The organism is Thiobacillus denitrificans (assembly GCF_001530125.1).
In the GTDB taxonomy this organism is placed as follows: domain Bacteria; phylum Pseudomonadota; class Gammaproteobacteria; order Burkholderiales; family Thiobacillaceae; genus Thiobacillus; species Thiobacillus denitrificans_C.
This window is the reverse complement of sequence record NZ_LDUG01000019.1, coordinates 146,118-202,771: the sequence shown is the minus strand read 5'-3', so window position 1 is coordinate 202,771 and position 56,654 is coordinate 146,118. Positions and strand designations below refer to the sequence as shown.

Here is a 56,654-nt window from a genome sequence, read left to right as displayed (position 1 = left end):
CGAAATCGGGCGCTTCCGTGTCAACGTGTTCGTGCAGCAGGGCCGCGTCGGCGCCGTGATGCGGACCATCGTCACCAAGATTCCGAAGATGGAAGAACTCAACCTGCCGCCGATCCTGCGCGACGTCGCGATGATCAAGCGCGGCCTGGTGATCTTCGTCGGCGGCACCGGCACCGGCAAATCGACTTCGCTGGCGGCGATGGTGGGCTTCCGCAATGAAAACGCCTGTGATCACATCATTACGGTCGAAGATCCGATCGAGTACGTGCACGAGCACCGGAAATCCATCATCACCCAGCGCGAGGTCGGCATCGACACCGACAACTGGTTCTCCGCGCTGAAGAACACCCTGCGGCAGGCACCCGACGTCATCCTGATCGGCGAAATCCGCGACCGCGAAACCATGGAATACGCCATCGCCTTTGCCGAAACCGGCCACCTCTGCCTGTCGACCCTGCACGCCAACAGCGCCAACCAGGCGCTCGACCGCATCATCAACTTCTTCCCGGAGGAAAAGCGCGACCAGCTGCTGATGGATTTGTCGCTGAACCTGAAGTCGTTCATCTCGCAGCGCCTGATCCCGCGCAAGGGCACCACCGGGCGCGTCGCCGCGGTCGAAATCCTGCTCAACTCGCCGCTGATCGCCGACCTGATCTTCAAGGGCCACGTCCACGAGATCAAGGAAATCATGGCGAAATCGCGCGAAATGGGCATGCAGACCTTCGACCAGGCGCTGTTCGACCTGTACGAGGCCGGGATAATTTCCTACGAGGATGCGCTGCGAAACGCCGACAGCCTCAACGACCTGCGCCTGCAGATCAAGCTGCACGGCCAGGAAGCCAAGGGCCGCGACATGATGGCCGGGCTGGATCACCTCGACCTCGTCTGATTCCGACCTATTCGGGGTTGATCACCACCCTCACCTCCAGCCCCTGATTGCCGGGAAGCGCTTTGATTGCCTCGGCGGCGGCTTTGAGGGCGGCCTCCTCGCCGCCGGTTTTCACCGTCAGGCGGTCGTCGTCCGGCATCGGCGCGCCCATCGACAGCGGGATAATCGACGACTTTCCACCGCCATGTTGACCAAAATCAGCCACCAGATAGTAGCTGCGGACCACCTCGGCACCGTCATCGAGGGTGCCGGTCAGCCGCAGGGATGCGGTGAGCATGGTGCCATGCCTCTCAGGAAACCAGCTTGGCTGGCTTGTCCGGCCGCATCGTACCCGCCACGATTTTGTATTGCAGAAAACGGGTTTCGATCGGACCGTTGAACAGCGGGATGCGGCGGCTGGCCTTGAGACCAAGCAACTTGGGCAATAGCGGGTCGCCGGAAATGACCCACGCCTCCCATCCGCTGAAATTCTGCTTCAGCCAGTCACCCAGCAGCGGATACCACTCGGCCAGATCCTCGGCCTCGCCCAGCCGTTCGCCGTAGGGCGGGTTGGTGACGAGGGTGCCGACCGGGGTGGGCGCTTTCAGATCGAGCACATCGGACACGTTCAGCTCGATCGCGTCGGCATAGCCGGCGGCAGCGAGGTTGTTGCGTGCTTTGTCCAATACCCAGCGATCCTGATCGGCGCCGAAAATGGGCAGGCGGGTGAGCGGCTTTTCCTGTGCCTGCGCCTCCGCCTTGATGCGCTTCCATAGCGCCGCATCGAAATCACGGTAATGCTCGAAGGCGAAGTGCCGCCCACGCCCCGGCGCCCGGTTCAGCGCCATGTCCGCCGCCTCAAGCAGGATGGTGCCGGCGCCGCACATCGGGTCGAGCAGCGGCGTGCCGGGTTCCCAGCCAGACAACAGCAACAGCCCGGCGGCGAGGTTTTCCTTGAGCGACGCCGCGCTCGCCTCGCGCTTGAAGCCGCGTTTGAACAGCGGCTCGCCCGAGGTGTCGAGATAGAAGGTCACCGCGTCCGTCGTGAAGAACGCATACACCGGCACGTCGGGCGCTGAGGGGTCGACGCTCGGACGTTCGTGCGTTTCCTCGCGGAAGCGGTCGCAGATCGCGTCCTTGATCTTCAGCGTGATGAAATTGAGGCTTTTCAGCGGCGCGTTCTGCGCACCGACTTTCACCGCGATGGTTTTCTTCACGTCGAACCAGTCCGGCCACGGCAGGTCTAGCGCGGCGCGGTAGATGTGCTCTTCCTTGCGATAGCGGGTGAATCCGACCTTGCGCAGGATGCGGGTGGCGATGCGCGAGGTGAGGTTGACGCGCATCTCGGCGGCCGCATCGGCCATGAACAGCACGCCGGCGGGCACCTGGCGCACCACCTGCGCGCCAGCGGCCGCGAGTTCGGTTTCGAGCAGCGCCTCCAGTCCGCGCGGGCAGGTGGCGAAATGGCTGGCAGGCGGCAGCGCCTCGCGCTCGGGGCGAACGGGATGCGGCGTTTTGGTGCGACGGGGTTCGGGTTTCAAAAAACACTTTCAGAAAGGGGGATACTTAAATTCTTCACCACAGAGGCACAGAGGCACAGAGAACATCAAAAACAAAGCCATGCATTTTTGCTGATTCACGCCATTGGATGAAAGCGGCTTCGGCAATAACAGTTTTTTTACTCTGTGTCTCCGTGCCTCTGTGGTGAATGCATTTCGGTTTTCAGATTAAAACGGCTTCAACACCACCAGCAGCACGACAACCAGCAGCACGATCACCGGGATTTCATTGAACCAGCGGAACCAACCATGCGATTTGGTGTTCTGTCTGGCTTCGAACTGACGCAACAGGCTTTTGCAGACATGGTGATAGCCGACCAGTCCGACAACCAGCACAAGCTTCAGCCACATCCAGTTCATGTCGATCGGAAAATACGCAAACCACAGCCAGAAGCCGGTAATCAGCGTCAGCCACATAATGGGCGAAACGAACCGATACAATTTGCGCGCCATCATCAGCAGGCGGTCATACGCGGCATCGTTGGTTTCCATCGCCAGGTTGACGAAGATGCGCGGCAGATAAAACAACCCGGCGAACCAGCTCACCACCATCACGATATGAAACGACTTCAGCCACAGCATGGATAGACAAGCTCCCAAGAAAATAAAGGCAGCCAAGAAATGGACGCCGCGTCCGCTGACCCTGATTTTACTGGGTTTGATCGCCTGGCTGTGGTTTCGCCCACCGGCCACCGTCAGCGACGAAAATCACGCCGCGCCACCCTGGGCCGTGACCCTGCCCGGCGGGCAGGCGCTGACCAGCGACGAACTCAAGGGAAAGGTCGTGCTGGTGAACTTCTGGGCGACCTGGTGCCCCTACTGCCGCAAGGAAAAGCCGGTCATCGACAGTTTCTGGAAAGACCATCGCGACAAGGGGTTCGAGGTCATTTCGATCAGCGTCGACGACACGCCGGAAAAAATCGCCGCCTGGATGCAGGACAAGGACTACGCCTTCATGGCCGCGCCGACCAACGCCTCGATGGCGGCCGCTTTCGGCAACGTGACGAGCGTACCCACCTCGTTCATCGTCGATGCCGAGGGCCGCATCCGCCACAAGATCGCCGGTCAGGTGCATTATCCCCGGCTGGAAAAACTTGTCGTCCCCTTGCTCGCCGAAGCCAAACAGCCATGACCGAACCCCGTCTCACCGAACTCGAAACCAAGCTCGCCTTCGCCGAAGACCTGCTCGAAACGCTCAACCAGACAGTAATCCGCCAGCAGGGGCAGATCGATTCGATGCAGCAGCAATTGCGCCTGCTGCACCAGCAGCTGCAGGACGCGCTGCCGGACGAGGACCGCACCCCGCGTGACGAGATTCCACCGCACTATTAACCCGGAGTGCTCATTGAGATGCTCGCGCATGTAGGAGCGCGGGCGCAAATCGCGCCGGGAGCGGCGCCCCCACGGGGTGTTTGGCCTGATGGATATTAGGGTTTAAACGGCGATCTTCACCACCACCTTGCGGACCATGCCCGCGCTCACCAGCGGCGCGTGCGCGTCGTCGGAAAAAAACACGCAGAACGATCCCGGCGGGGTGGCGATCCAGCTTGCCGGCGCGTCGTTGAAAAAGCGGATGTCGCGCGCCGCATCGTAATCCGTCGCCGGGTCCACGCATTCGGCCAGTGGCTTCCAGCCCATCTCATCGACGCCTTCCAGCACCAGCTGGATGTCAATGTAGCGGCGATGGCATTCCAGCTTCGCCTCCGCCCGCGTGCGGCCAGTGCACGCCTCGACGATGGCGAAAAACTGCTCGCCCTGGATTGCATGCTTGCCTGGCGCCAGCGCCTTCAAATCCGTGTTGCGCAGGAATTCGAAGGCGCGCGCAAACAAGGGATGCAATGCAGTATAGCGGTCAGCCTCGGTCAGTTTCTCCAGGATCATCGCGCGTTTACCGGCTGATCGGCTTGTAGCGGATGCGCTTCGGCTTGGCCCCTTCCTCACCCAGGCGCTTCTTCTTGTCGGCCTCGTATTCCTGGTAGTTGCCGGGGAAGAACACCACTTGCGAATCGCCTTCGAAGGCAAGAATGTGGGTGGCGATGCGGTCGAGGAACCAGCGGTCGTGCGTGATCACCAGCACGCAGCCGGCGAATTCCAGCAGCGCGTCTTCCAGCGCGCGCAGGGTTTCCACGTCGAGGTCATTCGACGGTTCGTCGAGCAGCAGCACGTTGCCGCCGGCGATCAGCGTCTTCGCCATATGCAGCCGTCCACGCTCGCCGCCGGAGAGGTCACCGACGCGCTTCTGCTGGTCGCCGCCCTTGAAGTTGAAGCGGCCGAGGTAGGCGCGTGACGGCGTTTCGTAACGGCCGACGGTGAGGATGTCGCGGCCCTCGGCGACCTCGTCGAACACGGTCTTGTCGGCCGACAGCGCATCGCGGCTCTGGTCGACGTAGGCGAGCTTGACCGTCTGGCCGATTTCGACTTCGCCGGAGTCGGGCTTTTCCAGGCCGGTGATCATTTTGAAGAAAGTTGATTTACCCGCACCGTTGGGGCCGATGATGCCGACGATGGCGCCGGGTGGAACCGAAAAACTCAGATCGTCGATCAGCAGGCGGTCGCCGAAGGATTTCGTCACGTGATGGAAGTCGATCACCTTGTCGCCCAGCCGCTCGCCGACCGGGATGAAGATTTCCTGTGTCTCGTTGCGCTTCTGGTATTCGACCGAATTCAGTTCCTCGAAGCGCGCCAGACGCGCCTTCGACTTGGCCTGGCGCGCCTTGGGGTTCTGCCGCACCCATTCGAGCTCCTGCTTCATCGTCTTGATGCGTCCGGACTCCTGTTTGGATTCGGTCACCAGCCGTGCCTCCTTCTGTTCCAGCCAGCTGGTGTAGTTGCCCTTCCAGGGAATGCCGTGGCCGCGGTCGAGTTCGAGGATCCACTCGGCGGCATTGTCGAGGAAATAACGGTCGTGCGTCACCGCCACCACGGTGCCGGGATAGCGGACGAGAAATTGTTCAAGCCAGTCGACCGATTCCGCATCGAGGTGGTTGGTCGGCTCATCCAGCAGCAGCATGTCGGGGTTGGACAAGAGCAGCTGGCACAGCGCGACGCGGCGCTTTTCACCACCCGACAGGGTGCCGATCACGGCATCCCACGGCGCCAGCCGCAAGGCATCGGCGGCGATTTCCATTTGCGTGTCGAGGTCGGCGCCGGCGGTGGCGAGGATGGCCTCGCACTTCGCCTGCTCCTCGGCCAGCTGGTCGAAGTCGGCGTCGGGTTCGGCATAGGCGGCGTAGATTTCATCGAGCCGGGCCTTGGCCCCGACGATCTCGCCCAGCCCGGCTTCCACCGCCTGCCGCACCGTGTGCGCCGGGTCGAGCTGCGGCTCCTGTGCCAGATAGCCGATGCGGATGCCTGGCATCGGGATCGCCTCGCCTTCGAAGTCACGGTCCACCCCCGCCATGATGCGGATCAGCGACGACTTGCCGGAGCCGTTCTGGCCCAACAGGCCGATCTTGGCGCCGGGGAAAAAGCTGAGGGAAATGTCTTTCAGAATCTGCCGCTTCGGCGAAACGATCTTGCCGACCCGGTTGAGGGAATAAACGTATTGCGCCATGAATGAAAAGAATCCAGAGAAAATTACTTGTTGGTTTCGCCCGGGCAGGGGGTGAACACGCAGCCACGGGCCGGCTCGCGGCTGACGGTGCTACCGTCGGGGCATAGCTTGACGTCGGCCGGACAGACGATGCGGTCGTCCGGCATCGGCGGAGGCGGCGGCCCGGCCGGAGAGGGCTTGCCGGCGGCCGGCTGAGCGGGAAGAGGGCTGCACGCGCCCAGCATCAGCAGCAACGACGCTGCGGCCAGAAGCCTGATCACGACAGCTCCCTGTCCAGCAGGGCATTCAGCTTGACGAAATCGAGCTCGCCCAGCTTCTGTTCGAGGATGCGGCCGTCCTTGCCGATGATGAAGGTGGTGGGCGTGAGCTGCACGTTGCCGAAGGCGCGCGCGTGTTCGCCGTCGACGTCGAGCACGACCGGAAACGGCAGCTGCCGCGTCTGCACGAAATTCAGCACGTAATTGGGCGGATCGTAGCGCATTGCCACCGCGATGATTTCGAAGCCGCGGTCCTTGTATAGATTGTAGGCTTCGACCATATCCGGCATTTCCTTGATGCAACCGGGGCAGGAGGTCGCCCAGAAGTTGACCAGCACCACCTTGCCGCGCAGTTCGTCGAGGACGATGGGCTTGCCTTCGAGCGTGGTGAAGGTGACCGCCGGCGCGCTGGGCCTGTCCATCAGGGCGAAGAAAAGTGCGCCGGCAATGGCGAGCACGGCGACGGCGATCAGAGCGGGTTTGGCGAATTTCATGCGGGTTCCACAGGGTTAAACGTCTTGATACGACCGCGCCAGCGTCACATAGTGCTGCGCGGAATAGCTGAAATAGACGATTTCTTCCTCGGTCAGCGCCCGCACCAGCCTGGCGGGGCGCCCCAGATACAGATGGCCGGATTCGAGCACACGGCCTTCCGGCACCAGCGAGCCGGCGCCGAGCAGCACGTGCTTCTGCACCACCGCGCGGTCGAGGATGATGCTGCCCATGCCGATCAGGCATTCGTCCTCGATCGTGCAGGCGTGCAGGATGACCGTGTGGCCGACGGTGACGCGCGCGCCGATGACCAGCGGCCCGCCCGCCGGGTTGGCCGGCGTCTTGTGCGACACGTGCAGCACGCTGTTGTCCTGAATGTTGCTCGCCTCGCCGATGCTGATGGAATTGACGTCGCCACGAATCACCGCGCCCGGCCACACCGAGGCGTCGGCGCCCAGGCTGACCTCGCCGACCAGCGTGGCGCGCGGGTGCACCCAGGCGCCGGCGGCGAGGGTCGGCGCGACGCCGTGATGCGGCGCCAGCGGCTGAGCGTAAACCTTGTCTGTCATGGGGTTGAAAATCAATTCATCACCCGAAAGTATAATGGCCCTGTCCCTCCATTCCGAATGCCGCCATGAATCCCCTGCTCGATTTTTCCGGTCTGCCCCGTTTCGCCGAGTTCAAGCCCGAAACCGTCACCCCCGCCATCGACCAGTTGCTGGCCGACTGCCGCGCGGCGGTGGAACACGCCATGGCCGCCGACACGCCCGCCGAATGGGACGCCTTCGTCGCCCCGCTCGACGACGCCAACGAGAAACTGGGCCGCGCCTGGGGCCAGGTGTCGCACCTGCATTCGGTGATGGACTCGCCCGAGCTGCGCGAGGTCTACAACGCCAACCTGCCCAAGATCACCATCTACTACGCGGAACTGGGACAGAACGAGGCGCTCTTCAACAAGTTCAAGGCATTGAAAGCCCGCCCCGACTTCGCCGCGCTGTCCGCGCCGCGTCAAAAAATCGTCGACAACGAGTTGCGCGATTTCCGCCTCGGCGGCGCCGAACTGCCGGACGACAAGAAAGCGCGCTTCATGCAGGTGCAGGAAGAACTGGCGCAGCTGTCCGCCAAGTTCGAGGAGAACATTCTCGACGCCACCAACGAATTTGCGCTCACCGTCGACGATGCTGCCCAGCTGGCCGGCGTGCCGGACGACGTGCAGGCGATGATGAAGGCCGCCGCCGAAGCCGACGGCAAGAGCGGCTGGAAGATCACCCTGCAGATGCCGTCCTACCTGCCGGTGATGCAGTACGCCGACAACCGCGGCCTGCGCGAGCAGTTGTACCGCGCCTACGTCACCCGCGCCTCCGAATTCGGCAGGCCCGAGCACCCGCAAGGGGTAGGCCACGGTTGTCCCCGTAAAGGGGAGGCCGCAGTTGTAAAGCCGACAAGTCGGCAACAACCGCGCACTAAAGACGCTGAAGCGTCAACAACCGTGCACCTCGACAACACGCCGCTGATCTCCGGCATCCTCAGGCTGCGCCGCGAAGCCGCCGAGTTGCTGGGGTTCAGGAGCTATGCCGAGGTCTCGCTGGCGGCCAAGATGGCCGACACCCCGACCGAGGTGCTAAAGTTCCTCGACGAACTCGGCGCCCGCGCCCGCCCCTATGCGGAAAAGGACTACGCCGAGCTCATGGCCTTCGCCCGCGACGAGCTTGGCATGAGTGAGCTGCAGGCGTGGGACACCCCCTACGTGTCGGAAAAACTCAGCGTCGCCCGCTACAGCTTTTCCGACCAGGAAGTGAAGCAGTATTTCCCCGAGCCGCGCGTGCTAACCGGGCTGTTCCGCCTGATCGAAACGCTCTACGGCCTGCACGTTCGCGAGGACAGCGCGCCGGCGTGGCACCCGGATGTGAAGTTCTACACGCTCTCCGACCACAGCGGCCAGCGCATCGGCCAGTTCTATCTCGACCTCTACGCCCGCGCATCCAAGCGTGGCGGCGCGTGGATGGACGACGTCATCACCCGCCGCAAGAAGGACGACGGCATCCAGACCCCGGTCGCGTATCTGAACTGCAACTTTTCCGGGCCGGTCGGCGGCAAGCCTGCGCTGTTCACCCACGACGAAGTCATCACCCTGTTCCACGAGGCCGGCCACGGTCTGCACCACCTGCTGACGCAGATCGAGGAGCTTGGCGTGTCCGGCATCAACGGCGTCGAGTGGGATGCGGTCGAACTGCCCTCCCAGTTCATGGAAAACTTCTGCTGGGAATGGGACGTGCTGAAGCACATGACCGCTCACGTCGACACCGGCGAGCCGCTGCCGCGTGCGCTGTTTGACAAGATGCTGGCGGCGAAGAACTTCCAGTCCGGCCTGCAGACGCTGCGCCAGATCGAGTTCGCCAGCTTCGACATGCACCTGCACGACGACTTCGACCCCAACGGCAGCCGCACCGCGCTGGATTTGATCAATGACATCCGCCAGCAGGTCGCGGTCCTCATCCCGCCGGCCTACAATCGTTTCCCCAACAACTTCTCGCACATCTTCGCGGGCGGCTACGCGGCCGGCTATTACAGCTACAAGTGGGCGGAAGTGCTGTCGGCCGACGCCTACGCGCTGTTCGAGGACGAGGCCGAAGGCTATGGCGGCGTGCTGAACCCCGAAGTCGGCCACCGTTTCTGGAGCGAAATCCTGGCACAGGGCGGTGCGCGCCCGGCGCTCGAGTCGTTCAAGGCCTTCCGCGGGCGCGAGCCGACCATCGACGCCCTGCTGCGCCACAACGGCATGGCATGAGCGTGGTTGTTGACGCATACGATTCCACATGGGTTTTAGCCCATAGTGGATCGGAGTACCCACAAGGGGCATCGCGATCCTTTAGGGAGACGCTGATTAATCCGTCTTTGCGAGGAGCGAAGCGACGCGGCAATCCAGAAATGCCCGCTTAATCAATGCGCTGGATTGCCGCGCTTCGCTCGCAATGACGGCTATATCGAATTAATCAGTGTTTCCTTAGGGCTTCAGCGGCTTTAGTGCGAAGTTGTTGACGACTTGTCGTCTTTACAACTTAGGCCTACCCCTTGCGGGTAAAGCTTCACCCCGCGCTGGCCGTTAACAAGGGAATCACGTCTTTCGGGAGCACGGCATGAAAGCAGGACTCATCATGATGGCGGTATGGGTGGCGGTGGCAAGCGCGCCGCTTGCCGCCGCCCAGCTATATCAGTGGAAGGACGCGCAGGGCCGCACGGTATACAGCGACCAGCCGCCTCCGCCCAGCATCAAGAACGCCCAGCAAAAGTCATTCAAGGGCAGCGTCATCGAAGTCGGCGAATCCTACGCCACCAAAACTGCGCGCGAGAAAAACCCGGTGACCCTGTACGCCAGCGCCTGCGGCGCCCCCTGCGACCAGGCGCGGCAACTGCTCACCGAGCGCGGCGTGCCCTTCAGCAACAAGGATCCGCAGGCCAGCCCCGAATCCCAGGCCGAACTGCAAAAGCTCACCGGGCGCCTGAGCGTGCCGGTGCTGGTGGTCGGCAGCGACAAGATCGACGGCTTTGAAACCGGCCAGTGGCAAGCCATGCTGGATCGCGCCGGCTATCCAAAATCCGCCCCGCCCGGCCGCAAGCCGGTGCCGGCAGCGGCGCCTGCCCCCGCACCCGCACCCCAGTAAGCGCCCCGCCGCCTTGAGGGACGCCTGATCCACTACGCGCTGTAGCGCGCATGGAGACGCATGCCCGCACGGCTGCCCTAAAGGATCGCGATGCCCCTTGTGGGTACTCCGATCCACTATGGGCTAAAGCCCATGTGGAATCGTATGCGCTACACTCCGCGGCATGAAACTCGCCGCCTGGAACGTCAACTCCCTCAAGGTCCGTCTGCCCCAGCTGCTGGACTTTCTCGCCACCCGCCAGCCCGACGCGGTGTGCCTGCAGGAAACCAAACTCACCGACGACAATTTTCCGGTCGCCGAGCTGGAGGCGGCCGGCTACCGCGTCGCCTTCGCCGGGCAAAAAACCTATAACGGCGTCGCCCTCGTCAGCCGCAGCGAACTGACCGACGTCAGCGTCGGCATCCCGGGATACGAAGACGAACAGAAGCGCGTCATCGTCGCCACCGTCGACGGCGTGCGGCTGGTGTGCGTGTATTGCCCCAACGGGCAAAGCCTCGATTCCGACAAATACCCCTACAAGCTCGCCTGGTTCGACGCGCTGGCCGCCTGGTTGAAGGACGAGCTGGCGCGCCACCCCAAACTCGCCGTGCTCGGCGACTACAACGTCGCCCCGGAAGACCGCGACGTGCACGACCCCGAGGCGTGGAAGGACAGTGTGCTGGTGTCGGCGCCGGAACGCGACCGGTTTCGAAATCTATTGGCGCTGGGTTTACAGGACAGCTTCCGCCTGTTCGAACAGCCCGAGAAAACTTTCTCCTGGTGGGATTACCGCATGATGGGTTTCCGCCGCAACCACGGCCTGCGCATCGACCACATTCTGCTGTCTGCGCCGCTGGCCGCCGCCTGCACCGCCGCCAGCATCGATCGCGACATGCGCAAGCTGGAACGGCCCTCGGATCACGCGCCGGTGGTGGCGGAGATCAGCCTGCCCGCCTGAGGAAAAAGGGCGTCCCGGCACGCCCGACCCTGCAAGGGGCTGCAATCGCGTATTTCGGCCCTCGCAACGCCTTCGCCGGCGCACCCGCCCTTCAGATTTTCTCCCGCGAGCCGCTATCACCTTGCATGAACCGGCTCGAAGTCGTTCATGGAGACCATGTTGATCAGCCGTTCCCTTATCATTATTGCCAGCATCCTTTTGCTGATGGCGGGTCTGGCGCGGGCTGCCGCGCTGCCAGTACTCGTGCTCAACGACACCAACGCGCCGCCCTTCACCGCACCCGATCAAAGCGGCTTTCTCGATGCCGTGGCCGGCGAAGCGTTTCGTCGTGCCGGGGTCGAGCTGAAGCTGGTGAAACTGCCGGCGGAACGCGCACTCCACAACGCCAACGCCGGCATCGGAGACGGCGATCTGGCGCGCATCGCCGGGCTCGAGGCGCAATACCCCAACCTGGTTCGGGTGCCGGAGAAGCTGCTCGACTGGAGCTTCACCGCATTCAGCAAGGATGCTTCGATTCCCGCGCGCTGGGACGTAATCCGGCAACGGCAGGTGGGGCACATCAAGGGCTGGAAAATCTACGAACAGCAATTGGCCGGCGCGCCCCACGTCATCAGCGTCGACGATGCGGCGCAGCTGTTTCGTCTGCTCGAACTCGACCGCATCGAGGTCGCGCTGCATGCCCGCTGGCTGGGCGACGCGCTGGTGCGGCAGCAGGACATCAAAGGGGTGCATGCGCTCGACCCGCCGCTGGCCACGCGCGAAATGTTCATCTACCTGCACAAACGCCACGCGGCGCTGGTGCCCAGGCTCGCGGAGGCGTTGCGCGCGATCAAGGCCGAGGGGCTATACGATCGCCTGTACCGCGAAAAAGTGCTGTCGCTCACGGGGCCCGCCGCCAAATGAGCTACCCGTCGCTTGTTTCGCACCCGCTGAAATCCCCCCTGGCGCGACGGCTCATCGTCGCCATCATCCTCTTCAGCGCCGCGATGGTGCTGGTGATGACCGCGATCCAGCTCTACCAGGAATACCGGCGCCAACTGCATGACGTCGAAGCCCAATTCCAGCAGATCGGCGAGGTGCACCTGCGCTCGCTTACGCAATCGCTCTGGGCGACCAACAACAAGGAGGTCCAGATCCAGCTCGAAGGCATGCTGCAGGTGCCGAATATCGTGCATGCCGCCGTCCATGAAAATGGCCAGCTGCATGCACAGGCTGGTAGCCGCGATTCGGTCCGCGTGATCGAACGCCACTACCCGATGCGTTATGAATATCAAGGCCGGCCGCACGAAATCGGCACGCTGACGGTGGTGGCCACGCTGGACGACATCTACCAGCAGCTTTTTCGCCAGGCGATCCAGGTCCTGCTGGACAATGCACTGCGTACCTTTCTGGTGGCGCTCTTCGTGTTCGTGCTGTTCCACCGCCTGATCACGCGTCACCTGGCCACCGTTGTCGACTACCTGCGCCATATCGATCCGGCCGCCGCCACCGCGCCGCTCGCCCTGGCGCGCGCGCCGCGGCCCCAACCGGATGAACTCGACGTCCTCGTCTCCGCCACCAACGACATGCTGGCAAAAACCCACGCCACGCTCGATGCGCTGCGCGACAGCGAGGTTCGCGTGCGCCTGCTGCTGGATTCCACGTCCGAAGCCATCTACGGCGCGGATACCCAGGGCATTTGCACGTTCGCCAATCCGGCCTGCTTGCGCCTGCTGGGCTACGGCAGCGAGAGCGATCTGGTCGGCAAGCGCATTCACGAGCTGATTCATCACACGCATCCGGACGGACGACACTATCCGATCGAAGCATGCGCGGTGCGCGTTGCCACGCTTGCCGGGCAAACCTGCCATCGCAATGACGAAGTGCACTGGCGCGCGGATGGCTCGAGCTTTCCGGTCGAGTACTGGTCGCACCCGATGACCAAGGACGGCGAACTGGTCGGCACCGTGGTCGCCTTCATCGACATCAGCGCGCGCAAGCAGGCCGAAGCCGACCTCCATCGGCTCGCCTTTTATGACAACCTGACGGGGCTGCCCAACCGGATTCTGTTCACCGACCGCATGCAGCAGGCGCTGGTTGATGCCAAGCGCCGCAACCGATTCGTCGCACTGATGATGCTCGACATGGACCGTTTCAAAGTGATCAACGACACCATGGGGCACGATGCAGGTGACGCGTTGTTGTGCGAGATCGCCGCGCGGCTGCAGCGCAGCATTCGGGAAACCGATACCGTGTCGCGCCTCGGCGGCGATGAATTTGCGCTGCTGTTTACCGATGTCACGGATATTCAGCATGTCGCTCACCTCGCGCAGCTCGTACTGGCGCAGTTCACCACGCCGGTTGCGATCGGCGGCCGCGAAATATTCAGCGGCGCCAGCATCGGTGTCGTGCTGTACCCCACGGATACCGAAGATGGCGATTCGCTGCTCAAATTCGCCGACTCGGCGATGTATCACGCCAAGGAAAGCGGCCGCAACAACTATCAGTTCTACTCGCAGGACATGACCACCAACGCGCAGCAACGACTGCGTCTGGAGACCGAGTTGCGGCGGGCGGTCGAGCGGGACGAACTGTTCCTGCATTACCAGCCGCAAGTGGATGCCCGAAACGGCCGCATCACCGGCGTCGAGGCCTTGCTGCGCTGGCGGGACAGCGCCGGGGATTCGATTTCCCCGGCGCAATTCATCCCGCTGGCGGAAGAAACCGGGCTGATCGTCCCGATCGGCAAATGGGTGCTGAAAACCGCATGCGAACAACTCAAGCGCTGGCACGAGGCGGGCCATGACGACATCGTCATGTCGGTGAATGTCGCTTCGCGGCAATTCCGTGACCTGCTGTTCCATGACACGGTGAAACAGGCGATCGAATCCTCCGGCATCCCGCCAGGCGCACTGGAGCTGGAAATCACCGAAAGCATTCTGCTCGAAAACAGCGACGACACGCGGCATACCCTGCAGGAAATCAAGGCGCTCGGCGCATCGCTGGCGATCGACGATTTTGGCACCGGCTATTCCTCGCTGAGCTATCTCAAGCGCTTCCCGATCGATCGGGTGAAAATCGATCAAAGCTTCATCCGCGACCTGGCCACCGACAGCGAGGATCTGGCGATTGTCAAAGCCATTATCGCGCTGGCGCAGGCGATGCGGCTGCAGGTCATCGCCGAGGGCGTGGAAACGGCGGAACAATTGGCGCTGTTGCAAAGCGAGAATTGCCACGATTACCAGGGCTACTTCTTCGCACGGCCGATGGACGCCGACAGCCTCACCACCTTGCTGTTGTCACAAACTGCGCCGAAGCGACTGATCAACGCCGGCGCCTGATTGCAAACGCTGGGGAAAGGCCGCCGTATTCGTGCTTCCTGTTCAATACTGCACCACCGCCGGATCCAGGCTGCGCCACAGATACCAGGTGGCGACGGTGCGCCAGGGCGTATGGCGTTCGCCGTGCTGGCGCAGGGCCTTGGGGGTGGGGCGTTCGCCAGCGAAGTAATGCATCGCGACGGCTTTTTGCAGGCCGATGTCGTCGACCGGCCAAACGTCGGGGCGACGCAGGCTGAAGATCAGGAACATCTCGGCGGTCCAGCGGCCGATGCCGCGTACGTCGATGAGTTCGGCGATGACGGCTTCGTCTTCCATTTTTTTCCAGCGCGTCGGTTCGACGCGACCATCGGCGAAATGTCCGGCGAGGTCGCGAAGATATTCGGCCTTGCGGCGCGACAGGCCGCAGGCGGCGAGCGCGTCGAGTTCCAGGGTGGCGATGTGTTCGGGGCTGACGGTCTGCGCGTAGCCGGCGAAGCGCGCCCACACGCTGTCGGCCGCCTTGACCGAAATCTGCTGGCCGACGATGGCGCGGGCCAGCGTCTGGAACGGGTCGCCGCGATTGGCGAGGATGGCGTCGGGATAGCGTGCGATCAGGGCGGCCATCACCGGGTCGGCGGCGGCAAGCTCGGCGCAGGCGGTGTGCCAGTAAGCGGGAGCGTGGGGTTTCATATCAATGCATACAGATTGCGCAAGCCGCGATTCAAAAGCCCCTCTCCCCCGGCCCCTCCCCCGCTTGCGGGGGAGGGGAGTAACACCTCACACCTCACACCTCACGCCTCACGCCTCACGCCTCACAACAGGATAATGTCGTACTGCTCCTGCGGGTAGGTGGTTTCGACCTGCAGCGACACCGGCTTGCCGATGAAATCGATGAGCTGGGCGAGGCTGCCGGACTCTTCGTCGAGGAACAGGTCGATCACGCTTTGCGAGGCGATGATGCGGTATTCGCGCGCGTCGAACTGGCGCGCCTCGCGCAGGATTTCGCGCAGCACGTCGTAGCACACGGTCTGCGCGGTCTTGATTTCGCCGCGCCCGGCGCAGGTAGGGCAAGGCTCGCAGAGAATGTGCGCCAGCGACTCGCGAGTCCGCTTGCGCGTCATCTCGACCAGCCCCAGCGCGGAGAAGCCGCTGATGGTGCTGCGGGTGGGGTCGCGCGCCAGGGTCTTCTTCAGCTCGGTCAGCACCGCTTCCTGGTGCTCGGCGTTGTCCATGTCGATGAAGTCGATGATGATGATGCCGCCGAGGTTGCGCAGGCGCAGCTGGCGCGCGATGGACTGCGCGGCCTCGAGGTTGGTCTTGAAGATGGTGTCGTCGAAGTTGCGCGCGCCGACGAAGCCGCCGGTGTTGACGTCGACGGTGGTCAGCGCCTCGGTCTGGTCGAAGATAAGGTAACCGCCGGACTTCAGGTCGACGCGCCGCCCCAGCGCCTTGGCGATTTCGTCCTCGATGGCGTGCAGGTCGAACAGCGGACGGTCAGCGCCGAAATGCTGCAGTTTGTCGAGCACGGCAGCGGTGTAGTTCTGCGCGAACTCGGCCATGCGCTGATAGGTCTCGCGCGAGTCGATCAGGATGCGGGTGGTGTCGCGGTTGACGAAGTCGCGCAGCACGCGCAGCGACAGGTCGAGGTCCTGATACAGGAGGCACGGCACCTCGCAGTTGCCGCGCGACTGGATGTTGCTCCACAGCCGCCGCAGGTAGTCGATGTCGGCCTGCATTTCGGCGTCTTCCGCGGTTTCGGCCATGGTGCGCACGATGAAGCCACCGGTGGCGTCTGCCGGCATCAGCCGGTGCAGCTTCTGGCGCAGCTGTTCGCGCTCTTCCTCGCCTTCGATTTTCTGCGAAATGCCGATGTGGCTTTCCTGCGGCAGATACACCAGATAGCGCCCGGCAAAGCTGATCTGGGTGGACAGCCGCGCGCCCTTGGTGCCGATCGGATCCTTGACCACCTGCACCATCAGGCTCTGGCTCTCGTGCAGGATCTGCTCGATCGGGCGCTCCGGCTCGCTGCCGTGGCGCTCTTCCCATATGTCTGCCACGTGCAGGAAGGCCGCGCGCTCCAGGCCGATGTCGATGAAGGCCGACTGCATCCCCGGCAGCACGCGCACCACGCGGCCCATGTAGACATTGCTCACCAGCCCGCGGCATTGCGCGCGCTCGATATGCAGTTCCTGCACCGATCCCAGGTGCAGCACGGCGACGCGGGTTTCCTGCGGGGTGACGTTGACGAGGATTTCTTCGCTCATGGTGGGATGGCCCGCAATCCTCAGACGGCGAGGCCGAAGGCTCTCAATAACACGGCAGTTTCATATAACGGCAAACCCATGACGCCGCTGAAGCTGCCGTCGATGTGCTCGACAAATGCGCCGGCGCGCCCCTGGATGGCATAGGCGCCGGCCTTGCCGAGATATTCGCCGGTTTCCAGGTAGCGCGAGATAGCGGCGGCGTCGAGTGCGGTGAACCTTACACTGCTGGACGACAGACACAGTTCCAGCCGGTCTTCATGCTGCACCGCCACCGCAGTGTGCACCTGGTGCACGCGCCCGGACAGCCGGGTCAGCATGGCCGATGCCTCGGTGCGGACAGCTGGCTTGCCGAGGATGGCGCCGTCCAGTTCGACCACCGTATCCGCACCCAGCACCGGAAAGCGCAGCAGGTGGCGGGTATCCACCGCGTGCCAGCCGCAGGCGGCCTTTGCGGTCGCCATGCGCTGCACGAATTCGGGCGCGGCCTCACCGGCCAGCGGGGTTTCGATGACGTCCATGCGGCCGGCCACGGCACGCAGCGGCAGCACGTCGTAGGCAACGCCGACCTGCCTGAGGAGCTCGCGCCGCCGCGACGATTGCGAAGCCAGATAGATCCGTTTATCAACCAGCATGTTCGTTATTTTCCTTAATCACGATGGTAAGGATGCCCTTTGATGATGCATACGGCACGATACAACTGTTCGACCAGCATCACCCGCGCCAGCGCGTGCGGCAAGGTCAGTTTCGACAGCCCCAGCAATTTGCCGGCGCGCGCTTTCACGCTGTCGGCAAGGCCGTCCGCGCCGCCAATGACGAACGCCGGCGTAACCCCCTCGGCCATCCAGCCCTGCAGCCAGACGGCCAGTTCGCGCGTGGTCACTTGCGTGCCGCGCTCGTCGAGCACCACCGGCACACAGCCGGCAGGCAGTGCGGCCAGAATGCGATCGGCCTCCAGTTGCCGCGCCCGTGCACCGTCCTCTCCTGCCACGCGATGGCCCGGCTTGATTTCGGTCAGCGCAAGCGGCAGGTCGGGCGGCATGCGGCGCGCATAGTCGTCGTAGCCTGCGTTGATCCAGCCGGGCATCTTGTGGCCGACGGCGATCAGGTGCAGCTTCAATTAGTGATCTGCTTGTACATGCCGGGCGCGCGCTGCTTCGGCCGCGCCCCACAACTCTTCCAGATTGTAATGCGTGCGCGTGGCGGGCAGCATCACATGGACGATCACGTCGCCGAGGTCGAGCAGCACCCATTCGCCGGTCTCTTCACCTTCCGTGTTGCCCACGTATTCGTCGGCTTCCTTCATCTTGATCCGCACATTGTCGGCGAGTGCGCGTGTTTGACGATTGGACGTGCCGCTGGCGATCACCATGCGCTCGAACAGCGAGGTGAGCTTGCCGGTATCGATCACGGTGATGTCTTGCGCCTTGACGTCTTCGAGGGCGGCGACGATCAGTTTGATTTTGTCTTCAATGTTCATGTGTGTAGGTAAAGTTGGTGTTCGTGAATATAGTCGAGCACGGCGTCGGGCAGCAGATACCGTGCGCTGCCGTGGCGTGCCAGGGTGTCGCGGATGGCGGTGGCTGAAATATCCAGCGGCGTCATTTGCCGCAACAGCACCGAACCGGCCGGGCCGGAGACCGGGCCGTCGGTGCGCTGCCGTTGCGATACTTCATTTTTCAAACTCTCCGGCATGACTTCGGACTGTAGCAGCTGCGCGCCGGGACGCGCGGCCACCGCAATATGCGCCAGTTCGAACAACTGTCGCCATTCGTGCCAGGTCGGCAATTCCAGAAACGCATCCGCCCCCAGCAGTAGCCACAGCGGTTGCTCAAAACCCAGTTCGGCGCGCAAGGCTGCCAGCGTGTCCACCGTGTAGCTCGGGCGCGGGCTTTCCACCTCTCGCGCATCCAGTTCAAAGCGCGGATTACCGGCAATCGCGCGGCGCACCATCTCCAGCCGATGGGTGGCCGCGGTGCGCGGTGCGCCGCGGTGCGGCGGCTGCCCGGCGGGGATGAACAGCACCCGCGCCAGGCCAAGCCCTTCGGCCATTTCCTCGGCCAGCCGCAGATGGCCGAAGTGGATGGGGTCGAAAGTGCCGCCGAAGATGCCGATTGCGTGCAAAACCTTTTCACCACAGAAGCACAGAGATATGTCCCGCAGGGACGGTATCCCTTGGGACACAGAGCCCTTTCGATAGGGAATCTGCCTTTCTCTGTGTCTCTGTGCCTCTGTGGTTCATGGTTTATCCGCGCACGTGGCCATCCCCCAGCACCACCCACTTCTGGCTGGTCAGCCCCTCCAGCCCGACCGGGCCGCGCGCGTGGATCTTGTCGGTGGAAATGCCGATCTCGGCACCGAGTCCGTATTCGAAGCCGTCGGCAAAGCGGGTCGAGGCGTTGACCACGACGCTGGCCGAATCGACTTCGCGCAGGAAGCGGCGCGCGCGACCGTAGTCCTCGGTGACGATGGCGTCGGTGTGCTGCGAGCCGTGGGTGTTGATGTGGATGATTGCGGCGTCGAGGTCGTCGACCACCTTGACCGCGATGATGGGGCCAAGATATTCCTCGGTCCAGTCGGCTTCCACCGCGGCCTTCAGCTTGTCCGCCGCGATGCCGGCGCCCTGCAGGATCGCCAGCGCTTCCGGGCAGCAACGCATTTCCACGCCCTTGCCGGCGAGCATGCGGCCGATTTCGGGCAGTGCGGTCGCAGCGGCATCACGCGCCACCAGCAGCGATTCGGTGGTGTTGCAGGTGCCGTAACGCTGGGTCTTGGCGTTCTCGACGATCTTCACCGCCTTGGCGAGGTCGGCGCGGTCATCGACGTACACATGGCAGTTGCCGTGCAGGTGCTTGATCACCGGCACCCGCGCTTCGCCGCTGATGCGTTCGATCAACCCCTTGCCGCCGCGTGGCACGATGACGTCGACGTAATCCTTCATGGTGATGAGCTCGCCCACCGCGGCACGGTCGGTGGTCTCGATCACCTGCACCACGGCCGCGGGCAGGCCGGCGGCCTCCAGCCCCTCGCGCACGCAGGCGGCGATGGCCTGGTTCGAATGCAGCGCCTCGGAGCCGCCGCGCAGGATCGCGGCGTTGCCGGATTTCAGGCACAAGCCGGCGGCGTCCGCCGTCACATTGGGGCGCGCCTCATAAATGATGCCGATGACGCCGAGCGGCACCCGCATCTTGCCGACCTGGATGCCGGAGGGGCGGTATTTGAGGCCATCGATTTCGCCGACCGGATCGGGCAGCGCGGCGATCTGCTCCAGGCCTTCGGCCATCCCGGCGACAGTCTTGTCATCGAGCTGCAGGCGGTCGAGCAGCGCGGCGTCGAGTCCGCTGGCGCGTGCCTGGTCCATGTCGCGCGTGTTGGCTGCCAGCAGCTTCGCGGCGTCGCGCCGGATCGCCGCCGCCATTGCCAGCAGGGCACGGTTTTTCTGGTTGGTGTCGGCGCGGGCTATCGCGCGCGAAGCTTCGCGCGCCTGTTTGCCGACCGTCTGCATGTAACTTTTAACGTCCATCATCTTTCCCCATTACCCGGCTGTGGAATGGCCAAAGCCAGCCCCATGCGCAGCAGCGTGTCCCACGGATCGCCCACCCGCTCCAGCCCCTTGGCCTGACGGTCGACCAGCGCCAGGTCGGCCAGCGCGGCTTCGATCCTGGTCAGGTCCAGACGCTTGAGTGCGCGCTCGATCTGCGGCGCGCGCTGCTTGTCGCGCCCCCACAGCGTCCGCATCAAGCCGGGCAGGCTGTCGCCCTGCACAATGGCCAATTTTAGCCTGAGCAGCAGCCCGACCGCCGACGTCACCTGCCACAGGATGGCCGGCACCGCCTCGCCCGCATCCCGCAGGTCGATCACGATCTGCGCAAAGCGCGCGCCGTCGCCTGCGTAGAGCGCATCCTGCAGGGCGTCGGCCTCCAGCCGGCTGACGTCGACCACCGCATGCTCGACATCGGCCAGCGTCACCGCCCCCGGCGGCAGCAGCAGCGCGAGCTTGTCGATTTCCTGCTGCGCCGCCAATAAATTTCCTTCGACCTGGTCGGCCAGAAATTCCAGCGCGGCGCGCTCGGCGCGCAAGCCCTGTTTGGCGAGACGGCGGTCGATCCAGCCGGGCAGATGGGAACGGTCGGGCGGCCGCGCCTCGACCACCACGCCGGCGGCCGCCAGCGTGGTAAACCAGCGGCTTTTCATGGCTTTCCAGTCCAGCCCCGGCAGGCTGATCAGGGTCAGCGTATCGGCCGGCAGTTTGGCGGCATAAGCCTCCAGCGCCTTGGCACCATCGATGCCGGGCTTGCCGGAAGGCACGCGGATTTCGGTCAGGCGACGTTCGGCAAACAGCGAAAAATTGTCGCCACCGGCAAAAATGCTCTGCCAGTTGTAGCGCCCCTGCACGGTGTAGACGTTGCGCTCGCTGTGCCCGGCTGCACGTGCCGCCGCGCGGATGGCATCGGCCGCTTCCTGTGCCGCCAGCGGTTCGTCGCCCACCACCACGTAGAGCGCAGCGAGGCCGCGCGCAAGCTGGTCAGGCAGACGGTCGGCTGCGATGTTCAACTGGCGGGGCCGGGGCCGATGCTTTGCAGACGGCGCATGATCCGCCGCGCGGCGCTGTCTTCCATGTCGCGGTACAACAGCTGCTCTTCGGCCGCCTTGGCCAGCACCTGCGTGTCGTCGTAAGTGATGTCGCGGCTGAGTTCGATGACTTCGGCCGCGGCCAGCGTACGCCCGTCCTTGTCGCTGATGCGATAGGTCAGCTGCAGGCCGAGCCGGTATTCGGTGACACGGCCGGCGCCGGACAGCGAGAGAATGACTTTGCTGCGCGCTTCCGGACCGAGAACCAGCACCGCCTCGGCTTCGCCGGCGCTCGCGGCCAGGCGGGTCTGCTTGCTCGAGGTCAGCGCACTGCGGATGCGCTGCGCCACCGCGCCGCCGTGCGGCGCGTCGATATACAGGCTGGCAAACGGAATGTCTTCGAAACGGCGCAGCTTGAATCCGCACCCCGCAGCGAGGACCGCAGGAAAGGCGGCAAGAAAGAGTCGACGGTTCATACGACGATATTAACCAAACGCCCGGGTACCACCACCACTTTTTTCGGTGGCTGGCCTTCCAGGTATTTCTGCGCGGCTTCGCTTGCCAACGCCGCTGCCTCGATCGCTGCCTTGTTGGCCGTCGCCGCTACGCGGATCTGCCCGCGCAGCTTACCGTTGACCTGCAGCATCAGCTCGACCTCGTCCTGTACCAGCGCGGCCTCGTCCACCGCCGGCCAGGCCATGGCCGCGCCCGGCTTGAGCTCGGCGTACAACGCCTCGGCAATGTGCGGCACGATGGGCGCCAGCATCGTCACCGCCGCTTCGAGCGCCTCCTGGCGCACGCTGCGCGTGACGGCTTCGTCGCCGTCCAGCCTGGCCAGCGCATTCATCAGCTCCATCACCGCGGCGATCGCTGTGTTGAACTGCTTGCGGCGTTCGATATCGTCGCTCACCTTGCGGATCGTCTGGTGCAGCTGGCGGCGCAGGGTTTTAACCGCATCCGGCAACTCGCCGCCGGTGAACGCCGCGACCGCGCCGCCCTGCACGTGCTCGAACGCCAGCTTCCACAGCCGTTTCAGGAAGCGGTGCGCACCCTCGACGCCGGCGTCCGACCATTCCAGGCTCTGCTCCGGCGGCGCGGCAAACATGGTGAACAGCCGCGCCGTGTCGGCGCCGTACTGGTCGATCAGCGCCTGCGGGTCGACGCCGTTGTTCTTCGACTTCGCCATCTTTTCGATGCCGCCGGCGATCACCGGCTGGCCGTCTGATTTCAGCCGCGCGCCGCTGTCGTCGACCACCACATCGGCCGGGTTGAACCAGGTCTTCTTGCCGTCGAGCGCTTCACGGTAAAACGTGTTGGCGATCACCATCCCCTGCGTCAGCAGGTTGACGAAGGGCTCGTCGCTCGCCACCAGCCCTTCGTCGCGCATCAGCTTGTGGAAGAAGCGCGCATACAGCAGGTGCAGGATGGCGTGCTCGATGCCGCCGATGTACTGGTCGACCGGCAGCCATTGGTTGGCGCGCGCATCGAGCATGCCGCCGTCGAAATCCGGGCAGGCATAGCGCGCGTAGTACCACGACGACTCGACGAAGGTGTCCATGGTATCGGTCTCGCGCCGCGCCGCGCCGCCGCACCTGGGGCAGCTGCAATTGACGAAATCGGCGCGGCGGTTCAAGGGATTGCCGGCGCCGTCCGGGACCACGTCCTCCGGCAGCACCACCGGCAGCTGCTCGGCCGGCACCGGCACGTCGCCGCAGGCGTCGCAGTGGATGATCGGGATCGGGCAGCCCCAGTAGCGCTGGCGCGAAATGCCCCAGTCACGCAGGCGGAACTGGATTTTCTTTTCACCCAGGTTCAGCGCGGCAAGGTCGGCGGCGATGGCGTCGACTGCGGCCGTGTAGTCGAGGCCGTCGTATTTGCCGGAATTGACACAGCGGCCGCGCATCTTGTCGCCATACCCTTCCTGCCAGGCGTCGGTGGAAAAGGTTTCGCCCTCAACCCCGATCACCTGCTTGATCGGCAGTGCGTATTTCTGCGCAAAACCGAAGTCGCGCTCGTCGTGCGCCGGCACCGCCATCACCGCGCCCTCACCGTAGCTCATCAGCACGTAGTTGCCGACCCACACCGGGATGGCTTCGCCGGTGAGCGGGTGGGTAACTGTGAGGCCGGTGTCCATGCCCTTCTTTTCCATCGTCGCCATGTCAGCTTCGGCGACGCTGCCCTGCTTGCATTCGGCGATGAAGGCGGCGAGTTCGGGGTTGTCGGCAGCCGCGCGCGTGGCGAGCGGATGCTCGGCGGCGACCGCGACGAAGGTCACGCCCATCAGGGTGTCGGCGCGGGTGGTGAACACCCACAGCAACGACTCTCCCCCCTTTGACAAAGGGGGGGCGGGGGGGATTTTGAACGCCAGCCGCACGCCGACGCTCTTGCCGATCCAGTTGGCCTGCATGGTCTTCACCCGCTCGGGCCAGCCTGGCAGGCTATCTAGGCCACTTAGCAGCTCATCGGCATACTGGGTGATGCGGAAGAAGTACATCGGGATGTCGCGCTTCTCGACCAGCGCGCCGGAGCGCCAGCCGCGTCCCTCGATCACCTGCTCGTTGGCGAGCACGGTCGCATCGACCGGATCCCAGTTCACCGTGGCCATCTTCTTGTAGATCACGCCCTTTTCGAACAGCCGCGTGAACAGCCACTGCTCCCAGCGGTAGTAGTCCGGCTTGCAGGTGGCGAGCTCGCGCGACCAGTCGATGGCGAAGCCCAGCGCCTGCAACTGCGTGCGCATGTGGTCGATGTTGGCGTAGGTCCACGCGGCGGGCGGCACGTTGTTGGCGATGGCGGCGTTTTCCGCCGGCAGGCCAAAGGCGTCCCAGCCCATCGGCTGCATCACGTTGAAGCCGCGCATCGCGTGGTAGCGCGCCAGCACGTCGCCGATGGTGTAGTTGCGCACGTGGCCCATGTGCAGCTTGCCCGACGGATAGGGGAACATCGACAGGCAGTAGTATTTGGGCAGGTCGGAATCGTCGCGCGCACGGTAGGTCTGGCTGGCCGTCCACTGCGCCTGCGCGGCGTGCTCGATTTCCGAGGGAAGGTATTTTTCTTGCATCGCAACAACCGCTTAGAATCAAGCTGGCGATTATACCGCCCGCCCGGCGTGGCCCGCTTGCCTGAGCTGTCCGCAGGGAACGCACGACGACCACCCCGGTCGCTGCGTCTTTACAATCCAGGAAGGAGACTCCATGAAAACGCTGCTTCCGCTCACCCTGCTGGCCGCTTCCCTGCCCGCGCTGGCCGCCCAGCCCGACATCCTTCCCGTCAAGCAGATCGGCCTTGAACTGGCGCGCGACATCGCGATGGCCTCGGTCGAGGCCTGCCGCAAGGACGGCTACAACGTGTCCGCCGTGGTGATCGACCGCGCCGGCAACCTGCAGGTGGCGATGCGCGACAGCCTGGCTGCGCGCCACACGCTGGAAATCGCCGAGCGCAAGGCCGGCATGGCGGTGATGTCGGGCAGCGACTCCGGCGAATTCCGCGCCACCCGCGCCGACATCCGCCCCGAGCTCAACCCTATCAACGGCCTGATCGTGATGGACGGCGCGCTGCCGATCCGCGCCGCCGGCAGCCTGATCGGCGCCGTCGGTGTGTCCGGGGCGCCTGGCGGCGACAAAGATCGTGCGTGCGCCGCCGCCGCACTGAGTAAAGTGGAAGAGCGCCTGGAATTCGCGATGTAGGCAGTTACCCGATGGGGTAGACCTGTGCGGGTGACAAGCCCTCCCTCACGCGGGTAAAATGCGGCGGTTTCGCTAAATCATTACCCATCCTTCAGGGAGTCCCACATGTCCAAGAAACATCCCGTCATTGCGGTCACGGGTTCATCCGGCGCCGGCACCACCACCGTCAAGGTCGCGTTCGAGCACATCTTCCTCCGCGAAAAAATCAACGCCGCCGTAATCGAAGGCGACAGCTTCCACAGCCTGTCGCGCATCGAATTCAAGGAAGCGGTAAAGAAAGCCGAAGCCGAAGGCAACATGTCGTTCAGCCATTTCGGCCCACAGTCCAACCATTTCGACAAGCTGGCCGAACTGTTTGAGACCTACGGCAAGACCGGCGGCGGCAAGAAGCGCTACTACATTCACAGCGACGAAGAAGCCGCCGAACACAACAAGCGCCTCAGCACCAGCCTCAACCCGGGCGAGTTCACCCCGTGGGAAGACGTGCCCGCCGGCTCCGACGTGCTGTTTTACGAAGGCTTGCACGGCCTGGTGAAAACTGACAAGGTCGATATTTCCGAGCACGTTGACCTCGGCATCGGCGTGGTGCCCATCGTCAACCTCGAGTGGATCCAGAAAATCCACCGCGACGGCGCCGAGCGCGGCTATTCGGCGGAAGTGATCGTCGACACCATCCTGCGCCGCATGCCGGACTACGTGAACTACATCACCCCGCAGTTCTCACGCACCGACATCAACTTCCAGCGCGTCTCCACCGTCGACACCTCCAACCCCTTCATCACGCGTGACATCCCGACGCCGGACGAAAGCTTCATCGTGATCCGCTTCCGCGAACCCGATGGCGTCGACTTCCCCTACCTGCTGAACATGATCTGCAACTCCTTCATGTCGCGCCGCAACACCCTCGTGGTGCCGGGCGCCAAGATGGGCTTCGCCATGGAGCTGATCCTGGCGCCGATCATCCAGGACATGATCGCGGGCAAGGACAAGTAAGCGATTGATGCATGAACAAAAAATGGAGCCAGGCGGCTCCGTTTTTTATTGGGGGATGACCGAGTGTGGCCGATTTTTGCCTGTTAAACCACCGCAAATCCCACCAGCGCAATCTCATCGCCATCCTTGATCGAGGCGGACTTCTCGACGAACTGCTTGTTGATCGTGATATTAAGCTTGGGATTGCCGAGCAGCATTTTCTTCCACATCTCGCCGCGCTTCGAGAGCACGAACAGCAGTCGCTCGACGTCAGTCACGTCCGGCGGCAGGGCGATTTCGTCGGAGGACATGCCGAGGGTGTCGACCAGATCGCCAAAAAACAGGATTTTCACCATGGTGGGGCCTTTATAATGTTCGATTGACCCTGATTTTACCCCCGTATGTCTGCCCATTTGCTGGAAAACCTCAACCCCGAACAGCGCGCCGCGGTCACGCTTCCGCACGAGTCTGCGCTGATTCTGGCGGGGGCCGGCTCGGGCAAGACGCGGGTGCTGACCACGCGCATAGTGTGGCTGATCCAGACCGGGCAGGTGTCGCCGCATGGGGTGCTGGCGGTGACCTTCACCAACAAGGCGGCGAAGGAGATGATGACGCGCATCTCGGCGATGCTGCCGATCAACACGCGCGGCATGTGGGTCGGCACCTTCCACGGGCTGGCCAACCGCCTGCTGCGCACGCACTACCGTGAGGCGGGGCTGCCGCAGTCGTTCCAGATTCTCGATTCGCAGGATCAACTGTCGGCGATCAAGCGGCTGATGAAGGCGATGAACGTCGACACCGAGAAGTACGAACCGAAGAAGGTGCAGCGCTTCATCAACAGCAATAAGGAAGCCGGGCATCGCGCGCGCGATGCCGAAGCCTACGACGAATATTCGATGCGGCTGGCCGAACTGTACGAGGCCTACGACGCGCAATGCCAGCGCGAAGGGGTGGCGGATTTTCCCGAGCTGCTGCTGCGCGCCTACGAACTGCTGTACCGCAACGAACCGCTGCGGCAGCATTACCAGGACCGTTTCCGCCACATCCTGATCGACGAGTTCCAGGACACCAACACGCTGCAGTACCGCTGGCTGAAGCTGTTCGCCGGCCCGCACACGGCGCTGTTCGCGGTGGGCGACGACGACCAGTCGATCTACGCGTTCCGCGGCGCCAACACCGCCAACATGGCCGAGTTCGAGCGCGAGTTCGCGCACGGCAACGTGATCAAGCTGGAGCAGAACTACCGCAGCCACGGCCACATCCTCACCGCCGCCAACACGCTGATTTCACAGAATGCGCACCGCCTCGGCAAGAACCTGTGGACGGCGGAAGGCGACGGCGAGCCGATCCGCGTGTTCAACGCCTATTCCGACCAGGAGGAGGCGAGCTTCGTGGTCGACGAGGTGCGCGCACTCAACCGCGAGGGGATGAACCTGTCCGACATGGCGCTGCTGTATCGTTCCAACGCGCAGTCGCGGGTGCTGGAACACGCGCTGTTCTCGGCCAGCGTGCCGTATCGGGTGTATGGCGGACTGCGCTTTTTCGAGCGCCAGGAGGTCAAGCACGCGCTGGCCTACCTGCGCCTGCTGACTAACCCGGAAGACGACGGCGCATTTCTGCGGGTGGTGAACTTTCCCACCCGCGGCATCGGTGCGCGCACCCTGGAACAACTGACCGACGGCGCCGCGCGCGCGGGCATGAGCCTGTGGCAGGCAGCCTGCACCGGCGGCGGCAAGGTGGCCGGGTTCGCCAAATTGATCGAGGACATCAAGCAGGTCACCGCCGATCTGCCGCTTGCCGAAGCGATCGACCATGTGATCGAGGCCAGCGGCCTGGCCGACTATTACCGCGCCGACAAGGAAGGTGCCGACCGCCTGGAAAACCTCAACGAACTGGTCAACGCCGCCGCGCTGTTTTCACAAGAAACTGAAGAAAACACCTACGACGCCACAGGCGAGCCAGCGCCTGGTGAAACGGAATCCGTCAGGGCGCTCGATACCTTCCTCGCCCACGCCGCACTGGAGGCCGGCGAGCACCAGGCCGGCGCCGGCCACGATGCGCTGCAGCTGATGACAGTGCACGCCGCCAAGGGGCTGGAGTTTCACGCGGTGTTCATCACCGGGCTGGAAGAGAGCCTGTTCCCCCACGAGCAGAGTGCGAACGAGGAAAGCGGCCTGGAAGAGGAGCGGCGGCTGATGTACGTGGCGATCACCCGCGCCCGGCGCCGCCTGTATCTGTCGCACGCGCAGTCGCGCATGCTGCACGGGCAGACCCGCTACAGCCTGCCGTCGCGTTTTCTCGACGAACTGCCGGAGCAGGTGTTGCTCAACCTCAACCGCCGCAGCGAGCCGGCCTATCCGTCAGGCGGCTATCACGCGCCGGCGCCGGCCCCGCGCAGTCCACAGACAGGCAACGACACCGGCTACAAGGTGGGGCAGAGCGTCGCTCATGCCAAGTTCGGCACCGGCATCATCATCGACTTCGAGGGGCGCGGCGCTGACGCGCGGGTACAGGTGAAATTCCGCGACGTCGGGACCAAGTGGCTGGCGCTGGCGTACGCCAAGCTGTCGGCGGCCTGAATCCGCTTTTAGAGGGACACCACGTTGTCGGGGGCTGCCGCACTCTCGTCCGCCCACACCGCGAAAATCGCCTGATACGAGGCATACAGCGAGCCGAACAGCACCGGCATCGCCACCAACAGGCCGAGCAGCATCGGCACCAGCGCGGCCAGAATCAGCAACAGGCCGAGCGTGAGCCCGTTCACCATCATCGCCGCCCAGTTCCTGGCGACGGCCTTGAGGCTCACGCCCAGCGCAGTGACCGGGCGCGCGCCGCCGAACAGAATCAGCGCGGGGGCAAACCAGGTGGCCATGATCAGCGGAGTGAACAGCAGAAGCCCGGTGAACACTGCCGGTAGCGCCTCATTCAGGAGCGCCTGCATTTCCGCCGGGTCTTTTTGCGACTGCGCCGCCGTCATAATCGCCTGCGGATCAAACCCCATGCCGAGCATGATCTTGCCGATCAGCAAGGTGCCGAGCAGTTGTACCGCGCCCACCGCCATCAACGGAATCGCGGGGCCCCGCACGCCCGCCAGAAAATTCGGTAATTCGAGTTCGCCGCCGTCATCGAGCATGCGATACGCCGCCATGAAGCCGGCCACCATCAGCGGCGAAGCCAGTTCCGACAGCGAACCACCCACGATGGGAATCAGGCCAAGCGCCATCACCACGCCGAACAGCACGCCGAACGCGGCGGATAGCAATAAGGGATTTTTGCGATACAGGCGAAAGCCTGCGGCCACCCACTGGAACCCCTGGCTGGCCGCGACCTTGCGCGGAATGTCTTGATTGGATGCGGTATTCATGGGGCGGACTTTATTGATATGACACGAATCGACTTTAAATAAGGACAGGGTATGCGCACAACCGAGAATACCCGACAGCCGCGCTGCGTGTCGGATCAATAAACATTCAAGCCTGGCTGTGATTGATGGGAAATTCAAATTATTGAGTTTCCCATCAATCACCGACGCGCCTGCAAAGGATCAGAACTCCTTGATCACCCACATCGGAGGACGCATGCCGGAATCGAGGCTGTCCTGCCGCGCAAACTGGCCGTCGCCGCGCTGGTCGACCAGGTAATACGGCTTGCCGTACCTGGGGATGACTTTCAGCATGTAGAGCTTGCCGTTGGCGCGGTATTCGACGACGCGTCCCGGGCTGCTCGGCTTGATCGTCACCGGCGGGGCATCACCGGGGCCCGGCGCGCCATCGGGAACCGGCGTCAACCCGGGCGGGCGGTCGGCGGGTGAGGCGGCAACGGCCAGGCCGCTCAACAACAGGGTCAACAGCAAAACGGGGTAACGCATGGCACGCTCCAGAAGACAGACTTTAAGTTTAGGTTACAGGCAGGGCAGCAACTTACAAACTGAACTGGATTTCGCGCTCGGCCAGCGACGGCATGAAGCCGCGCTTTTCATAATGGCTGAAGATAGCATCGACCACGTCTTCCGGCTTGTCGATGATGTGCATGAGGTTGATGTCCCCGGGCGAAATCATGCCGTCATCCACCATCCGGGTTTTCACCCAGTCGGCCAGGCCCGCCCAGAAGCTTGATCCGACCAGGATGATGGGGATGGGCGCGATTTTCCCGGTCTGCACCAGGGTCAGCGCCTCGAACAGCTCGTCCAGCGTGCCGAAGCCGCCGGGCATGACGACATAGGCGGCGGCGAACTTGACGAACATGACCTTGCGCGCAAAAAAGTGCCGGAAGGTCTGGCTGATGTCCTGATACGTATTGGCGCTCTGTTCGTGCGGCAGCTGGATATTGAGACCGACGCTAGGCGACTTGCCGAAATACGCACCCTTGTTGGCGGCTTCCATGATGCCGGGGCCGCCGCCGGAAATGACCGAGAACCCCGCATCGGACAGTTTGCGCGCGATGTCTTCGGTGAGCATGTAATTCGCATGGTCGGGCGGCGTGCGGGCGCTGCCGAAGATCGACACGGCCGGGCGGATGGACGCCAGCCGTTCGGTTGCCTCGACGAACTCTGCCATAATCCCCAGCATCCGCCACGACTCGCGCGCCGAATAATCGATCTCGGCAGTGCGCCGCGGGTCGGCGCTGGCCGGCAATTTATCAAAGTGCATTTTCGAGCGCCTCGTGAACGAATCTAGTGTAAGTCAAGCCAGAAAAATCCTGCTATTGGTGGACGGTTCGTCCTACCTGTATCGCGCGTTCCATGCGCTGCCCGACTTTCGCAACCAGGCGGGCGAGCCGACCAATGCGATCAAGGGTGTGCTTTCCATGCTGCACAAACTGCGCCGCGACTACGCGGCCGATTATATCGCCTGCGTGTTCGATGCGAAGGGCAAGACGTTCCGCGACGACCTCTATCCCGCCTACAAGGAACACCGCCCGCCGATGCCGGACGACCTGCGCTGCCAGATCGAACCGCTGCACGCGCTGATCCGCGCCGAGGGCTGGCCGCTCGTCATCATCGACGGGGTCGAGGCCGACGACGTCATCGGCACCCTGGTGCTGCATGCCGCGCAGCGCGGAATCCACAGCATCGTCTCCACCGGCGACAAGGACATGGCGCAACTGGTCAACGACCAGGTGACGCTGGTCAACACCATGAGCGAGGAAACACTCGACGAGGCCGGCGTGACCGCCAAGTTCGGCGTGCCGCCGGAACGCATCATCGATTACCTCACGCTGATCGGCGACACCGTCGACAACGTGCCCGGCGTCGCCAAGGTCGGCCCCAAAACCGCCGTCAAGTGGCTGACCGAATACGGCACCCTCGACAAGCTGATGGCGCACGCCGACGAGATCAAGGGCGTGGTCGGCGACAACTTGCGCGCGGCCCGCGACTGGCTGCCGCAGGCGCGCGCGCTGCTCACCATCAAGATGGATGTGGCGCTGCCGTTCGATTTCGACGACCTCGTGCTGAAGCCGCGTGATACCGATGCGCTGCGGGCGCTGTTCGAGCGCTACGAGTTCCGCACCTGGCTGAACGAGCTCGATGCCGCCGCCACCGTCCAACCTGATGCCCCCGAGCAGGACTGCAGCGGCGACCATCGCTGCCACTACGAAAGCATTCTCAGCGAGGCCACGCTCGACGCCTGGATCGCCAAGCTGGAAGCGGCGCCTGCGTTCGCGCTCGACACCGAAACCACCAGCCTCAATGCCATGCAGGCCGAACTGGTCGGGATTTCATTTGCCATCCACCACGGCGAAGCGGCCTACCTGCCGCTGGCGCATCACTATGCCGGCGCGCCCGAACAGCTGGGCCGCGTCGCCGCGCTGGCCAGGCTCAAGCCGCTGCTGGAAAACCCGGAACCCAGGATCATCGGCCAGCACCTCAAGTACGACCGCCACATCTTTGCCAATTACGGCATCACCTTGCGTGGCGTGGTGGACGACACGCTGCTGCAGTCCTACGTGCTCGAAGCCCATCAGTCGCACGAACTCGGCAACCTGGCGTCGCGCCACCTGGGTCTGGCGACGATCAGCTACGACGACGTCACTGGCAAGGGCGCGTCGCGCATCGGCTTCGAGCAGGTCGAACTCTCGCGCGCCAGCGAATATGCGGCGGAGGATGCCGATGTCACGCTGCGCGTGCGCGATGCGCTGGCGCCGCAACTCGCCGCTTCGGACAAGCTCGATTTCGTGTACCGCCAGATCGAGCTGCCGGTGGCCGAGATCCTGTTCCGCATGGAACGAACCGGCGTGCTGCTCGATCGCAACCTGCTCGCAGTGCAAAGCGGCGAGCTCGGCAAGAAGATGCTGGAACTGGAACAGCGCGCTTTTCAAGAGGCGGGGCAGCCGTTCAACCTCGGCTCGCCCAAGCAAATCGGCGACATCCTGTTCACACAAAAGGGCCTGCCGGTGGTCAAGAAAACCCCCGGCGGCGCGCCGTCCACCGACGAGGAAACGCTGGCGCTGCTGGCGCTCGACCACCCCATCGCGCGGGCGATTCTCGACTACCGCGGCATGGCCAAGCTGAAATCGACCTACACCGACAAGCTGCCGCAGATGGTCCACCCGGTCACCGGACGCCTGCACACCAGTTATTCGCAGGCCACAGCGGTGACCGGGCGGCTGTCGAGCGCCGAGCCCAACCTGCAGAACATCCCCGCGCGTACCGCCGAGGGCCGCCGCATCCGCGAGGCCTTCATCGCGCCGCCCGGGCACGTGCTGGTGTCGGCCGACTATTCGCAGATCGAGCTGCGCATCATGGCGCACCTGTCGGACGACGCCGGGTTATTGAAGGCGTTTGCCGAGGACCGCGACATCCATACCGCGACGGCCGCCGAAGTGTTCGGCGTGCCGCTCGACGAAGTGAGCAACGATCAGCGGCGCATGGCCAAGGTCATCAACTTCGGCCTGATCTATGGCATGTCGGCGTTCGGCCTGGCCAGCCAGCTCAACCTGGAGCGCGCCGCCGCGCAGGCCTACATCGACCGCTACTTCGCGCGTTATCCCGGCGTGGCCGACTACATGCAGCGCACGCGCGAGGCCGCGCGCAGCCAGGGCTATGTCGAAACGGTATTCGGCCGCCGCCTCTACCTGCCGGAGATCAACGCCAAAAACCCGCAGCGCCGCCAGGGTGCCGAGCGCGCCGCCATCAACGCCCCGATGCAGGGCACCGCCGCCGACCTCATCAAGCTGGCAATGATCGCGGTACAGGGCTGGCTCGATGACGAGAAGCTGGAAAGCCGCCTGCTGCTGCAGGTGCATGACGAACTCATCCTCGAAGTACCCGAGCACGAACTCGACCGCGTGCGCGCTGAACTGCCCGGACACATGTGCAACGTCGCCGCGCTCAAGGTGCCCTTACGCGTCGGGGTGGGCGCCGGCAGCAACTGGGAAGCGGCGCACTGACGCCGGATCCTACGGCAGACCAATGGGAGGCCGGCTACGGTTTCGGCCCCAGGTAGGAGGGGGCGCCCTCGCCCCGATTTTCGTACCCATGCAAGCACCACGGCATCGGGCCGAGGGGCCCTCCTGCCTCCCCTCGTCAGCGCAATGTAGTGTCCTATTTTTTCAGGCTGTCGCGGATTTCACGCAGCAGCACGACATCCTCCGGCGTCGCGGCAGGCGCAGGCGGTACTTCCTTCTTCAGGCGGTTGAGCTGCCTGACGATGATGAAGACGATGAAGGCCAGAATGATGAAATTTAGCAGGATGGTGAGGAAATTGCCGTAGGCGAACACCGGCACGTTGGCTTCCTTTAAACCATTCAGCGTCCTCGCCACGCCTTCCGGCACGGTTCCGAGCGCGATGAACAGGTTGGAAAAATCAAAGCCGCCGAACACCGCGCCAATGATCGGCATGATCAGATCCTTGACGATGGAGTCGACGATCTTGCCGAAAGCCGCGCCGATGATGACCCCGACCGCCAGGTCCATGGCATTGCGCTTGACCGCAAATTCCTTGAATTCCGACACAACACTCATGCTTCCTCCCCCCTTTATTGATGGAAACCACCCGGTTCATCCTAGACGCCACGGCAGCCTATCGCCAATATTGAATGTAAATTCTCTCTGCTTGGTGGGGACCCGTGGTGAGGGTAAAATTCGCCTCCTTATGCGCATCGGCAGCCACCTCCTCAAGAACCGCCTGATCGTCGCCCCCATGGCCGGGGTGACCGATCGGCCTTTCCGCCAGCTTTGCAAAAAACTGGGCGCGGGCATGGCGGTGTCCGAGATGGTGACGTCAAACTCGCTGCTGTACGGCTCGGCCAAGACCGCACGGCGCGCCAACCACGAGGGCGAGGTCGACCCGATCAGCGTGCAGATCGCCGGGGCGGACCCTGAGATGATGGCGGAAGCTGCACGCCACAACGTCGATCGCGGCGCGCAGATCATCGACATCAACATGGGCTGCCCGGCCAAGAAGGTGTGCAACGTGATGGCGGGCTCCGCCCTGCTGCAGAACGAGGTGCTGGTCGGACGGATTCTGGATGCCGTGGTGAAGGCGGTGCCGGAAGTGCCGGTAACGCTGAAAATCCGCACCGGCTGGGATCGCGAGCACAAGAATGCGCTGACCATCCTGAAAATTGCCGAGAATGCCGGGGTGCAGGCGCTGGCGATGCACGGACGCACCCGCGCCTGTGGCTACACCGGCGAGGCCGAATACGAAACCATTCGCGCAGTGAAGGCCGAGGCGCGCATTCCCATCATCGCCAACGGCGACATCACCACCCCCGAAAAGGCCCAGTACGTCCTTGAATACACCGGCGCCGACGCCGTGATGATCGGCCGCGCCGCGCAGGGCCGTCCGTGGATTTTTCGCGAGATCGGGCATTATCTGGCCACCGGCGAGCACCTGCCGCAGCCGGAAGTCGCCGAAATCCACACGGTTCTGCTCGAACATATCCACGACCTGTATGCGTTCTATGGCGACATCACCGGGGTGCGCGTGGCGCGCAAGCACATCTCCTGGTACACCCGCGGCCTGATCGGCAGCAGCGCTTTCCGCCATACCATGAACCAGTTCGACTCGGTGGCCGAACAGCTTGCCGTCGTCAACGATTACTTTGCTCAGGCGGCACGTGCCAACTGCCGCCTGAGCTACGAAATCAGCCACGAAAATAATTGCGCGCTTGACATGCCACCGGCATCACGGCTCGCAGCATAAGGGGAGCTTCAAAATGATCGAAGAAAACGAGATCGCCGCCTGCATGCGGCGGTCGCTCAATCGCTATTTCAAAGACCTCGACGGCGAAACGCCGAGCGAGATCTACGGCATGGTGGTGAGTGCGGTGGAAAAGCCGCTGCTGGCCTACATCCTCGACCGTGCCGAGGGCAACCAGACCCGCGCCGCCGACATGCTCGGCATCAACCGCAACACCCTGCGCAAGAAAATGCGCGAACACGGCCTCTCTGACTGAAACCCATCATGAGCATCGCCAAATGAAAATACAGCGAGCCCTGCTTTCCGTGTCGGATAAAACCGGCCTCGTCGACTTCGCCCGCGCGCTCACCACAGCGGGCGTCGAACTGCTGTCCACCGGTGGCACTGCCAAGGCCTTGCGCGATGCCGGCCTTGCGGTGATCGACGTCAGCGAATACACCGGTTTCCCGGAAATGCTCGACGGCCGCGTCAAGACGCTGCATCCCAAGGTGCACGCCGGCATCCTGGCGCGGCGCGATCTTACGGATCACGTCGCCACCATGAACGCACACGGCATGGGCTACATCGACCTGGTATGCGTGAACCTGTATCCCTTCGTCGCCACGGTGTCGAAGCCGCACACGCTCGACGACGCCATCGAGAACATCGACATCGGCGGCCCGGCGATGGTGCGCTCGTCGGCCAAGAATTACCGCCATGTCGCCATTGTCACCGACCCTGCCGACTACCCGGCACTGGTGACCGAAATGCAGGTCCACGGCGGCGCGCTGACCGACCCTACCCGCTTCAAGCTGGCGAAGAAGGCCTTCACCCACACCGCGCAGTACGACGGCCACATCAGCAACTACCTCACCGCGCTCAATGAAAACGGCGAGCGCGAGGCCTTCGGCGAACAGCTGACCCTGCAGTTTTCCCGCGCGCAGACCTGCCGCTACGGCGAGAACCCGCACCAGGCCGGCGCCTTCTATGTCGAGGGCAATGCCCCCGCCGGCACGATTGCCACGGCACGGCAGATCCAGGGCAAGGAACTGTCCTACAACAACATCGCCGACACCGACGCCGCGCTCGAATGCATCAAGCTGTTCGACGCCGCGCCCGCCTGCGTCATCGTCAAGCACGCCAACCCCTGCGGCGTCGCCTATGGCGCCAATCTGCTGGACGCTTATAACCGCGCCTACCAGACCGATCCCGAATCGGCCTTCGGCGGCATCATCGCCTTCAACGGCCGGCTCGACGGCGAAACCGCGCAGGCCATCGTCGAGCGCCAGTTCGTCGAAGTCATCATCGCGCCCGAAGTCAGCCCGGAAGCCTCCGCCGCCGTCGCCGCGAAGAAGAACGTGCGCCTGCTCGAATGCGGTCAGTGGTCCGGATCGGTCGCCCAACTCGACATGAAGCGCGTATCCGGCGGCCTGCTGGTGCAGGACGCCGACGTGCTGCTGCACGGCGAACTGAAGACCGTTACCGACCGCGCGCCGACCCCACAGGAAATGGACGACCTCTTGTTCGCCTGGCGCGTCGCCAAGTTCGTCAAATCCAACGCCATCGTCTACGCCCGTGACCGCATGACCGTCGGCGTCGGCGCCGGCCAGATGAGCCGCGTCAACTCCGCGCGCATTGCCGCGTTCAAGGCCGAGCACGCCGGTTTGCCGGTACCCGGCTCGGTGATGGCGTCCGACGCCTTCTTCCCCTTCCGCGACGGCATCGACCAGGCCGCTGCAGCCGGCATCAAGGCGGTGATCCAGCCCGGCGGCTCGATGCGCGACGACGAAGTCATCGCTGCCGCCAACGAGCACGGCATCGCCATGGTGTTCACCGGCACGCGGCATTTCAGGCATTAAAAGTTAGTCGAGGGCGGAGAGTCGAGAGTGGAGAGTAAATGCCCGCCTCTCGACCTGCCGCGCTCGATCCACCGCTCTCGACTCTCGACTCTTCACTCTCGACTCCCCACATGAAACTCCTAGTCATCGGCTCCGGCGGACGCGAACACGCACTGGCGTGGAAGCTCGCGCAATCTCCCCGCGTTTCGCAGGTTTTTGTCGCGCCCGGCAACGGCGGCACGGCGACGGAGGACGGGCTCGTCAACGTGCCGCTGACCGAGATTGCCTCGCTAGTCGAATTTGTCCGCCGCGATCCGGACATCGCGTTCACCGTGGTCGGCCCCGAGGCGCCGCTGGCAGCCGGCATCGTCGATGCCTTCCGCGCCGCCGGGCTGAAAATTTTCGGCCCGACGCAGGCCGCCGCCCAGCTCGAGTCCTCGAAGGATTTCGCCAAGCAGTTCATGGCGCGCCATGGCATCCCCAGCGCCGCCTTCGGTACCTTCACCGATGCCGCCGAGGCACACGCCTATATCGATGCACACGGCGCCCCCATCGTGGTGAAGGCCGACGGACTGGCCGCCGGCAAGGGCGTGGTGGTCGCCGCGACCGCCGAGGAAGCGCACGCCGCCGTCGACGCCATGCTCGCCGGCAACAGCATGGGCAGCGCCGGCCACCGCGTGGTGATCGAGGAATGTCTGCTGGGCGAGGAAGCCAGCTTCATCGTCATGGTCGACGGCGCGCACGTGCTGGCGCTGGCGTCCAGCCAGGACCACAAGCGTCTGGGCGACGGCGACACCGGCCCCAATACCGGCGGCATGGGCGCGTATTCGCCGGCACCGGTGGTCACCCCCGAACTGCATGCGCGCATCATGCGCGAGGTGATCCACCCCACGGTGGAAGGCATGGCGGCCGACGGCATCCGCTACACCGGCTTTCTGTATGCCGGCATCATGGTCGGTGCCGACGGTGTGCCCAAGGTCCTCGAATTCAACTGCCGCATGGGCGACCCGGAAACCCAGCCGATCATGTTGCGGCTGAAGTCCGACCTCGTCGCCCTGCTGGAAGCCGCCGTCAACGGCAGGCTCGACCAGGTCGAAGCCGAGTGGGACCGCCGTACCGCGCTGGCGGTAGTGCTCGCCGCCGCCGGCTACCCGGACGCCCCGCAGAAAGGCGCCGTCATCAGCGGTGTCAATTCTGCATCGAGCTTGCTCGATAGCAGATTGCCTACCTTTGGTGCGCTGCCCGCCGCTACCGACGACCTGCACGTGTTCCATGCCGGCACTGCTGCCCAGGACGGCCAGACCGTGGTGAGCGGCGGCCGCGTACTGGCGGTGACTGCGCTCGGCGACAGCGTGCGCATGGCGCAGAAGCGCGCCTACGAAGCGGTGGCGGCCATCCACTTCGACGGCATGCAATACCGCCGCGACATCGGCTGGCGCGCGCTTGACCGAAAGAAGTGAGGCTGCGGTGCAGCGCACTGGGTTGGCGGCCTACCTGAAAAGCGGCGGCCTCATCGCCTACCCGACCGAATCCTGCTACGGCCTCGGCTGCGACCCGCGCAATCCACGGGCGCTGAAGCGGCTGATCCTGCTGAAGGGCCGCGACGCCGCCAAGGGCCTGCTGCTGATCGCCGACCATCTCAAGCGGCTGCAACCCTTTATTCGCCCCTTGCGTGCAGCCGACCTGGCGCGGATGCAGCGCAGCTGGCCCGGCCCCGTCACTTGGGTGGTGCCGGCCTCAAACGCCTGCCCGCCGCTTTTGACAGGCGGGCGCCCCACCATTGCGGTGCGCGTCACCGCCCATCCCGTCGCCGCGCGCCTGTGCCGCAGCCTCGGCATGGCGCTGGTTTCCACCAGCGCCAATAAAAGCGGCAACAAACCCGCCCGAACCGCAGCGGAATGCCGCAGAATATTCGGTGCGCAGGTGCGCGTGATCGCGGGCCGCATCGGCCCGCGCCGCCGCCCGTCCACCCTGATCGACCTTGCTACCGGAACCGTCCTTCGCCCCTGATGCCTGCCAACGCCTTCGACTCCTCTACTTTTAATTCAAGCGCCGTCAAAACCTGGCTGCTCGATCTGCAGGCGCGCATCGTCGCCGCACTCGAGGCCGCCGACGGCCTGCCCTTCCGCACCGATGCCTGGAAGCGCCCGGAAGGCGGCGGCGGCATCTCGCGGCTGATCGAAGAGGGCAACGTACTGGAGCGCGGCGGGGTGAATTTCTCGCACGTGCTGGGTAGCCAGCTGCCGCCTTCGGCCAGCGCACACCGGCCGGAACTTGCCGGCCGCCGCTGGGAGGCGATGGGCGTCTCGCTGGTGCTGCATCCGCGCAACCCCTACGCCCCGACGGTGCACATGAACGTGCGCTGCTTCGTCGCGATGAAGGACGGCGAGGATCCGGTGTGGTGGTTCGGCGGCGGCATGGATCTCACGCCCTACTACGGCTTCGAGGAAGACGCGCAGCATTTTCACGCCACCTGCAAGGCCGCGCTTGATCCCTTCGGCGCCGACCTGCATCCGCGCTTCAAGGACTGGTGCGACACATACTTCTTTCTCAAGCACCGCAACGAGCCGCGCGGCATCGGCGGCCTGTTCTTCGACGATTTCTCCGATGGCGGCTTCGACCATGCGTTCGGTATGACGAAAAGCGTGGGCGATGCCTTCCTGACCGCTTACCTGCCCCTCCTTCAGCGCCGCCGTGACATCGAATACGGCGAGCGCGAACGCGATTTCCAGGCCTACCGGCGCGGCCGCTATGTCGAATTCAATCTGGTGTACGACCGCGGCACCCTGTTCGGCCTACAGTCGGGCGGGCGCACCGAATCCATCCTGATGTCGCTGCCACCTGTCGTGAAATGGCGCTACGACTGGCACCCCGAACCCGGCACGCCGGAAGCGGTGCTCTACAGCGATTTCCTGACCGCTCGCGACTGGATCCAGAATGCATAAAGTCCCGCGTCGCATCCTCATTGGCCTTGTTGTCCTGCTGCTGATCGTCGGGCTGGTCGGGCTCATTGCCTGGGAATTGCTGTCATCTGCCCTGGAAGCGAAATACCTCACCAAAACAGCACAGAAAATGACCTGGCAAATCCAGCCGGGGCCGTCCGGGCGCATCCGTTATCCCGGCGAGGGGCCGTATGACGTGCGCCTCGGCTACAGCAAGCTGCCGGATTATCTGGCGCGGCTCGACCAGGCCGGCTGGCAAATCGACCGGCAGGCCAAAATCAGCAGCCAGATGGCGCGGGCGGCCGACCTCGGCCTGTTTTTGCCGTACCACGAGAAGGACCAGGCCGGCCTCAGCCTGCTCGACAGCGACGGCCAGCCCCTGTACCAGGCGAAATACCCGTCGTGGGGTTATGGCCGCTTCGAGGACATTCCCGACGTTCTGGTGAACGCGCTGCTCTATATCGAAAACCGCGAACTGCTGACCGAACAGTTCCCCACCCGCAACCCGGCGGTGGAGTGGGACCGGCTCGCCCAGGCCCTGATCGAAAAGGGCATCAGCCTGGTCGACACCAACCGCAATGTGCCGGGCGGAAGCACTCTGCCGACGCAGATCGAGAAGTATCGCCATTCGCCCGACGGCCTCACCGCCAGCATGAGCGAGAAACTTCGTCAGATGGGAACCGCCAGCCTGCGCGCCTATCTCGACGGCCCCAACACCCTGTCAATGCGGCGCGAAATCGTAACCGCCTATCTCAACACTGTGCCGCTGGCGGCGGCGCCACGCTATGGCGAAGTCAACGGCATCGGCGACGGTCTGTGGGCGTGGTACGGACTCGACTTCGACGAGGTCAACCGCACCCTGGCAAAGCCGCCGCGTAGCAAGGACGCCGCCTATGCCAGCATGCTGAAGCACGCGCTGTCCTTGATCGTCGCCGAACGCCGCCCCTCGTATTACCTCGCCGCCAACCGCAAGGCGCTGGACGCGCTGACCGACGACCACCTCGACCTGCTGGCCAATGCCGAACTGATTCCGCGCGAGCTGGCCGATCAGGCCAAGCAAGTCGAGCTGCGCACGACCCGTCACCGCGTTGACCCGCCGCCGCCCCGTTTTGTCGACCAGAAAGCCGCCAATGCGCTACGCATTCGCGTTTCCGCGTTACTGGGCGAATCGCGCCTGTACGACCTCGACCGGCTCGATCTGCAGATCGACACCAACATCAACCAGCCGGCGCAAAAAATCGTCAGCACCTACCTGCAAAGCCTGGCCAAACCGCAGGCCGCCGCGGCATCAGGGCTGATCGGGCATCGTCTGCTGCAACCCGGAAACCCGCTTGGCGAAGTGATCTACAGCTTCACCCTGTATGAAAAAACCGCGCAGGGTAATCTGCTGCGCATCCAGGCCGACAACCTCAACCAGCCGTTCGACATCAATAGCCAGGCTCGCCTGGATCTCGGCTCCACCGCCAAGCTGCGTACGCTCGTCACCTATCTGGAAATCATCGCGCGGCTGCACGCTGACTATCATGTGCTCGATGCCGCCATGCTCAGGCAGAAGGCGCAGCCGCAGCGCGACGTGCTGGCGCAGTGGGTGGCGGCCAGCCTGCTGAGCCAACCGGGCATCCGGCTGGATGCCCTGCTCGAGGCCGCGATGCGCCGTCCCTATTCGGCGGCGCTGGAAACCTTCTTCACCGGCGGCGGCCTGCACAACTTTGTCAACTTCGACCCCAAGGACAACGACCGCGTGATGGACGTGTGGGAAGCCACGAAGAATTCGGTCAACCTGGTGTACATCCGCATCATGCGCGATATCGTTCGCCATTACGCCAGCAGCACCCCGGGGGCGGGGGGGCGCATTCTGGATGACGCCAGCAACCCGATGCGGGAAACCTACCTCGCCCGCTTCGTCGACCAGGAAGGTCGCGTCTTCACCAACCGTTTCTACCAGCGCCACAAGGCACTCACGCCGGAACAGATGGCGGAAGACCTATACACGCGCATCGGCCACAACCCGCGCCGATTCTCCGCAGTGTTTCGTTATCTGGAACCGCAGGCGAAACTTGAAGCCTATGTGGACGCCCTGCGCGCTCATGTGCCCGCCAGTGCCAGCCTCAGCCAGAAAACGCTCAAATCGCTGTACCAGACCTATGCGCCCGAGGCCTACAGCCTGACCGACCGCGGCTACATTGCGCAGATCCATCCGCTGGAACTGTGGGTGGTGAAAACCCTGCGCGGCACGCCGGGAACCGACCTCAAAACCCTATATGAATCTGGCACTGGGGTGCGCCTCGAGGTCTACGAATGGCTGTTCAAGACCAGCCGCAAGAATGCGCAGGACATCCGCATCCAGAGCTTCCTCGAAGTCGAGGCCTTTGAAAGCCTGCTGGCCGACTGGAAACGTCTGGGCTACCCATTCGACAACATCACGCCGTCCTACGCCACCGCGATCGGCAGCTCCGGCGACCGCCCCGCGGCGCTGGCCGAGCTGATGGGCATCCTGGTCAACGACGGCGTACGCGCGCCAATGGTGAGCCTCACCGGGCTGCATTTCGCCGCCAACACCCCGTACGACACCCGCCTGTCGATGAAACCGCCCAAGGGTGAACGCCTGATGCCGGCCGAAGTCGCGCGGACCGTGCGCAGTGCACTGGCCAACGTGGTGAAATCCGGCACCGCCGTCCGCCTGGCCGGCGCGCTCAAGGACTCAGCCGGGCAGCCGCTCATCCTTGGCGGCAAGACCGGCACCGGCGACCACCGCTTCGAGCGCTTTGGCCGCGGCGGCCAGCGGCTTGAATCGCGCGTGGTCAACCGCACCGCCACCTTCGTGTTTTATCTGGGCGACCGCCACTTCGGCACGCTGACCGCACTGGTCCAGGGCGAGCAGGCCGGGCAGTTCGGCTTCACCAGTTCGCTCACCGCGCAGATGCTAAAAACCCTGCTGCCGCAGCTGCAGCCGCATCTGGATCTGCAGCCGCCGGCGCCACCCAAGGTCGCAGCCGATGCGGTCGCCGAGCCCGCCGCCGTAGTGGCGCCCGCACCCCGTGCGCCCGCGCAGGAAAAACCTGATGGCTCGACCAGTCAGGCCGACCCTCCGGTCAAACAACCCGCGCCGTTTCAGGGTGGCTTCCCCGAAGATCTTGAACCCAGCGTGGTGGTGCCGGTCCCAGTGATACCTGCGACGCCTCCGCCACCCGACGGCGCACCGGAACCGTAATGCCGGGCGTGGGCATACGACTCCACACGCACTTCAGTGCGTAGTGGATCGGAGTCCCCTTGTGGGGCATACGACTCCACACGCACTTCAGTGCGTAGTGGATCGGAGTCCTTGAGAGATTGCGTACAAATCGGATATGCTCAAAAACTGATTCCTAATCACAGCGCCATGAATGACATTCACCCCCTGATCCAGCACACTCCCACCGACGCTGGCAATGACAGCATCCCGGCGTTGCGGGTGTTGTCGGAAATCACCACCAGCCTGTCGAGTGATTCCAACGTCGAGCAGTTGCTGGGGCGCTTCCTCGCGACCATGATCCGCCTGGCCGGCGCGCAGGCGGGCGCAGTGCGCGTCATCACCGACGACCGCACCCACTTGCGGCTGATCGGCTCGGTGGGCCTGCCGCCCGAACTGGTCGAGCACGAGAGCATGGTCAGCGTCGATTGCGGCGTGTGCGGCAAGGCCGCGCGCGAGGTCACGGTGAGCAGCTGGAACAACGTCGCCTACTGCAAGCGCCAGGCCAACGACGCCTATTTCAGCGACACCTGCAACACCGTGGTGGCGGTGCCGCTGATGCACAAGAACCAGGTGATGGGCGTCTACAACCTATTCCTGGAAGAAGGCCACGTCGTTCCCGAGGACGTGCGCCTGCTGTTCCGCTCGATCAGCGAGCACCTCGGCATCGCGCTCGAGAACGCGCGGCTGACCCGCGAGAACATGCGCATCTCGCTGATGAACGAGCGCCAGATGCTGGCCAACCAGATTCACGATTCGCTGGCGCAGACGCTGGCCTACGCCAAGATGCGGCTCACCGTGCTGTCCGACGCGATGCGCCACGAGGACTACCCCAAGGCCAACCGCTACCTCGGCGACGTCGAGGAAGCCGTCGACCTCGCCTACGCCGACCTGCGCGACCTCATCACCCAGTACCGCGACCGCATCAACCCGCGCGGCCTGGTGCCGGCAATCCAGGAACTGGCCAAGAGCTTCCGCAAGAAGGCCAATGCCGACGTCGATTTCCTCAACCTGGTGCAGGAGGTCAACCTCACGCCCGACGAGGAAATCCAGGTCTTCCACATCATCCAGGAATCGCTCTACAACATCGCCAAGCACGCGCGCGCGCGCCACGTCGTCATCACCTTCGACCTGGAAAACGGCCAGTACATCGTCAACGTCGCCGACGACGGCGTCGGCGTGCAGAAGAAAAACGACGAGTCCTCCACCATGGGCAAGAGCTTCGGGCTGACCATCATGCGCGAGCGCGCCGCCAAGCTGGAAGGCACGCTCATCGTGGAGTCGCGCCCTGCCGGCGGCACCGTCATCCGCCTGGTCTTCCCCCAGCGCAAAAGCGAGCACACCGCATGAGTCTCACCCGCATCATCCTCGTCGACGACCACACCCTGTTCCGCAAGGGCCTGGCCGAGCTGCTCGAACAAAGCGGCGAAATCGAAGTCACCGCCTTCACCGGCAACCCGGACGAAGTCGCGATGCTGCTGCGCGCACACCGCCCCGACGTCCTCATTCTCGACCTCAACATGCCCGGCACCGACGGCATCACCCTGATGCAGCAACTGCGGGCCGACGGCTTCGAGATGCCCATCCTCATCCTCACCCTGTCCGAGGCCGAAGACGACCTCGCCCGCGCGCTGCGCGCCGGCGCCAACGGCTACCTGCTGAAGAGCATGGAACCCGACGAAGTCGTCGACGCCATCCTGCGCGCCCAGCGCGGCGAAACCGTCGTCGCCCCCGCGATGACCGCCAAGCTGGTCAATCTATACGACAAGAAAGGCCAGGACTCGACTTCCCTGCTCGACGCGCTGACCCCGCGCGAACGCGAAATCCTCTCCCACCTGTCGCGCGGCGAAAGCAACAAGGCCATCGCCCGCACCCTCGACATCAGCCACGACACCGTCAAGCTGCACGTCCGCCACATCCTCGCCAAGCTGAATCTGTCGTCGCGGGTGGAAGCGGCAGTGTTCGCGGTGGAGCATCGGGGGGCGCCGGGGGGGCGGGGTGAGGGGCGGTAGGAGAAAAAGGGGGAGTTTCGGCTTTCGCATTGCGTACCGGTGCGGTTGCTGTAATGCTTGAAACGAATCTTGCCGCGTACCTGATCCAGCAGACGCGGCGACTGAGTTAGTGACGCATTCCCGCTCCTGTTGGGACGCCCTAAAAATGGATAACAAGATGATTTCTAGCACATTTTCAGGACAGAGCCCACGAATGACGGTTTATAAACCGCCATTTAGAATGGACACTTTACGTTAGGCCTCTCGTCCGGGAGGAAATAGGCAATGGCGCTGACCGTTACAGAAGTCGAAGAACTCAGGCGGTATGCCTTATTTAGGAAAAGGTGATCACCATGTTAAACGAAACAAGAGAAGGCGAAAGGCGAGAAACAATTGACGAATTGTCTGACCTGCTCCTCGTTGTTCAGGAGATGGGCCGGAGGCTTGCCGTCGAAACTCATGGAGATTCATATTCTCAAGTAAGGGAACTAAATGAGCTTCTGCATCAAACTCGTGTCCAATTAACCAAGATTAAAGACGGCACTGTCGAAGGTGGCTAACAAGACGCCCAACCCGGCAGTCAACCGGACGCTGCGCGATAAAGCCGCGCAGCGTCCGGTTACTTTTACGTTAGATTGCTCATGCGACCTCCCAAGCTCATCAAGCCTTACGTCGAAACTTTTGCTCGCCAGTCGCGGATTTGCGCCTGTGCCAGCGGCATGGCGCTGATCGGATCGTCCTCGAAATCGATCGCGCCGAGGCCATGCTCAGGCGACCACACGAGGTTGCGCGCAAACGCCTGCGCATTGATATCGGCGCGGCTGTCCAGTTGCGGGTGCGAAGCCGTCACTCAGCGCAGGTGGTCCGGCGCTTCGAGCGGGGTGCGGTGCGCCTGCTCGCTGTGCAGCTCGGGCTGATACCAGCCGAGCTTTTCGCGCAGCTTGACGACATTGCCGACGATGATGAGGGTGGGTGCCTTGAGTCCGGCCTGCTCAGCCAGCGCCGGCAGCGTGGTGAGGTCGCCGGTAATGACGCGCTGCGTGGGCAGCGTGCCATGCTGAACGATGGCTGCGGGGGTGTCGGCAGTCAGGCCGTGCTTGATCAGCGCCTCGCACAGCAGCGGCAGGCCTTTCAGGCCCATGTAGATGACGATGGTCTGGTCTTTCCGCGCAATGCCTTCCCAGTTCATGTTGAAGGTGTTTTCCTTCAGATGGCCGGTGACGAAGGCGACCGACTGCGCGTAGTCGCGATGGGTGAGCGGGATCCCGGCGTAGGATGCCACGCCAGCGGCGGCGGTAATGCCGGGCACCACCTGGAACGGCACGCTGTGCTCGGCCAGGGTCTCGATTTCCTCGCCGCCGCGGCCGAAGATGAAGGGATCGCCGCCCTTCAGCCGCAGCACGCGCTTGCCTTCCTTGGCCAAACGCACCAGCAGGAGGTTGATTTCCTCCTGCGGCACCGCGTGGTCGTCGCGTTCCTTGCCGACGTAGATGCGCTCGGCGTCGCGCCGGCACATGTCGAGGATGGGCTGCGAGACGAGCCGGTCATGCACGACGACGTCGGCCTGCTGCATCAGCCGCAGCGCGCGGAAGGTCAGCAGGTCGGGATTGCCCGGGCCGGCACCGACCAGATACACCTCGCCGCGGCGGATGTCGTGCTCGGCGCCCTCCCTGATCATGGCATCGAGCTGTGACTCGGCCTCGACGTCGCGCCCGGAGAACACCATTTCGGCGACCGGCGAGAGGAACACCTTTTCCCAGAAGGCGCGACGCTGCTGCGGCTTGATCGCCGCGCGCACGCGGTCCTTGTAGCGCGACGCCAGCGCGCTGAGGCGGCCATAGGCGGCGGGAATCAGGGTTTCCAACCGCGCACGCAGCATGCGCGCCAGCACCGGCGATTCGCCGCCGCTGGACACCGCCACCATGATCGGCGAGCGATCGATGATCGACGGCAGGATAAAGCTGCACAGCGCGGGCTTGTCCGCCACATTGACCGGGATGTTTCGTGCGCGCGCCGCGTCAGCGACCACCTTGGCGCGGGACGCGTCTTCCTCCACCACGATCACCAGATCCTTGCCCTCCAACAGCCCTGGGGTGAAGGTATCCGCCACCCGCTGCAGATGGTCGGGGTGCGGCAGGCGCGCAAAGCCCTCGTGCAGTGCGAGCGCGGCGACATCGACGTGCGCGCCGGCGCGCAACAGCAGTTCAGCCTTGCGCGCGGCAGTTTCGGAACCGCCCACCACCAGACAGTGGCGGTCACGCAGGTCGAGGAAAATGGGCAGGTAATTCATGGAGCTTACTCGGCGGGAGCGGCTTCGTCAGCCGGCTCGGCGGAAAGTGGCGGGATGAAAATGAAGCGCAGGTCGCCCGGGCTCATTTCGACGAAATCGAGGGTGACGCCCTGCAGGTAGGGGGTGCTGGAGCTGGCGATCAGAATCTCGATGCCGTTGACGATGAGCTGCTCGTCCACTTCGCGTTCCTGGTCGAAACCCATGCCGAAGTTCACGCTGCCATCGTCTTCCTGATAGGCGGCGACACGCAGCACCATGCCGTAGACGTCGGGATTGTTGGCAGCGGCGCGAATCTGTTCGGCGGCGGCGTCGGTGATCTTGATCATGGAATGTCCTTTGAAAATTAAGCTGCAAAAAAATTAATCCGTGGCGCGCGCCTTGTGCGCGCGCACCTGCTTCAAAAACGGCGCGATCCAGCCCTGCGCGCCGGTGCCCCGGCGATGCACGTAGCCGGCCAGCAAGTTGTGTCGCTGATAGCCGTCGTGCTGGCCATCAATGCCATGCCCGCGCGTCACCTGATAGGCATACATGGAGTCGGCAGGCAGATTTTCCAAGCTCGAATAGTGAAATTCGTGCGCCGGGATGCTCGCCGTTTCCTGCCAACGGTCGTCGCCGGTCGGCTGCAGGCGCGCATAGCCGCGGCCGACCGGACGCTCGTGCATCACGGTTTCGCCCGGCACCACGCCGACCATCTGCCGCGTCTGCCCCTGCCAGCTCAGGCTCTTCGACAGGTACATCAGCCCGCCGCACTCGGCATAGGCGGGCAACCCGGCTTCGATGGCATGGCGAATACGGGTGCGCAACGGCGCATTGGCTTCGAGCTCGGCCATGAACACCTCGGGGAAGCCGCCGCCGATGATGAGGCCATCGACCTCGGGCAAGGCCTGCGCATGCAGGGTGTCGATGTCGACCAGCTCGACGTTTGCCGCACGCAGGGTGTCGAGATCCTCGCTGTAGTAAAAACCGAACGCCTGGTCGTGGGCGATGCCGATGCGCAGCCGCTCGGCAGGCGCTGCCGTGTCGGTCGGGAGCGGCGCACTGAATGCCGGTGCGCTGTCGCCGATCGCCAGCAGGCGGTCGAGATCGACCTGCGCCGCCACCCGCTCGCCCACATGCTGAATCCGGGCGCGTGCGGCCCCCTGCTCGTTGGCCGGCACCAGCCCAAGATGCCGCTCGGCAATCTGCAGGCTGGCGTCGTGCTGCACTGCCCCGATCACTTCGACGTCGGTGTAGTGCTCGATCACCGCACGCAATTTGGACTCGTGGCGGCTGCCGCCGAGGTTGTTGAGAATCACGCCGGCAATGCGAATCTCCGGGTCGAATGCCTGATAGCCCAGAATCAGCGGCGCCACGCCGCGGGTCATGCCGCGCGCGTCGATCACCAGCACCACCGGCGCACCCAGCAGCTTGGCGAGCGCCGCGTTGCTGTTGCTGCCGTCGAGATCGAGCCCGTCGTACAGGCCCTTGTTGCCCTCGATCAGGCTGATGCGCGCGCTGGCCGCAGCGTGGGCGAACTGCTGCTCGATTTCATCGCGCAGCATCATGTGGAAATCGAGGTTGTAGCAGGGGCGCTGCGACGCCATCCCCAGCCACAACGGATCGATGTAGTCGGGCCCTTTCTTGAAGGGCTGCACCGCATGGCCGCGCGCGTGCAGGGCAGCACACAACCCGAGCGTGAGCGTGGTCTTGCCGGACGATTTATGCGCTGCAGAAATGAAGACGCGGGGCATATGAGCCCCGCGCCGGGAAGATTCGTTTGAAGTGACTTGCGGGTTCATGCTGGCCAATCCCCTGCCAGGCGATCACCTGGCAGGTTCATGCAAGTCAATGTTCCAGCTTGGCGACGGTGGCGTCGTCCAGGCTGGCCGGCAACAGGCGCAGCACCTTGATCGCAAAGGTGGTCACCAGCAGCGCGATCGCCACCCCGCCGAGGCCGAGGAACAGCTCGGGCATGCTGGGCGTGTAGCTGTTCACGACGCCATCATAGAAACTGCTGTTCTCGATCAGGCCGGGGAACATGTCGAGCGGATAGGCCTGCGCACCGATGATGGTGACATACATCTGCGCCATGCCGCCCGCAATGACGAGGCCGCACGCAACCATGATCCACGTGCGTTGTTTGCCAAGGCCGCTCAGCAGGATCACCAGCGGCGCCACGCAGCCGATGACGATCTGTCCCACCCAGAACAGGGTAGTGAAGATGCCGCCGTCGCGCAGGATGAAAGCTTCTACGCCGTGAAACTTGGCGAAGTAGAGATTGGTCATATGGTGAACGACGACGAAATACAGCACCGCCGCGACGAACACCACGAGCAGGCCCTTCAGCCGCATCATCACGGCATCGCCCAGGGTCCGGCCGGTCCAGGCATAGGCTGCGGCCAGCACCATCAGGTAAATCGCCAGGCCGTAGGCAAACGACATGATGATGAACATTGGTGCCAGCATGGCGGTACCGTACAACTCACGCGCGATCAGGAAGCCGAACAGCGAGCCGGTACCGGTCGTCAGGATCAGGCGCCAGATGAAGGCCGCGGTGCCCGCCGCCTTTGAGTAGGACTTGACGGTGCGGTCCAGCATGGTCCACAGGTAGATGCCCACCAGCCCGAAGAAACCGGAATACAGGAACACGTTCCAGGTGAACATCGACTTGAAATTGAAGTGCGTCATCGCCACGATCAGGCGGTCGGAACGGCCCAGGTCGAGCACCAGCACCAAGAGGCCGCCCAGCATCAGCGCCAGCGACAGGATCGCCGACAGCGGCGCCAGCGGCTTGTACATCGGCTTGTTGAACACCGAGGCGATCGAGGCGACGTTGAGCGCCCCCGAGGCGGCCACGATCAGGAACACTGCAAACACGTGCGGCAGCCCCCAGACGATCTGGTTGTCCATCCCGGTCACGACGTGGCCGTAGTGGTGCATGGTATTCCAGGCCAATGCGCCGAACAGGACGAAGAGGCCCAGACCCCCGAACAGCAACCAGTACTTCAGGCTGCTGCCTTCTACTTCGCGGAAGGTAATGCTTGCCATGTTGTTTTAGATTCCGTGATAGCGAACGCCAAGGTTGAGATTCAGATCGGCACGCACCTGCTTGGTCGGCAGTTCGCGCAGACGCTTCGAAATCTCGCTCTCAGGATCATTCATGTCGCCGAACAGCAAGGCGTTGTGTCCGGCGGCAGTGCAGGCTTCGGCACACGCGGTGTTGCCGTCGCCACGATCGATCTTCTGCACGCACAGGGTGCAGGATTCGACACAACCAATTCCGCGCGGCACATCCGGCTTCTGGGTATCGTTCAGTGGTTCGTGCACCAGCGAACGCGCCTTGTAGGGGCAGGCCATCATGCAGTAGCGGCAACCGATGCAGGTGTGGCGGTTGACCAGCACGATGCCGTCGGCACGCTTGAACGAGGCGCCGGTCGGGCACACATCCACGCACGGTGGTTCGGCGCAGTGCTGGCACAGCATCGGCAGGTTGGTTTCCACCTGCGTCAGCGGGTCCTGCAGTTCCAGCTTGCGGATCCACTGCGGAGCCTGCTTCGGGTGCTTGCTCTCCGCCACCGGCGTCCAGCCGTTTTCGGTGCTGCAAGCGGTCACGCAGTCATCACAGCCTGCTGCACACTTGGTCGCATCGACCAGCATGCCCCAACGTACGGCGCTGCTGGCAGCCTGTTCTTCCGGCCGGCCATGCGCCACTTGATGCAGCATCACACCGGGTGCAATCGCCAGGCCTGCCGCTGCTGCAGCGCCGCCGACAAAGCGGCGACGTTCGGGCGATGCAGGGGTCTGGTCAGACATCGGTTTTAGTTCACTCATTGGGCAACCCCAGCCATCTCTTCAACACTGACCTTGCTTGTCGCCTGGGCGGCAAGCTTGTGCTTGTAGTGCGCCGTTTCAGCATTCAGCGAATGCATTGCAATCGAGCCTTGCGGCTTGGTGGAATGGCATTCGAAACAATCGATCTTCACCGCTGCATAGCTATGGCAGCTCACGCAAAAGTCATCCTTGGCGGCCGCAACGCTGCCCGTCGTTTCGCTGGCGTGGCAGTTGATGCATTCCTTGAGGCTGTACTTTTTGGTGCGCACCCCCTCGATCACGGTCTTGTCGCGATGCTGATCCAGCAGCACCATGTGGTTGCGCCGCATGTAGTCGGTGTCTTCAACACACTGCTCGCCCTTGACGGCTTTCTGGATGACCGGCATGGGAGCGCCACCGGCCTTGGGCTGGGTGTCCGACCCGGCCCAGGCCAGGGCAGCCGTCGTCAGCACGACTGCACCCAGAGCCAGGAGGCGTTTCATTTTGCCTGCCACGCTTAGTCACCCATACCCATGATGATGTAACCGGTCGGGCAGACGTCGGCACAGATGTGACAGCCGATGCATTTACCGTAGTCGGTGTCGACATAACGTCCCATGGTGGGATTGTCCTTCTTCTTGACCTTGAACACGGCAACCTGCGGACAGTAGACCACGCAGTTGTCACATTCGAAGCATTGACCACAGGACATGCAACGTTTGGCTTCATCGACAACGTCCTTGTCGGACAAGAGCTGCAGACGCTCTTCGAAGTTGCCTAGTGCGCCTTCCTTGTCCAGAACGATCACGTCACGAACATGACGCTCGACCTTGGGGAAATGCCCCAGAAACAAATCGTCGTGCGGGATGACGTGACGCGCCGAACGGTCTTCGAAGTTATGCAGGATGTCTTTACGGTCATCGGTGCCCCAGATCTGGCCTTTGACTTCCTTGTACTCATGACCAGATTCCAGCCACTGCCGAATTTCGTCGAAGTGGTGCACGTCTACCTTCGGACGCTTGTCGAGATCTTTTTTGCCTTTCAGGAAGGCATCAATTCCTTCAACAGCGATTGAAGCATGACCAATCGCGGTGGTCAGCAGGTGCGGGCGCAGCACGTCACCACCAACAAAGATGTGCTCTTTGCCAGGGAAACGGTAGTTCTTGTCGGCCTTCATCAAACCGTTGTTGTTGTTGAACTGCTCAAGGCCGGCGAAATCGACGCCCTGGCCAATTGCGGAGACGATCAGGTCGGCCGGCAGGTCACGCTCGGTGCCTTCGACGAGCTTGGTTTCCTTGCCTTCCATCACAAAGTCGGCCACGCGCAGCGCCGTTGCACGGCCCTTCTCGTCGACGACCACGGCCACCGGGGTCACGCCACCGATGATTTCGATGCCTTCCTGCTGGGCATGCTCGACTTCATGCGGGTTGGCGGCCATCTTGTCGATGGTGGAGCGCGATACCAGCACCACTTCGGCCCCTTCACGGGCGGAAATCGAAGCCACATCATGGGCCATGTGGCCGGCAATCACCGCTTCCGGACGATCATCCACAGTACCCGACTTGGTGACATTGCCCAGACGACGGGCTACCGTCGCCACGTCGATCGAGGTATCGCCACCGCCGATCACCACCACGCGATTGCCGACGTGCTGCAGACGGCCTTCGTTGAATGCGCGCAGGAACGCCATGGCAGTCACACAGTTGGGCGCTTCGGCGCCGGGCACCGGTAGCGGACGGCCCGCCTGCGCACCCATCGCCATGAAAATGGCGTCGTAATCTTTTTCGATCTGCTCGAACGTAATATCGGAACCAATTCGCGTCTTCAGGCGGGTTTCAACACCGAGGTCGATGATGCGCTTGATTTCGGAGTCCAGCATTTCACGCGGGGTACGGAAACCGGGAATGCCGTAGCGCATCATGCCGCCGAGCTCTTCGTGCTCGTCGAAGATGGTCACGCCGTGGCCACGCAGGCGCAGCTGATAAGCCGCAGCCAGACCAGCAGGGCCGGCGCCAATAATAGCCACTTTCTTGCCTGTTTCTGCGGCCGTGGACGTGTAGACCATGTTGTTTTCAATACCCCAGTCGCCGATAAAGTGCTCGACTGCGTTGATGCCCACATGGTCTTCGACCATATTGCGATTACAACCTGACTCACATGGAGCGGGGCAAACCCGACCCATCACGCCCGGGAACGGGTTGGCTTCGGTAACCCGGCGGAAAGCATATTCCTGCCAAGTCACACCTGCCGGCGGCTTCTCGATGCCGCGCACGATGTTGAGGTAGCTACGGATGTCTTCACCGGCCGGGCAGGAACCCTGGCAAGGCGGCGTGGAAAGCATGTACTCCGGGCACTTGTGCGTCCAGCTCGCCTGGAAAATGATGTCCTGAGCAGAGCGGAAGCTCCCCTCTTTCTCGCCTTCCTTATAGCGACGCCATTCAATGCCTTCGGATTTTGCTTTGTTCGTCGTGACAGCCATGTCGGTTCTCCTAACACCTACGTTACTAAAAGATAGATAAATCGCAATCTTCCAGACCGGGTTCAGTCCAGCTTGATTGCCTTGCTGACTAATTGATGCACTCCGCCCACCATGCTCATGTTAAAGCCATACTTGGGCAATACTTTGGTGAACTGCGCCTTGCAGATGGCGCAGATCATGGCCATGAAATTGACCTGGTGTTCCTTGACTACGTTGTTCAGGGCCGTGGCACGCGGCATTGCGCCCTTGACCCGGACCTCCATCAGATCGTCAGTCAGCAGGCCGCCGCCGCCGCCGCAGCAGAAGGTGGATTCGCCTATGGTTTCGTCCGCCATGTCGTGGAAATTGTTCACCACTGACTTGATCAACTCGCGCGGAATGATGAACTGGCCGCCGGGCTCAGTGCCCATGCGCGACGCACGCGCCACGTTGCACGAGTCGTGAAAGGTCACGACCAGATCGTCATTGAGGGACGGGTCAACCTTGATCTTGCCGGACTTGATCAGATCGTTGGTCAGCTCGCAAATGTGCTGCGGCTGCGGATAGGTCGGGTCGAGCTGTTTTTGCATTTCGATCGAGAACGGATCGTCGCCGCCATAGCCGATGCCGGTCAGCGTGTTCCAGAAGCTGTAGGCAACGCGCCAGGCATGGCCGCATTCGCCGACCACGATGCGCTTGACGCCGAGTTCCAGCGCGGCATCGCGAATCCGCATGGCGACCTTGCGCATGCTCTCGTAATTGCCGTTGAAGAGGCCGAAATTGCCGGCCTCCGAAGCGTGGGTGGACAAGGTCCAGCTGATGCCGGCGGCGTGAAACACCTTGGCGTAGCCGATCAACGATTCCACATGCGGCTCGGAGAAGAAGTCCGCCGACGGCGTGACCAGCAGCACTTCCACGCCTTTCACATCGAGCGGCAATTTCACCGCCACGCCGGTGTCGGCTTCGATGTCTTCTTCCAGGCCCTCCAAGGTGTCTTCCAGCGCGGGGCCTGGCAGACCGAGGTTGTTGCCGATCTTGTGGACCTTACTCAAAATCTCGTTGGAGTACTTCTGGCCCATGCCGACATGGTTCAGGATTTCGCGGCCAGCCATGGTGATTTCGGCAGTATCAATCCCGTAGGGACAAAACACCGAGCAACGACGGCACTCCGAACACTGATAATAGTAGCTGTACCAGTCGTTGAGGATGTCCTTGGTCAGATCCTTGGCACCCACCAGCTTGGGAAACAGCTTGCCCGCTGTGGTGAAGTAGCGGCGATAGACCTGACGCATCAGATCCTGGCGCGCTACCGGCATGTTCTTGGGATCGGACGTGCCTAGATAATAATGGCATTTGTCGGTGCATGCCCCGCAGTGCACACAGGCATCCAGGAAAACCTTCATCGAACGATACTTGCCCAGCAATTCGCCCATCTTGTCGATGGCGCGCTCTTTCCAGTCCTCCCCCAGCTCATGCGGGTAGCCCATGAAATCCTGAACCGCCTTGGCTGCTGGAAAGGTCTTGGCGTGCGCCATCACGCCTTCCCTCAGCTTGGGGATTTCGATGTCGTCCTTGAGTTTCGGAATGTCAAATTCAGCAGCAGCCACTTGAGGGTCCTTTGTCCGTACTTACGCGTTCGTTAATCGATGTCAACGAATCAGTTTTTCTGATCGAGCCGGGCCGCCCACGCCGCTATATGGCGATGCTCACGTGGGTTGTCCACCTGGTTGCGAGTCGGGCTGAAGAACAGGCCCGGGGCATGCAGCAACTTGCTGATCGGGAAGATCACCATCAGCAGCGCCACCAGCGCAAGGTGAACCAGCAGGGTCAGATCCTGCGGAAGCGGCTGCACGTCGAGATACATCAAGCCCAGGAAAAAAGCCTTCAGCGCCACGATGTCGGTATGGACGACAAAGGTCATCAACATGCCCGACAGCCCGATCGCAATCAACAGCACCAGCATCAGGTAGTCGGACGGGGTCGAAATGTAGCGCACCCGATCGACCAGGAAACGGCGTGCCAACAGCCCGGCCATACCGATCACCATCATGATGCTGGCGTATTTTCCGAACGGCTGCACAATGCCGACCCAGAACCAGACCGGCTCGGTGAAATAGCGCAAATGGCGCGCCAGCACCAGCAACAGCCCGAAATGGAACAGCCAGCCAAACACCCAGATCCATTTGTTGGCCTTGAACAGCGACTCAAACACCACCACTTCTTTGGCCATGCGATAGATCACCCCGCTACGCGTAGTCGGCGCAGGCGTGGTTGGGATTTTCAACGGCACGGGTGTGCGGCTGTAGTCAACTATTTTGTAAACCAAGCCGACCACCAGCACCAACGCTGCGATGTAAAACATCCCGGCATAAATCATCGTCACAGTAGACAAACCCATCTCCCAACAACGTTGTGTTTACGAATCAAACGCGAGCTCTGGCATAGCCCAGCCACATTCGATCGGGAAACACAGCATGAAAATCGAAGTCACCCCGAATGAGCCCGGGGCGACCCGACAATATTACAACTTAAATACAGCCAGTCGGCTTGGGCAGGCCAGCGATCTTACAAGCCTGCTTGGCGGGACCGTAGGGGAACAACTCGTACAGGTACTTGTTGTTGCCTTTTTCAGCGCCAAGTTTCTTGCCGATAGCCTTGGTCAGCACGCGCACTGCAGGAGCAATCTGGTATTCAGCGTAGTACTCACGCAGGAAGTTGACCACTTCCCAATGGCTGTCGGTCAGATCGACCTTCTCTTCGACCGCCATATATTTAGCGACGTCTTCGTTCCACTGCGACAGATCGACCAAATAACCTTCTTCGTCGACTTCATACTCTTTACCGGCGATATCCACCATGGGCATAGCAATACTCCTT

The 56,654-nt window shown here is 63.3% G+C and carries 56 protein-coding genes (1 of these 56 only partly in view); 22 read left to right on the top strand and 34 right to left on the bottom strand.

The window, feature by feature from the left end; all coding sequences use genetic code 11:
• Positions 1–889 carry the 3' portion of a PilT/PilU family type 4a pilus ATPase gene (locus ABW22_RS07725; protein ID WP_059754338.1) on the top strand. It extends 239 nt beyond the left edge of the window, so 889 of the gene's 1,128 nt are visible here — the last part of the coding sequence; the start codon falls outside the window, past its left edge; it ends in the stop codon at positions 887–889.
• 7 nt (positions 890–896) lie between these two features.
• Here the strand turns inward: ABW22_RS07725 and ABW22_RS07720 are convergent, their stop codons facing one another.
• The 3 genes from ABW22_RS07720 to ABW22_RS07710 all read right to left on the bottom strand — a co-directional run bounded on the left by ABW22_RS07720 (position 897) and on the right by ABW22_RS07710 (position 3,009).
• The gene (locus ABW22_RS07720) at positions 897–1,166 is read right to left on the bottom strand and encodes a hypothetical protein (protein WP_059754333.1); all 270 of its coding nucleotides are present in this window, start codon (positions 1,164–1,166) and stop codon (positions 897–899) included.
• Between the two features lie 13 nt (positions 1,167–1,179).
• Positions 1,180–2,409 (bottom strand): THUMP domain-containing class I SAM-dependent RNA methyltransferase, encoded by a 1,230-nt coding sequence (locus ABW22_RS07715; protein ID WP_082708623.1) that lies wholly within the window; start codon positions 2,407–2,409, stop codon positions 1,180–1,182.
• Positions 2,410–2,595: 186 nt separating this feature from the next.
• Entirely contained in the window at positions 2,596–3,009 is a 414-nt protein-coding gene (locus ABW22_RS07710) for a CopD family protein (protein WP_059754330.1), read from the bottom strand.
• On the opposite strand from ABW22_RS07710, the gene ABW22_RS07705 reads away from it, so the two are divergent.
• Together ABW22_RS07705 and ABW22_RS07700 are read left to right on the top strand one after the other, a co-directional pair.
• Complete coding sequence (locus ABW22_RS07705) at positions 3,008–3,559, top strand: TlpA family protein disulfide reductase (RefSeq protein WP_059754325.1); 552 nt, start codon at positions 3,008–3,010, stop codon at positions 3,557–3,559. The two genes, ABW22_RS07710 and ABW22_RS07705, sit on opposite strands and share 2 nt — an antisense overlap.
• On the top strand, positions 3,556–3,759 hold the full coding sequence (locus tag ABW22_RS07700; RefSeq protein WP_059754321.1) for a SlyX family protein: 204 nt from the start codon (positions 3,556–3,558) through the stop codon (positions 3,757–3,759). The genes ABW22_RS07705 and ABW22_RS07700 overlap by 4 nt, the downstream gene beginning before the upstream one ends.
• A 102-nt stretch (positions 3,760–3,861) precedes the next feature.
• Here the strand turns inward: ABW22_RS07700 and ABW22_RS07695 are convergent, their stop codons facing one another.
• From ABW22_RS07695 to ABW22_RS07675, 5 genes are read right to left on the bottom strand one after another with little or no spacing between them, the layout of a single operon-like run.
• On the bottom strand, positions 3,862–4,308 hold the full coding sequence (locus ABW22_RS07695) for a YhcH/YjgK/YiaL family protein (RefSeq protein WP_059754317.1): 447 nt from the start codon (positions 4,306–4,308) through the stop codon (positions 3,862–3,864).
• 7 nt (positions 4,309–4,315) lie between these two features.
• A complete protein-coding gene (gene ettA / locus ABW22_RS07690) occupies positions 4,316–5,980 on the bottom strand; it encodes an energy-dependent translational throttle protein EttA (protein ID WP_059754314.1) in 1,665 nt (554 codons plus the stop codon).
• Positions 5,981–6,003: 23 nt separating this feature from the next.
• Positions 6,004–6,240, bottom strand: a complete 237-nt coding sequence (locus tag ABW22_RS07685; protein ID WP_059754311.1) for a hypothetical protein — start codon at positions 6,238–6,240, stop codon at positions 6,004–6,006.
• Positions 6,237–6,731: a peroxiredoxin family protein gene (locus ABW22_RS07680; protein WP_059754309.1), complete on the bottom strand. Its 495-nt coding sequence runs from the start codon at positions 6,729–6,731 to the stop codon at positions 6,237–6,239. The genes ABW22_RS07685 and ABW22_RS07680 overlap by 4 nt, the downstream gene beginning before the upstream one ends.
• Positions 6,732–6,746: 15 nt before the next feature.
• The gene (locus tag ABW22_RS07675; protein ID WP_088178764.1) at positions 6,747–7,298 is read right to left on the bottom strand and encodes a gamma carbonic anhydrase family protein; all 552 of its coding nucleotides are present in this window, start codon (positions 7,296–7,298) and stop codon (positions 6,747–6,749) included.
• 65 nt (positions 7,299–7,363) lie between these two features.
• Between ABW22_RS07675 and ABW22_RS07670 the strand changes: the two genes are divergently transcribed.
• The 5 genes from ABW22_RS07670 (at position 7,364) to ABW22_RS07650 (ending at position 14,648) form a co-directional block, all read left to right on the top strand.
• Positions 7,364–9,517 carry a M3 family metallopeptidase gene (locus tag ABW22_RS07670; RefSeq protein ID WP_059754306.1) on the top strand — a complete coding sequence of 718 codons (2,154 nt, stop codon included), beginning with the start codon at positions 7,364–7,366 and terminating at the stop codon, positions 9,515–9,517.
• Between the two features lie 349 nt (positions 9,518–9,866).
• Positions 9,867–10,391 carry a glutaredoxin family protein gene (locus ABW22_RS07665; protein WP_059754303.1) on the top strand — a complete coding sequence of 175 codons (525 nt, stop codon included), beginning with the start codon at positions 9,867–9,869 and terminating at the stop codon, positions 10,389–10,391.
• Positions 10,392–10,554: 163 nt separating this feature from the next.
• Positions 10,555–11,328, top strand: a complete 774-nt coding sequence (gene xth / locus ABW22_RS07660; RefSeq protein ID WP_059754300.1) for an exodeoxyribonuclease III — start codon at positions 10,555–10,557, stop codon at positions 11,326–11,328.
• Between the two features lie 147 nt (positions 11,329–11,475).
• Positions 11,476–12,231, top strand: coding sequence for a substrate-binding periplasmic protein (locus ABW22_RS07655; RefSeq protein ID WP_059754297.1), 756 nt, complete (start codon positions 11,476–11,478; stop codon positions 12,229–12,231).
• Positions 12,228–14,648 carry an EAL domain-containing protein gene (locus ABW22_RS07650; protein ID WP_059754294.1) on the top strand — a complete coding sequence of 807 codons (2,421 nt, stop codon included), beginning with the start codon at positions 12,228–12,230 and terminating at the stop codon, positions 14,646–14,648. The genes ABW22_RS07655 and ABW22_RS07650 overlap by 4 nt, the downstream gene beginning before the upstream one ends.
• Before the next feature lie 42 nt (positions 14,649–14,690).
• Here the strand turns inward: ABW22_RS07650 and ABW22_RS07645 are convergent, their stop codons facing one another.
• The 10 genes from ABW22_RS07645 to leuS all read right to left on the bottom strand — a co-directional run bounded on the left by ABW22_RS07645 (position 14,691) and on the right by leuS (position 24,521).
• Positions 14,691–15,317 carry a DNA-3-methyladenine glycosylase family protein gene (locus ABW22_RS07645; RefSeq protein ID WP_059754291.1) on the bottom strand — a complete coding sequence of 209 codons (627 nt, stop codon included), beginning with the start codon at positions 15,315–15,317 and terminating at the stop codon, positions 14,691–14,693.
• A gap of 122 nt (positions 15,318–15,439) precedes the next feature.
• Positions 15,440–16,891: a ribonuclease G gene (rng, locus tag ABW22_RS07640; RefSeq protein ID WP_059754287.1), complete on the bottom strand. Its 1,452-nt coding sequence runs from the start codon at positions 16,889–16,891 to the stop codon at positions 15,440–15,442.
• 20 nt (positions 16,892–16,911) lie between these two features.
• Positions 16,912–17,523, bottom strand: a complete 612-nt coding sequence (locus ABW22_RS07635) for a Maf family protein (RefSeq protein ID WP_059754282.1) — start codon at positions 17,521–17,523, stop codon at positions 16,912–16,914.
• 14 nt (positions 17,524–17,537) lie between these two features.
• Positions 17,538–18,008 carry a 23S rRNA (pseudouridine(1915)-N(3))-methyltransferase RlmH gene (rlmH, locus tag ABW22_RS07630; RefSeq protein ID WP_059754280.1) on the bottom strand — a complete coding sequence of 157 codons (471 nt, stop codon included), beginning with the start codon at positions 18,006–18,008 and terminating at the stop codon, positions 17,538–17,540.
• Complete coding sequence (gene rsfS / locus ABW22_RS07625; RefSeq protein WP_059754277.1) at positions 18,009–18,368, bottom strand: ribosome silencing factor; 360 nt, start codon at positions 18,366–18,368, stop codon at positions 18,009–18,011.
• Positions 18,365–19,012, bottom strand: coding sequence for a nicotinate-nucleotide adenylyltransferase (gene nadD / locus ABW22_RS07620; RefSeq protein ID WP_059754272.1), 648 nt, complete (start codon positions 19,010–19,012; stop codon positions 18,365–18,367). Before nadD ends, rsfS begins: the two co-directional genes overlap by 4 nt.
• Positions 19,013–19,133: 121 nt before the next feature.
• Complete coding sequence (locus ABW22_RS07615) at positions 19,134–20,411, bottom strand: glutamate-5-semialdehyde dehydrogenase (protein WP_059754269.1); 1,278 nt, start codon at positions 20,409–20,411, stop codon at positions 19,134–19,136.
• Complete coding sequence (holA, locus tag ABW22_RS07610) at positions 20,411–21,442, bottom strand: DNA polymerase III subunit delta (RefSeq protein WP_059754266.1); 1,032 nt, start codon at positions 21,440–21,442, stop codon at positions 20,411–20,413. The genes ABW22_RS07615 and holA overlap by 1 nt, the downstream gene beginning before the upstream one ends.
• Positions 21,439–21,936, bottom strand: coding sequence for an LPS assembly lipoprotein LptE (gene lptE, locus ABW22_RS07605; RefSeq protein ID WP_059754263.1), 498 nt, complete (start codon positions 21,934–21,936; stop codon positions 21,439–21,441). Before lptE ends, holA begins: the two co-directional genes overlap by 4 nt.
• Positions 21,933–24,521, bottom strand: a complete 2,589-nt coding sequence (leuS, locus tag ABW22_RS07600) for a leucine--tRNA ligase (RefSeq protein ID WP_059754260.1) — start codon at positions 24,519–24,521, stop codon at positions 21,933–21,935. Before leuS ends, lptE begins: the two co-directional genes overlap by 4 nt.
• 133 nt (positions 24,522–24,654) lie before the next feature.
• Between leuS and ABW22_RS07595 the strand changes: the two genes are divergently transcribed.
• Together ABW22_RS07595 and ABW22_RS07590 are read left to right on the top strand one after the other, a co-directional pair.
• The gene (locus ABW22_RS07595; protein WP_059754257.1) at positions 24,655–25,146 is read left to right on the top strand and encodes a GlcG/HbpS family heme-binding protein; all 492 of its coding nucleotides are present in this window, start codon (positions 24,655–24,657) and stop codon (positions 25,144–25,146) included.
• A 105-nt stretch (positions 25,147–25,251) separates the two neighbouring features.
• Complete coding sequence (locus ABW22_RS07590) at positions 25,252–26,139, top strand: phosphoribulokinase (RefSeq protein ID WP_059754252.1); 888 nt, start codon at positions 25,252–25,254, stop codon at positions 26,137–26,139.
• 83 nt (positions 26,140–26,222) lie between these two features.
• On the opposite strand, the gene ABW22_RS07585 is transcribed toward ABW22_RS07590, so the two are convergent.
• A complete protein-coding gene (locus tag ABW22_RS07585) occupies positions 26,223–26,474 on the bottom strand; it encodes a MoaD/ThiS family protein (protein WP_059754249.1) in 252 nt (83 codons plus the stop codon).
• A 45-nt stretch (positions 26,475–26,519) separates the two neighbouring features.
• Here ABW22_RS07585 and ABW22_RS07580 point away from each other — a divergent pair, with 45 nt between their 5' ends.
• The gene (locus ABW22_RS07580; RefSeq protein WP_059754242.1) at positions 26,520–28,697 is read left to right on the top strand and encodes a UvrD-helicase domain-containing protein; all 2,178 of its coding nucleotides are present in this window, start codon (positions 26,520–26,522) and stop codon (positions 28,695–28,697) included.
• An 8-nt stretch (positions 28,698–28,705) separates the two neighbouring features.
• On the opposite strand, the gene ABW22_RS07575 is transcribed toward ABW22_RS07580, so the two are convergent.
• The 3 genes from ABW22_RS07575 to ABW22_RS07565 form a co-directional block, all read right to left on the bottom strand.
• On the bottom strand, positions 28,706–29,482 hold the full coding sequence (locus tag ABW22_RS07575; RefSeq protein ID WP_059754240.1) for a BPSS1780 family membrane protein: 777 nt from the start codon (positions 29,480–29,482) through the stop codon (positions 28,706–28,708).
• Between the two features lie 180 nt (positions 29,483–29,662).
• Entirely contained in the window at positions 29,663–29,986 is a 324-nt protein-coding gene (locus tag ABW22_RS07570) for a DUF2782 domain-containing protein (RefSeq protein WP_059754237.1), read from the bottom strand.
• Positions 29,987–30,038: 52 nt separating this feature from the next.
• Positions 30,039–30,767, bottom strand: a complete 729-nt coding sequence (locus ABW22_RS07565) for a TIGR00730 family Rossman fold protein (RefSeq protein WP_059754234.1) — start codon at positions 30,765–30,767, stop codon at positions 30,039–30,041.
• A gap of 13 nt (positions 30,768–30,780) precedes the next feature.
• Between ABW22_RS07565 and polA the strand changes: the two genes are divergently transcribed.
• Positions 30,781–33,507 carry a DNA polymerase I gene (gene polA, locus ABW22_RS07560; RefSeq protein WP_059754424.1) on the top strand — a complete coding sequence of 909 codons (2,727 nt, stop codon included), beginning with the start codon at positions 30,781–30,783 and terminating at the stop codon, positions 33,505–33,507.
• A 154-nt stretch (positions 33,508–33,661) separates the two neighbouring features.
• On the opposite strand, the gene mscL is transcribed toward polA, so the two are convergent.
• A complete protein-coding gene (gene mscL / locus ABW22_RS07555) occupies positions 33,662–34,081 on the bottom strand; it encodes a large conductance mechanosensitive channel protein MscL (protein WP_059754230.1) in 420 nt (139 codons plus the stop codon).
• Positions 34,082–34,211: 130 nt separating this feature from the next.
• Here mscL and dusB point away from each other — a divergent pair, with 130 nt between their 5' ends.
• The 10 genes from dusB to ABW22_RS17270 all read left to right on the top strand — a co-directional run bounded on the left by dusB (position 34,212) and on the right by ABW22_RS17270 (position 45,800).
• Positions 34,212–35,264 carry a tRNA dihydrouridine synthase DusB gene (gene dusB / locus ABW22_RS07550; protein ID WP_059754226.1) on the top strand — a complete coding sequence of 351 codons (1,053 nt, stop codon included), beginning with the start codon at positions 34,212–34,214 and terminating at the stop codon, positions 35,262–35,264.
• A 13-nt stretch (positions 35,265–35,277) separates the two neighbouring features.
• Positions 35,278–35,517 (top strand): helix-turn-helix domain-containing protein, encoded by a 240-nt coding sequence (locus ABW22_RS07545; RefSeq protein WP_059754222.1) that lies wholly within the window; start codon positions 35,278–35,280, stop codon positions 35,515–35,517.
• A gap of 22 nt (positions 35,518–35,539) precedes the next feature.
• Entirely contained in the window at positions 35,540–37,099 is a 1,560-nt protein-coding gene (gene purH / locus ABW22_RS07540; RefSeq protein WP_059754217.1) for a bifunctional phosphoribosylaminoimidazolecarboxamide formyltransferase/IMP cyclohydrolase, read from the top strand.
• A gap of 110 nt (positions 37,100–37,209) precedes the next feature.
• Positions 37,210–38,538, top strand: coding sequence for a phosphoribosylamine--glycine ligase (gene purD, locus ABW22_RS07535; RefSeq protein ID WP_059754213.1), 1,329 nt, complete (start codon positions 37,210–37,212; stop codon positions 38,536–38,538).
• Positions 38,522–39,088: an L-threonylcarbamoyladenylate synthase gene (locus ABW22_RS07530; protein WP_237763266.1), complete on the top strand. Its 567-nt coding sequence runs from the start codon at positions 38,522–38,524 to the stop codon at positions 39,086–39,088. The genes purD and ABW22_RS07530 overlap by 17 nt, the downstream gene beginning before the upstream one ends.
• Positions 39,088–40,023 carry an oxygen-dependent coproporphyrinogen oxidase gene (hemF, locus tag ABW22_RS07525; protein ID WP_059754209.1) on the top strand — a complete coding sequence of 312 codons (936 nt, stop codon included), beginning with the start codon at positions 39,088–39,090 and terminating at the stop codon, positions 40,021–40,023. Before ABW22_RS07530 ends, hemF begins: the two co-directional genes overlap by 1 nt.
• On the top strand, positions 40,016–43,231 hold the full coding sequence (locus tag ABW22_RS07520; protein WP_059754205.1) for a transglycosylase domain-containing protein: 3,216 nt from the start codon (positions 40,016–40,018) through the stop codon (positions 43,229–43,231). The genes hemF and ABW22_RS07520 overlap by 8 nt, the downstream gene beginning before the upstream one ends.
• Before the next feature lie 168 nt (positions 43,232–43,399).
• Positions 43,400–44,599 (top strand): GAF domain-containing sensor histidine kinase, encoded by a 1,200-nt coding sequence (locus ABW22_RS07515; protein WP_059754201.1) that lies wholly within the window; start codon positions 43,400–43,402, stop codon positions 44,597–44,599.
• A complete protein-coding gene (locus ABW22_RS07510) occupies positions 44,596–45,261 on the top strand; it encodes a response regulator (protein WP_059754198.1) in 666 nt (221 codons plus the stop codon). Before ABW22_RS07515 ends, ABW22_RS07510 begins: the two co-directional genes overlap by 4 nt.
• A gap of 332 nt (positions 45,262–45,593) precedes the next feature.
• Entirely contained in the window at positions 45,594–45,800 is a 207-nt protein-coding gene (locus ABW22_RS17270) for a hypothetical protein (protein WP_157648576.1), read from the top strand.
• 107 nt (positions 45,801–45,907) lie between these two features.
• On the opposite strand, the gene ABW22_RS07505 is transcribed toward ABW22_RS17270, so the two are convergent.
• The 11 genes from ABW22_RS07505 to ABW22_RS07455 form a co-directional block, all read right to left on the bottom strand.
• Positions 45,908–46,090, bottom strand: coding sequence for a hypothetical protein (locus ABW22_RS07505; protein WP_059754193.1), 183 nt, complete (start codon positions 46,088–46,090; stop codon positions 45,908–45,910).
• Positions 46,091–47,530, bottom strand: coding sequence for a siroheme synthase CysG (gene cysG / locus ABW22_RS07500; RefSeq protein WP_059754189.1), 1,440 nt, complete (start codon positions 47,528–47,530; stop codon positions 46,091–46,093).
• A gap of 5 nt (positions 47,531–47,535) precedes the next feature.
• A complete protein-coding gene (locus tag ABW22_RS07495; protein ID WP_059754186.1) occupies positions 47,536–47,856 on the bottom strand; it encodes an iron-sulfur cluster biosynthesis family protein in 321 nt (106 codons plus the stop codon).
• A gap of 33 nt (positions 47,857–47,889) precedes the next feature.
• Positions 47,890–49,260, bottom strand: a complete 1,371-nt coding sequence (locus tag ABW22_RS07490; protein ID WP_059754183.1) for a cobyrinate a,c-diamide synthase — start codon at positions 49,258–49,260, stop codon at positions 47,890–47,892.
• 94 nt (positions 49,261–49,354) lie between these two features.
• Positions 49,355–50,557 (bottom strand): NrfD/PsrC family molybdoenzyme membrane anchor subunit, encoded by a 1,203-nt coding sequence (gene nrfD, locus ABW22_RS07485; protein WP_059754179.1) that lies wholly within the window; start codon positions 50,555–50,557, stop codon positions 49,355–49,357.
• Between the two features lie 6 nt (positions 50,558–50,563).
• Entirely contained in the window at positions 50,564–51,340 is a 777-nt protein-coding gene (gene dsrO / locus ABW22_RS07480; protein WP_059754175.1) for a sulfate reduction electron transfer complex DsrMKJOP subunit DsrO, read from the bottom strand.
• Positions 51,337–51,822, bottom strand: coding sequence for a hypothetical protein (locus ABW22_RS07475; protein ID WP_059754416.1), 486 nt, complete (start codon positions 51,820–51,822; stop codon positions 51,337–51,339). The genes dsrO and ABW22_RS07475 overlap by 4 nt, the downstream gene beginning before the upstream one ends.
• A gap of 14 nt (positions 51,823–51,836) precedes the next feature.
• The gene (locus tag ABW22_RS07470; protein WP_059754171.1) at positions 51,837–53,798 is read right to left on the bottom strand and encodes an NAD(P)-binding protein; all 1,962 of its coding nucleotides are present in this window, start codon (positions 53,796–53,798) and stop codon (positions 51,837–51,839) included.
• 62 nt (positions 53,799–53,860) lie between these two features.
• Positions 53,861–55,384, bottom strand: coding sequence for a sulfate reduction electron transfer complex DsrMKJOP subunit DsrK (gene dsrK, locus ABW22_RS07465; protein WP_059754166.1), 1,524 nt, complete (start codon positions 55,382–55,384; stop codon positions 53,861–53,863).
• A 50-nt stretch (positions 55,385–55,434) separates the two neighbouring features.
• Entirely contained in the window at positions 55,435–56,175 is a 741-nt protein-coding gene (locus tag ABW22_RS07460; protein ID WP_237763265.1) for a respiratory nitrate reductase subunit gamma, read from the bottom strand.
• A gap of 130 nt (positions 56,176–56,305) precedes the next feature.
• Positions 56,306–56,641 carry a TusE/DsrC/DsvC family sulfur relay protein gene (locus ABW22_RS07455; RefSeq protein ID WP_059754161.1) on the bottom strand — a complete coding sequence of 112 codons (336 nt, stop codon included), beginning with the start codon at positions 56,639–56,641 and terminating at the stop codon, positions 56,306–56,308.
• Positions 56,642–56,654 lie beyond the last annotated feature (13 nt).

Excerpts from the sequence above, each read along its gene's own strand:
- ABW22_RS07720 (WP_059754333.1), bottom strand. The coding sequence starts at position 1,166 with ATGCTCACCGCATCCCTGCGGCTGACCGGCACCCTCGATGACGGTGCC.
- ABW22_RS07705 (WP_059754325.1), top strand. The coding sequence starts at position 3,008 with ATGGATAGACAAGCTCCCAAGAAAATAAAGGCAGCCAAGAAATGGACG.
- ABW22_RS07710 (WP_059754330.1), bottom strand. The coding sequence starts at position 3,009 with ATGCTGTGGCTGAAGTCGTTTCATATCGTGATGGTGGTGAGCTGGTTC.
- ABW22_RS07700 (WP_059754321.1), top strand. The coding sequence starts at position 3,556 with ATGACCGAACCCCGTCTCACCGAACTCGAAACCAAGCTCGCCTTCGCC.
- ABW22_RS07695 (WP_059754317.1), bottom strand. The coding sequence starts at position 4,308 with ATGATCCTGGAGAAACTGACCGAGGCTGACCGCTATACTGCATTGCAT.
- ettA (WP_059754314.1), bottom strand. The coding sequence starts at position 5,980 with ATGGCGCAATACGTTTATTCCCTCAACCGGGTCGGCAAGATCGTTTCG.
- ABW22_RS07680 (WP_059754309.1), bottom strand. The coding sequence starts at position 6,731 with ATGAAATTCGCCAAACCCGCTCTGATCGCCGTCGCCGTGCTCGCCATT.
- ABW22_RS07675 (WP_088178764.1), bottom strand. The coding sequence starts at position 7,298 with ATGACAGACAAGGTTTACGCTCAGCCGCTGGCGCCGCATCACGGCGTC.
- ABW22_RS07670 (WP_059754306.1), top strand. The coding sequence starts at position 7,364 with ATGAATCCCCTGCTCGATTTTTCCGGTCTGCCCCGTTTCGCCGAGTTC.
- ABW22_RS07665 (WP_059754303.1), top strand. The coding sequence starts at position 9,867 with ATGAAAGCAGGACTCATCATGATGGCGGTATGGGTGGCGGTGGCAAGC.
- xth (WP_059754300.1), top strand. The coding sequence starts at position 10,555 with ATGAAACTCGCCGCCTGGAACGTCAACTCCCTCAAGGTCCGTCTGCCC.
- ABW22_RS07655 (WP_059754297.1), top strand. The coding sequence starts at position 11,476 with ATGGAGACCATGTTGATCAGCCGTTCCCTTATCATTATTGCCAGCATC.
- ABW22_RS07650 (WP_059754294.1), top strand. The coding sequence starts at position 12,228 with ATGAGCTACCCGTCGCTTGTTTCGCACCCGCTGAAATCCCCCCTGGCG.
- ABW22_RS07645 (WP_059754291.1), bottom strand. The coding sequence starts at position 15,317 with ATGAAACCCCACGCTCCCGCTTACTGGCACACCGCCTGCGCCGAGCTT.
- rng (WP_059754287.1), bottom strand. The coding sequence starts at position 16,891 with ATGAGCGAAGAAATCCTCGTCAACGTCACCCCGCAGGAAACCCGCGTC.
- ABW22_RS07635 (WP_059754282.1), bottom strand. The coding sequence starts at position 17,523 with ATGCTGGTTGATAAACGGATCTATCTGGCTTCGCAATCGTCGCGGCGG.
- rsfS (WP_059754277.1), bottom strand. The coding sequence starts at position 18,368 with ATGAACATTGAAGACAAAATCAAACTGATCGTCGCCGCCCTCGAAGAC.
- ABW22_RS07615 (WP_059754269.1), bottom strand. The coding sequence starts at position 20,411 with ATGGACGTTAAAAGTTACATGCAGACGGTCGGCAAACAGGCGCGCGAA.
- lptE (WP_059754263.1), bottom strand. The coding sequence starts at position 21,936 with ATGAACCGTCGACTCTTTCTTGCCGCCTTTCCTGCGGTCCTCGCTGCG.
- leuS (WP_059754260.1), bottom strand. The coding sequence starts at position 24,521 with ATGCAAGAAAAATACCTTCCCTCGGAAATCGAGCACGCCGCGCAGGCG.
- ABW22_RS07595 (WP_059754257.1), top strand. The coding sequence starts at position 24,655 with ATGAAAACGCTGCTTCCGCTCACCCTGCTGGCCGCTTCCCTGCCCGCG.
- ABW22_RS07590 (WP_059754252.1), top strand. The coding sequence starts at position 25,252 with ATGTCCAAGAAACATCCCGTCATTGCGGTCACGGGTTCATCCGGCGCC.
- ABW22_RS07585 (WP_059754249.1), bottom strand. The coding sequence starts at position 26,474 with ATGGTGAAAATCCTGTTTTTTGGCGATCTGGTCGACACCCTCGGCATG.
- ABW22_RS07580 (WP_059754242.1), top strand. The coding sequence starts at position 26,520 with ATGTCTGCCCATTTGCTGGAAAACCTCAACCCCGAACAGCGCGCCGCG.
- ABW22_RS07575 (WP_059754240.1), bottom strand. The coding sequence starts at position 29,482 with ATGAATACCGCATCCAATCAAGACATTCCGCGCAAGGTCGCGGCCAGC.
- ABW22_RS07570 (WP_059754237.1), bottom strand. The coding sequence starts at position 29,986 with ATGCGTTACCCCGTTTTGCTGTTGACCCTGTTGTTGAGCGGCCTGGCC.
- ABW22_RS07565 (WP_059754234.1), bottom strand. The coding sequence starts at position 30,767 with ATGCACTTTGATAAATTGCCGGCCAGCGCCGACCCGCGGCGCACTGCC.
- mscL (WP_059754230.1), bottom strand. The coding sequence starts at position 34,081 with ATGAGTGTTGTGTCGGAATTCAAGGAATTTGCGGTCAAGCGCAATGCC.
- dusB (WP_059754226.1), top strand. The coding sequence starts at position 34,212 with ATGCGCATCGGCAGCCACCTCCTCAAGAACCGCCTGATCGTCGCCCCC.
- ABW22_RS07545 (WP_059754222.1), top strand. The coding sequence starts at position 35,278 with ATGATCGAAGAAAACGAGATCGCCGCCTGCATGCGGCGGTCGCTCAAT.
- purH (WP_059754217.1), top strand. The coding sequence starts at position 35,540 with ATGAAAATACAGCGAGCCCTGCTTTCCGTGTCGGATAAAACCGGCCTC.
- purD (WP_059754213.1), top strand. The coding sequence starts at position 37,210 with ATGAAACTCCTAGTCATCGGCTCCGGCGGACGCGAACACGCACTGGCG.
- hemF (WP_059754209.1), top strand. The coding sequence starts at position 39,088 with ATGCCTGCCAACGCCTTCGACTCCTCTACTTTTAATTCAAGCGCCGTC.
- ABW22_RS07520 (WP_059754205.1), top strand. The coding sequence starts at position 40,016 with ATGCATAAAGTCCCGCGTCGCATCCTCATTGGCCTTGTTGTCCTGCTG.
- ABW22_RS07515 (WP_059754201.1), top strand. The coding sequence starts at position 43,400 with ATGAATGACATTCACCCCCTGATCCAGCACACTCCCACCGACGCTGGC.
- ABW22_RS07510 (WP_059754198.1), top strand. The coding sequence starts at position 44,596 with ATGAGTCTCACCCGCATCATCCTCGTCGACGACCACACCCTGTTCCGC.
- ABW22_RS17270 (WP_157648576.1), top strand. The coding sequence starts at position 45,594 with ATGTTAAACGAAACAAGAGAAGGCGAAAGGCGAGAAACAATTGACGAA.
- cysG (WP_059754189.1), bottom strand. The coding sequence starts at position 47,530 with ATGAATTACCTGCCCATTTTCCTCGACCTGCGTGACCGCCACTGTCTG.
- ABW22_RS07495 (WP_059754186.1), bottom strand. The coding sequence starts at position 47,856 with ATGATCAAGATCACCGACGCCGCCGCCGAACAGATTCGCGCCGCTGCC.
- ABW22_RS07490 (WP_059754183.1), bottom strand. The coding sequence starts at position 49,260 with ATGCCCCGCGTCTTCATTTCTGCAGCGCATAAATCGTCCGGCAAGACC.
- nrfD (WP_059754179.1), bottom strand. The coding sequence starts at position 50,557 with ATGGCAAGCATTACCTTCCGCGAAGTAGAAGGCAGCAGCCTGAAGTAC.
- dsrO (WP_059754175.1), bottom strand. The coding sequence starts at position 51,340 with ATGAGTGAACTAAAACCGATGTCTGACCAGACCCCTGCATCGCCCGAA.
- ABW22_RS07475 (WP_059754416.1), bottom strand. The coding sequence starts at position 51,822 with ATGAAACGCCTCCTGGCTCTGGGTGCAGTCGTGCTGACGACGGCTGCC.
- ABW22_RS07470 (WP_059754171.1), bottom strand. The coding sequence starts at position 53,798 with ATGGCTGTCACGACGAACAAAGCAAAATCCGAAGGCATTGAATGGCGT.
- ABW22_RS07460 (WP_237763265.1), bottom strand. The coding sequence starts at position 56,175 with ATGGGTTTGTCTACTGTGACGATGATTTATGCCGGGATGTTTTACATC.
- ABW22_RS07455 (WP_059754161.1), bottom strand. The coding sequence starts at position 56,641 with ATGCCCATGGTGGATATCGCCGGTAAAGAGTATGAAGTCGACGAAGAA.